This is a genomic window from Methylobacterium sp. GC_Met_3, from assembly GCF_026540775.1.
In the GTDB taxonomy this organism is placed as follows: domain Bacteria; phylum Pseudomonadota; class Alphaproteobacteria; order Rhizobiales; family Beijerinckiaceae; genus Methylobacterium.
On sequence record NZ_JALNUL010000019.1, the window covers coordinates 1 to 55,601 of the forward strand.

The following is a 55,601-nucleotide window of genomic DNA, read 5'->3' on the forward strand; positions in this document are numbered from 1 at the left end:
ACGCGGCAGGTCGGCGGCCGAGGCGGCGCCGGTCAGGAGAGCCGTGGCGGCGCTGGCGAGAAGAAACTTCTTGATCATCTGGTCCTCTGTCTCCCGTTGGACGGGATGTGTGCGGGGCGACAAGAACGTCAGGACGCGTTCGGGCGATAGTGCAGGGATGCAACAGCCCCGACGCAGGCCCGGAAACGCGCCGCCGAAAGGTGCGCTGGAGCACATCATGGCGTAGGCTGGATTGAACGAGGCGGAGATATTGAGGGATCTCTGTCGCCGTCGGGACGCTTTATACCCTGTTAGTATCTTGGATCGGTGGATCTTCTGCCCATACGGTTTCAATGTCCGGTCCCTAGGCCTGTGCGCCCATCGAATCCTATTAAAAGTTGTGCTTTGCGATGTTGATGACACGCCTTTCGCGAAAGTCCTGAGGTGTCGTCAGAGATCGAAGCCGGGCACCAACCCGGACCTGTCCGGCATCGCTGAGGCGCATTTCCGCCCGGAAACGGGACTGGCGTTGGCCATCGGCTCGCTGGAGATCGCTGCCTCGCTGGAGGAGGTCGTGTCCATTCTTCGGCGGACCGCGCGGGAGATCGTCGGCTCCGACGGGATCGCGGTGGTCCTGCGCCAGGCGACACCGTCTTCTATGTGGCGGAGGACGCGATCGAGCCGCTTTGGCGCGGGCGCCGGTTTCCGCTGACCCACTGCATCTCGGGCTGGTCCATCCTGAACGGTCAGACCGTGATCGTGCCGGACATCGAGTTCGATCCACGCGTTCCGGTGGCGGTCTATCGCACCACCTCGATGCGCAGCCTCGTCATCGTCCCGATCGGCGTTCCCGAGCCGGTGGCCGCGCTGGGTGCCTACTGGTGCGCGTCCGTCATCCCGGACTACGCGACCGTCTACCGGCTGGAGGCCCTGGCTCATCGGGCCGCGGCCGCCCTTGAGCGGGTACGGCTTCTGTCCGAGGCGATCGGGGCCTGGCCCTGGGCTAAACCCTCCGGTTCCTGACGACCAAGGCCGCCGCCAGGCGTGTCGACCGCCCCCGGCCGTATGGATCGTTCGGCCGTCCCGGTTGTTCCTCGCTTCCACGACCCCGTAGGAAGTTCCACGTCCTCCATGAAGCGCTTCGTCCTCGTCGGCACTTTCTCTGCTTTGCTGATCGCCATCGTCCTCATCGCGGCCACGTGGTCGAAGGTCACGCCCATCAACCCGGCCGTGGCGCCCGACACCTCATCCACGCCCAATCCGACCGGTCAGCGGAAATGAGGCTCGGCGTCGGCGGGCGTGAAGCCTGACCGGCGGCGTAATCCGGTCCGCGGCCGGACGCACTGTTGGCCTTCCGGGAACATGCGTTGCGCTGAGGCCTTGAACCGTCACCGGTTGCTCGGTGGGTCGTCAGGAGGGGCGCATGGGACAGGATGTCGACGCGGCACGCGAAGCCTTCGGGTCTGTGCCCCCGGCGCGGCCCGCGCGACCCGCGGGAGAGACCGATCCGACGGCGGGCGGCAGCGGACCCCACGCCCCGGGCGCCGCCGTTCCGGACGCCCAGGCGGTGCCCGAGACCGGCGGCTACGACACCCGGCCGCCCCTGCCCATGCCGGACAACCGCAAGGGCGGCCACGGCGCCGGCTGAGCCATCCCGGCGCGTCCGCCGCAACGATGTCCCGGAACAATCCGGCTGGAATGCAAGTAGAACATTTGTAGGAATCTGCAAGTTTCAGCCGATCTATCAAATAATCTCGCTAAATCATCCGATTTCGGAACGTCGTGCTCCACTGAAGGATTGATGGTTCCGAAACCACAACGGAGTCCATCATGCGTATCCCTCTCGCCCTTGTCCTCGCGACCGTGCTCGGATCGAGTGCCGTCGCTCAGACCACGGTCACGGGCACGCCGGCTGCCCCCGACGCCAAGACGAGCCAGCAATCCGGCGGTCAACAGGGCGTGACGCGGCCGAACACCGATAAGATGACCCCGAACGGCACCGGAACCGGTGCGGGCGGCAGCGTCCAGCTTGAGAAGGGCGCGAACAGCTTCACGGAGGGCGAGACCCGCGCACGGCTCGCGAAGGCCGGCTTCATGGATGCCCGGGATCTCAAGAAGGATTCGGACGGCATCTGGCGGGGCACCGCCACGCGTGGCGGTCAAACCGTTCAGGTCGGCCTCGATTTCAAGGGCAATGTGGCGGCGCAGTAATCCGTCCCCGACGCGCGTATTAGCCGGCGAGACAGTTGGCAGGAGAAAATTCATGGCCCAGCAGACCATCACGGCCCTTTACGACAGCTACGCGGATGCGCGTACCGCCGTTGGCGAGATCGAGGCCAGCGGGATCCCGCACGGTGATATCAGCATCGTCAGCAACAACGAGGGCGATCGGCACGCCGGTGTCGTCGGTGACGGAACCGGGGATGCCGCCGCCAAGGAGCGTGCCAAGGACGGCACGGGTGCCGGCGCGACCCTCGGCACGGTCGCGGGCGGCGCCGCGGGCCTTCTGGCAGGCCTCGGGCTGCTCGCGATCCCGGGGGTCGGGCCGGTGGTCGCCGCCGGCTGGCTCGTCGCCACGCTGACGGGGGCCGGCATCGGCGCAGCCGCCGGGGGATTCGCCGGCGCGCTGACGGGTGCCGGGGTGGGCGAGGCGGATGCCCACGCCTACGGCGAGGGCGTGCGGCGGGGCGGAACCCTCGTCACGGTCCGCCTCGACCCGGCGCGGGCCACGCTGGCCCCGACGGTGACAGCGATCCTGGAGCGGCACGGCGCGGTCGATCTCGATGAGAAGGCGAGTGCATGGCGTGCGGAGGGCTGGGCGGCCCCGCAGGTCACCTCCGGCGCCGGCCCTGCCGGGACGAACGGCGAGCGGGGTCGGGTCCGGTCCTATCCGGCCACCACCGACCTCTGACCCCTATCGGTGATTCGGAAGACCTTCAAAGGCAGACCGGGCGATCGTTTCGAAACGATCGCCCGGTCTGCCGCGGTTGGTGTGCGTTGCGGGAGAAATACCGCCTATTCGCCAAGTCATCGTGCTAAATTTACTTCGTTTAAACCTTTGCCGGCCCCAAACGATGAGGAGACACAGCGCTTTTCGAAGGACCTCACATGACCGACACACACGATGAGGCGACCGAGACCTTGGCGGTTGTGACCGCCGAACTCGTTGCCGCCTACGTGTCGAACAATCCCGTTCCGGCCGCGGAGCTGCCGGCGCTGATCGCCCGGGTCCATGGGGCCGTCGCGGGCCTCGTCTCGGGCACCCTGACGGCGGAGACCGGCACGGCGGCCCAGCCCGATATCGACCGGCCCAGCGCGGCCCAGATCCGCAAGTCGGTTCGTCCCGACGGGATCGTCAGCTTCATCGACGGCAAGACCTACAAGACGCTCAAGCGCCACCTGACCAGCCACGGGCTGGACCCGCGGGCCTACCGCGACCGCTACGGCCTGCCGGCCGATTACCCGATGGTCGCCCCGGCTTACGCCGAGCAACGCTCCGCCCTCGCCAAGGCGATCGGCCTCGGCCAGCCCGGCGCCATGGCTGAGCGCGAGCGCAAGAGTCGGGGCTAGGCCCTGGCGGGATGCTGCGCATCCCTCTGCACGGTGGGCTACGATTCTCAGAGATCGCAGTCCGGCGGCGACACGCGCCCACCCTTCCCCCCTTGGTGGGGGGGGGGTGATGCGCAGCCGCTCTCAACCCCATCCAGCACCGATCTATGAATCCGGCGGCCCGTGTGGGAGGTGCGGCCCATGCATCTCCCCGAACCGCGCGATGAGACGCGACAGAGATCACCTTGGCCTCCCTGGGACGAATCTCCACAGGCACCACCGCAGGATCTGCGTGCATCACGGCTCCGATCTGTTTAGAACATTTCGTGAACGGATTGCATCGGCCGAGGCGGTTCAACCATCGGTGGCTGACAGGCTCGGATGTCGGTGGATCGCCGGGGATGGATCAGGGAAACAGCAATGCCGACACGGCTCTACCGCTTCCACTGTACGGACGGCCACGAGCTGGTGACCGACCTCGACGGGAGCCCGCTGTCGAACGCGGCACAGATGCGGGTTCATGCCGAGCGCGTGGCCCTTGCCCTGATGGAACGGGTGGTCGAGCGGTTCGATTGGTCGCGCTGGCAGGTCGAAGTCTACGATGTGCGGGGGCGCCGGGTCTGGATCCGGGCCTTCCCCGACGTGAACGTCGATGCGCAGGCCGCGTGAATCACGCCGAGCGTGACAGAAACTTGGGACGAGGGAGAACCGGAATGGCCTTCAAGCCGAAATCCGCCGCGGAGACCAAGGCGCGGGATCTGGGTCTTGCCCTGGCCCGGATCGCCGAGGACGAAGGGCTGCCGGCAAACATCGGGGTGGACCGGTTGCGCCAGGCGAGCCCGCGGCTGACGCCGCTCGCGGTCGGCCAGATGGTCCGCAAGGAGCGGGAGACCGTCGCGGAGACGTTGGCCGCGCGGGGCCTCACGCTCGTCGACTATTCCGATCACGGACCGGGCCGCGGGATGGTGTTCACCATCGACGCGGCCGGATGAGTCTTTCGGTGACCAGCCCGCTCAGGCAGCGGCCGGGCGGCGACCGCGCAGCAGGCGGCCGACGCGGCGGAGCAGCAGGAGCGGCAGCTTGAGCAGCGCCCTGACCGCGAGGACCGCGGCGACCGTCAGGAGCGCTAGAATCGAGTTCAGCATTGGGTCGTTCTCCCGGGGCCGGGCTGCCCCGTGGGGCTGAGCACCCCAGGGGGCGCCTGGAACACGGCAAGACTATGAACGCGGACGGTCCATCGGGTCGCAGGCCGGCCGGGTCGATGCAGCGGAAACGGTGCCGGGCCCTTCAGGCTTCCGAGCGAGGAGCGACCCTGTCGGCGCTTGGCCGCGCCATGCCCGGGACATATCCATGTCGCGACCGAATCTGTCGGTCGGCCCAGCTCCGCCCGACCGGGAACGCGTCGAGCAACGGTTTGCATGCGTTGCTCCGAAATGAGGGCTCGTTGGTCAGGAAGCCCTTCGGAATCGGAGAGTGGGTTTGCCCCATGACCAAGCGATCGCCATGACCGTGCAGCATCATCCCCCCTTCGAGTGGGTGCAGTTTCCAGAAGAGCGAGCCCGGTTTTCAGGCAGCCTGCGCGGCGTCGACGAGATTCGCCACTAAACCTTTGCCGTCGAAGTCGGCGGGACCGAGTATTTCGGCGAGATCAAAAGATTTTTCTGGGCCAAAAAGAACGACTACGACATCGAAATTGTCTCTTTCGGCTACGCGACAGAGGAACTTATCGGGATGCCGGTGCTTCGAGCCTGTCGTGTTTTCTCGCATGCGGACATCATGACCGTTCAGGCCTTGATTATTCAACTCATAGAGGCTGGAACAAGGTTTACGGAAAGACCGTATCTGCTGACGGAATACACGAACGCCCATTTCATGGGCCAAGTCAGGTTCCGGGACGGCTGGGCTTTGGTGGCGCATGATGGGCCTGCCGCGTGAGCGACGTGTCGACACGTCGCGCAGGCTACTGAATGGCCTCGCTCCGCGCGCCAGGACGGCGCGGGTCTATCGGCAGCTTGCTGGAGCACTCTCCGATGGGGAAACCGGTTCGGCGCGCAGACGCCAGACATCACGGCGAGATGGACCAAACAAGCGTGCGACGCTCACGATCTACGATACGGGAGACGGCAATCCACCCCTCGTCCTGACGCAGGTACCTCAGGATGGCGGGGAAGGAGAATCTCCCGAATCCCCCGGCATGGCGCACCGTCGTGGATCGTGTTGCGACGCGACCGGGAGCGCGTGTGGAGCATCTGCCGGACGCGGAACCGTCACAATGCCGCAGTCCTTTGCGTGCACATCCCCTGTATCGGAAAACCGGTGGCCGCCGTTCGGGATGATGCGCGAGCAGGTCAGATCAGGAACATGCCGGTCGCAGGATCGCCGCCTCCATCCGTCCCGCCCCGCGCTCCCGTCGGGAGCCGCAGGGCCGGACGTCGGTCACGCGGCGCCTCGACGCTTCCGACTGGCTGCGGCGAACTCGGCGACTTGGTCCGGACCTACGACTGGGCGCGCACGCCGCTCGGCCCGATCGCCGACTGGCCGCAGAGCCTGATCTTCGCGGTCAGCACCCTGCTGCTCTCGCCGGTGCCGATCGTGCTCCTGTGGGGTCCGGACGGCATCATGATCTACAATGATGCCTATTCGGGCTTCGCGGGTGGGCGCCACCCGCAGCTCCTCGGCTCCAAGGTGCGCGAGGGGTGGCCGGAGGTCGCGGATTTCAACGACCATGTGATGCGCGTGGGGCTGGCCGGGGGGACGCTCTCCTACCGCGATCAGGAACTCACCCTGCGCCGCTACGGCCGGCCCGAGCCGGTCTGGATGAATCTCGACTACTCGCCGGTCTTCGATGAGGGCGGGAAGCCTGCGGGCGTCATCGCCATCGTGGTGGAGAGCACCGAGCGGGTGCTGGCCGAGCGGCGCCTGCGCGAGAGCGAGGCGCTGTTCCGCACCCTCGCCCAGGGCATCCCGCAGCTGATCTGGCGCGCCGGGATCGACGGCGCCTGCATCTGGGCGAGCCCGCAATGGATCGCCTACACGGGGCAGGACAACGACGGCAGCCTCGGATGGGGTTGGCTGGACTCCGTCCATCCCGGCGACGTCGCCATCGCCCGGACCGCCTGGCAGGAAGCCGCGGCCAGCGGCCGGCTCTCCTACGAGCACAGGCTCTGCAACGCCCCCGGGCAGCGCTACCGCTGGTTTCAGACCCGCGCGGCGGCGGTGCGCGACGGAGAGGGGCGGATCGTGGAGTGGCTCGGCACCTCCACCGACATCGACGACCTGCGCCAGCTTCAGGAGCGGCAACAGGTGATGGTCGCGGAGCTGCAGCACCGCACCCGAAACCTAATCGGGGTCGTGCGCGCCATCGCGAAGCAGACCATGGCGCTGACCGGGCCGGGCGAGCTGTTCAAGGAGCAGTTCAACGACCGCCTGTCGGCGCTCTCGCGGGTGCAGGGTCTCCTGTCCCGCTCGGACCAGGAGCCGATCACGCTGCGCACGCTGATCGAAACGGAACTCGCCGCCCTCAACGCTCCGGACGCGCAGACCCGCGTCCGGATCGGGGGACCGGTGGTGCGCCTGCGCAAGGCGACCGTGCAGACCTTCGCGCTGGCCCTGCACGAGCTCGCCACCAACGCGCTCAAATACGGTGCCTTCACCACGCCGCAGGGTTCCCTGAGCGTGACGTGGCGGATCTGCGAGTCCGAGGACGGTCGCCGGCTGCTGATGGACTGGATCGAGGAGGGGCTGGTCCGCCCCTCGGGGGCCCAGGACGCGTCCCTGCGGGGCGGGTACGGTCGCGAGCTCATCGAGCGGGCGCTGCCCTACGCGCTGAAGGCCAGGACACGCTATGCCTTAAGCGAGACGACGCTCCAGTGTACGATCAACCTCCCCCATCCCGAGGGCGACACCGCAGGGAGCCTGCCATGAGTTCGGACGCGGCGGCGCTGACCGGCAAACGGGTGCTGCTGGTCGAGGACGATTACTTCATCGCCATCGATCTCAAAGCGTGGTTCGAGGAAGGCGGCGCCGAGGTGCTCGGCCCGGTGCCCAGCGTGGAGGAGGCGCTGGCACTGATCGCCGGCACGGACGCGATCGACGCGGCCGTGCTCGACATCAACCTGCAGGACGAACTCGTCTATCCCGTCGCCGACGCGCTGCACGCCCGCGGCGTGCCGTTCCTGTTCGCCACGGGCTACGATCCGGCCGTCGTGCCGCCGCCCCACCGGGCCGTGGCCCTGTGCCAGAAGCCGATCGACCCGCAGGTCGTGGCCCGGACCCTGTTCGGCTGAGGCGCCGCACAGGGTCCGGGCCCTCAGGCGCCCGCCGCGCTCACCAGCGGGCCTGCAATCCGGCGGAGATCACCTGGGCGGTGGCGCCGGGACGCACGTCGCCGGTGTAGCTCAGCGACAGCATCACGCCCTCGGCCACCGGGCCGGTCAGGCTCACCCCCAGGACCGCCCCGTCCCGGCCGAGCCGGCTCGTGCGCGTCGCGAACGGCACCCCGAACTGGCTCGAGCGCATTGTGGCGACGGTGTCGCCCAGCTCGCGCGCCCAGTAGGCCCGGCCCTCCAGCCGCAGACCCACCATCGCCCCCGCAGGGCCGTCGACCGCCAAGCTCGCCAGACGCCCGCCCACGAGGCTGCGCGCCCCGTCGAGGCTGCCTGTCGCGAAGCTCTGGCTCGCCAGCCCGCCCCGCTCGGCCACCCGCGCCCGGGTCAGGCGGTCGACGCTGAAGCCCACCTCCGGCACGAGCCCCACCGGCAGGCCGGTCGCCAGCGCGGTGCCGGCAAAGCCCGACACCCCGGCGTCCCAGCCCGAGGCCAGGCCGCTCGCCCGCGAGACGCCCGCGCCCAAAGCCACAGTCCGATCGATCCGGCCGTCCGCGTAGGACAGCCCGGCCGTGCCGCGCAGGATCACCGAACCCAGACGGGTGCTGGCGTAGAGCGTGCCGCCGTAGCTGTCGGTCGCGCTCCGGCCCAGCCCGAAGCCCTGGCCCCGCGACGCTCCGGTCTCGCGCAGGTAGCTGAACGCCCCGCCCACCAGCGTGTCGGCCCCTTCTGCTGGAGCAGCAGAGCTGCCAGCCGGACGCCCTGCACGGCCGCCCCCTGGACCATGACGGCGACCCGTTCGGGCGCCTCGTTCACACCTTCGTGGCGAACGTCGCCGCCTGCGGCGACCTCTTCGATCGGCGCGAGGCCCAGTCGGCCTCGGCGGCGATCATCCAGCTCTGCGCGAGCTGGCTGCGGGGGCGGGGGGAGGGCCGCACGTCCCGGAACCCGGACGTCCGGATCCGGGTCCGCCGCCTCGTGGAGGCGGAACTCGGCAACCCGGAACTCACGCCGGCGCTGATCGCGACGCGGCTGGGCCTGTCGCGCTCGACGCTGTACCGGCTCTTCGCCCCGGACAGTGTCGTCGCGTATATCCGTGACCGGCGCCTGATGACCGCGATGCGGATGCTCGCGCGCGAGGACGGGTCGAGGCCCGTCCGGATCGGGCAGGTCGCCTACGCGGTCGGCTTCACCGACGAGCGGACGTTCCGGCGGGCGTTCAAGCGCCGGTTCGGCTTCGTGCCCAGCTCCGCACAGCGCCCCGCCGAGACCGGACCGCACGCGACCCCCGGGGCGGTGCTGCGCCACTGGATCGAGAGACTCTGAGACGCTCCGCGGGCGGCTGTTTATCCACCCGGAGAGCGACTTGGGGAAGCGTTCGCCCAATCGGCCGCAATCGTCACACAGCGTGCGCATGTGTCCATCAAGCAGACACAGACCGTCCGATTTCACGACACTTTCCCGGATCTGTTCGGCAACCCGCCGTCGATCACGAAAAGTTAGGTTCCACCCGCCCCGGCCGGCGGCTCGCTCACGGAACTTGACCGGCTCCGGGGCGTCGGGCCGTTCGCAACACTGACGGCCGTCTTGCAGGGCCTGTCCGGAGGGCACGATTGTGGGCGGGACAGGTAGAGCGATCGGGCGGGCGCCTCATGCGTGAGACGCACGACGTGTTCGCCTTCGCGCATATCGGCGACCTCCACCTGCAGGGCGGGGGCGACCGGAACGTCGACGACTTGCGGGCGATCCTCGCCGAGATTGACGGCGTCCACGGGTGCGGCCTCCTCGACTTCGCCTACCTGCCGGGCGACCTCGCCGAAGACGGGCTCGCGGCGCAGTACACGATCCTGATCAACGCCCTGGCGGCCCATCCGCGCCTGCCGGTCCGCCTGATCGCCGGGGATCACGACCGCCAGTACGGTACGATGACGGATTTCGACGCCCTGTTCGCGCAGGTGGCGGGCAGCGCGCGGGGCGGCGATCACCACGCGCAAGACCATCACTTGTCCAAGTTCGGACAGCCCGACCCCGTCAGGCAGTACTACTTCGCCGACACGATTGCCGGCGTGCGCTGCCTGTTCCTCGACATGATCAGCGCTGGCTATGGCCGGAAGGGGTTCGGGCTCGATTTCCGGCTCGGTCCCTACCAGCTCGCTTGGCTCCGGAACGAACTCGATTACGCCGACCGGAACGGCCTGCCCTGCGCGGTCTTCACCCACACCTATCCGGACGACCTCAACGGGCCGGGCGAGAAGGCTGCGCTGGCCGGCCTGATCCGCGGCCACAACGTCCGCCTCGTCGAGATGGGCCACACCCATTACAACGAACTCGCCCATGACGGGCGCACGCTCTACGCCTCGGCCCGCTCGGTCGGTCAGAACGAGGACGGCTCGGTGGGCTACGCGGTGGCGGCGATCGATGGCGCCGTGACGAGCTGGCGCTTCAAGCCCCTCGACCAAGCGCTCCCCGTCACGATGATCACGAGCCCCGCCGACCGGCGCCTCGCCACCGCGGCCCTCGGTCCCAGCGCCACGATCACGGTGCGTGCCCTCGTGCTGTCGAGCGCGCCGCAGGCGGCTTGGTGCTGCTGGGCGCGGGTCGATGACGGTCCGGCTTATCCGATGAGCCCGGCCAGCCCGCGTATCGTCGAGGCGCAGGTTCCGTGGCCGGTTGGGTCGCGCCGCCTGTCCGTCACGGTGACCGACGGGACTCTGAATCCATGCACCCTGGCGCCGAACACCGACACCGATTCGATCGAACCCGTCTCTTGTTGCTTCGTGCCGCCGCTGGCACCGGACCGACCCGGCAGCGACGCGTTCCGCACGCCGTTCTGGCCCGAGAAGGGCATCCGGGGCGACCAGCTCGGTCCCAACCGCAACGGCCGGGGCTGGTAGCCGGCCTCTACCGAAACGCTGCACACATCCCTTTCCCGCCTCACCCGATACAGGACTACCGGAACCGATGGGCGCGCTGACGCTGACCCCCAATCTTGCCACCTGGGCGATCGCGGCCCTCGCGACTCTCGGCGTCATCCTGCGGCCGTTCTCATGGCCGGAGGCGATCTGGGCCGTGCTCGGCGCAGGCGCCCTGGTCGCCCTGGGGCTGCTCGCCCCCGCCACCGCCTGGGAGGGTGTGCTCAAGGGGACGGACGTCTACCTGTTCCTCGTCGGCATGATGCTGATGTCGGAGGTCGCCCGGAAGGAGGGCCTGTTCGACTGGCTGGCCTCGATCGCGGTCCGCGCCGCCAAGGGCTCGGCCACCCGGCTGTTCACCCTGGTCTATCTCGTCGGCACGGTCGTCACGGTGTTCCTGTCGAACGACGCCTGCGCGGTGGTGCTGACACCCGCCGTCTACGCGGCCACCAAGGCCGCCAAGGTCGAGAACCCGCTCCCCTACCTGTTCGTCTGCGCCTTCATCGCCAACGCAGCGAGCTTCGTGCTGCCGATCTCGAACCCGGCCAACCTCGTGGTCTTCGCCGATCACATGCCGCCGCTCATGCGGTGGCTTGCCCTGTTCGCGCTGCCCTCCCTGCTTGCCATCGTGACGACCTACGCGGTTTTGCGCCTGACCCAGGCCAAGACCCTCCGCGACCAGAGCGTGGCGACCGACGTCGAAGCCCAGCCGCTCTCCCGCACCGGCCTCGTGGCCGGGCTCGGCATCGTGGCGACCGGCGGCGTGTTGATCGCGGCTTCCGCGCTCGGCCTCGATCTCGGCTTGCCGACCTTCGTGGCGGGCCTGGCCACCACCGTGGTCGTGCTGCTGCTCAAGCGCGGTGGCCTCGTGGAGGTCGCCAAGGACGTGTCGTGGAGCGTGCTGCCGCTGGTGGCCGGCCTGTTCGTGCTGGTGGAGGCCCTGGAGAAGACCGGCGTGCTGGCCATGCTGGCGGACCTGCTCAAGGGCTACGCCCACGCCGCCCCGGAGGCCACTGCCTGGGGGGCGGGCGGCCTGATCGCGGTGCTGTGCAATCTCGTCAACAACCTGCCGGCCGGCCTGATCGCGGGGGCCGCCGTCCATGCCGCCCAGGTGCCCGAAAAGGTCGCGGGCGCCATCCTGATCGGCGTCGATCTGGGCCCGAACCTCTCGGTGACGGGTTCTCTGGCGACGATCCTCTGGCTCACCGCCATCCGCCGCGAGGGCCAGGATGTCGGCGCCTGGACCTTCCTGAAGCTCGGCCTGCTGGTGATGCCCTCGGCCCTCGTGCTGGCGCTCGCCGGCCTGCTCCTCGTCTGAATTCCCGCCCCGAGAACCCCAAGGTCCGCGCGTGACGGCTGCCCTCCTCTATCCCTTCATCCTGGTGGCCGGCGCGCTGCAGGCGCTCGGCAACGCCATGAACGCGCAACTGCGGGGCAGGCTGGTCAATCCGTGGCTGGCCGCGACGGTGTCGTTCCTGCCGATCGTGTTCGTGTTCACGACCCTGTTCTTCACGATGCCGACGCCCCTGCCGAGCCTCGAGGGCTTGAGCCGGATGCCCTGGTACGCCCCGCTCGGCGGCGTGGCCGGCGCGGTGGCGGTGTTCGGCGGGCTCGCCTTCATCGACAAGGTCGGCGCCGGGCCGTTCAACGGCCTGACGCTCACCGCCAACATCCTCACCTCGCTCGCGATGGACGCGTTCGGGCTGTTCGGCCTGCAGGCCTCGGGCTTCAAACCGCTCCCCTGGCTCGGCGGCCTGCTGATGGCGGTGGGCGTCACCTTCATCGCGCGCTCGGGCGGCAAGAAGGACAGCGGTGAGAAGGGCCCCGGCGGCAAGCTGCTCTACCCGTTCATCATCGTGGCCGGCGCCCTCATGGCGATCGGCGTGGTCTGGAATGCGCAGCTCCGGGGCGCCCTGGAGAATCCCTGGCTCGCCGCAACGGTCTCGTTCATCCCGGTCGTGTTCGTGTTCGCGCTGGTCTTCCTGCTGCGTCCGTCGCCGCTGCCGACCCGGGACGACCTCGTGGGGGTCCGCTGGTGGATGCCGCTCGCCGGCATCACCGGAGCGGTGGCGGTGTTCGCCGGGCTGCTGTTCGTCGACAAGGTCGGGGCCGGTGCCTTCAACGGCCTCTTGATCACCGCCAACCTGCTCACCTCGGTGGCGCTCGACCATTTCGGCTGGTTCGGCATGAAGCAGGTCAAGGCCGGCATGCCGCGCCTTGTCGGCGCCGCCGTGATGGTCGCCGGCATCGTGCTGATCTCGCTGTTCTAAGCGACCGGGATGTGGGCCTTCCCCGCCTGGCTGCTGCGCCGCGAGGTCCTGATCCTGGCGGGGGCCGTCCTGCTCGGCGCGGGCGGGACGGCGGCGTGGTACCTGCTTCAGGCGACGGTGCTCACCATCGCGGTCGCCCCCCGGGACGGCACCGAGCCCGGCCTGATCAAGGCCTATGCCGACGCGCTCGACGCCGCGCACGAAAACGTCCGATTGAAGATCCTGTCCTTCGACGACGTGCGCGAGAGCGCCGCCGCCCTGCAGGATGGGCGCGCCGACCTTGCGGTGGTTCGCCCCGACGTGCTGCTGCCGACCAACGGCCTGACTCTGGCGATCCTGCGCGATCAGGCGATGATCATCGCCTCGCCGGAGCAGGCCGGGATCAAGAGTTTTCCGAAGCTCGCCGGCAAGCGACTCGGCATCGCGGCCCACCGGGACGCCGACCTCTGGCTCCTGCGGAACATCCTCGGGTATTACGGCCTCACCCTGGAGGAAGCGGCCGGTCCCGCGCGGGATTCCGCGGTGCTGCTGGTCCCGGTCGATCAGGAGGCGGTGGCGGGGGCCTTCCGCGAGAAGCGGATCGACGCCTTCGTCAGCATCATCGCGCCCTCGGCGCCCAAGGCGCTCGCACTCGTGGGGGCCGTGCAGGGGCTCGCCCGCGGCGGCAAGGTCGAGTTCGTCGCCGTGGAGGACGACGACGCCGTGATCCAGCGCTTCCCGCGGCTCCAGGCGGTGACCATTCCGGGGGGCCTGTTCGCCGGCCGCCCGAAGCTGCCGGCCGACGACGTGAAGACGGTCGGCGCCTCCTACCGGCTGATGGCCCGGGCTTCCTTAAGCCGCGTGGTGGTGGCCGACGTGACCCAGCAGCTCTTCGAGAAGCGCACCGCCGCCGCCCAGGTCACGGACGCCGCCGAGTACGTCCAGGCTCCGGCCTACGACACCACGGTGGCGGCGACCAGCGCCCGCATCCCGATCCATCCCGGCGCCATCGACTATTACGAGCGCGACCAGCACGGCTTCATCGAGCGCTACGGTGACACGCTCTACCTGCTCGGCGCGCTGGCGGGCGGCCTCGTCTCGATGCTGGCCTGGATTCGCCAGCGCCTCGCCAGCCTGCGCCGGGAGCGAATCGACGAGATCATCGACCGGCTCCTGGAGATCGCCGGGCAGGCCCGGGCCTTGCGCGATCCGGAGGCGATCGAGGCGCTGACCGTCGAGGTCGATGCGCTCGCCATGGATGTGGTCCGCTACACCCGGGAGCGGGAGCCCGACCCGCCGGTCCTGTCGGCGGCCTCGGTCGCCATCGACACGGCCCGGGCCACGATCGCGGATTGCCGGATCCGGGCCGACGAGGCCGGGGCCCGCATCGGTCGCTCCGTGCGGCTGCACGGTTCGGGCGGGACCTGAAGGCCGGGCGCGGCTATCGCCGGCAAGACGATTCGTGCGTTTCCGGGCGTCATGCCAGCGGATGAGAAGAAGGTGTTTGCGTTAGCTTCCGAGGAGAGAACAAGAGTCTCCCCAGGTGCGGAAATTCGAAAGACGCCTCCATTGCTGTCGGGTGGGTCCGAGGCAACATTCCCACCATGCGCACGCCGTCCGAAATCCAGCCGATAGCCTTCGATCCGTTCGGCGAACCCGTCGCGGACGGCGTCGCCCGCGCCTGCCCGGAGGTTTCCGGCGACCGGACCGCCCGGCGTGTCGGCGGTGCCGTGTTTTGGACGCTTGCCCTGGTGATCCTGGCCGGACGCATCTACGCCTACGACATGCCGGTGGTGCAGGATGTCGCCGCACACGCCGTCCAGATGCTGGCCCTGCGCTGAGGGTGTTGGCCAGATTTCAGGGTCGCTGTGCTGCGCTCTGTTGTGCCAAACAGGTGTCCACTCGACAAAGAGCACGTTAACCTGATTTCGTCTTGCCGAATCGCTTGAGCAGACGCTCGCGCTTCAGGCGGGACAAGCGGTCGATCCAGAAGACGCCGTCGAGCTGATCGATCTCGTGCTGGACGACCGCAGCCTCAAAACCCTCCGCGATCTGCTCATGCTTCGCCCCCTCAAGGTCGCGATAGCCGAACCGTATGTGGGCCGGCCGGGTGATCCGTTCCCGCACCCCCGGCATGCTGACGCTGCCCTCCTCATGGGTCGCCGTTTCCGGTGAGGCCCAGAGCACAACCGGGTTCATGTAGACGCGCCGCTCCGTCTCCGGCGACATCCGGATCACCACGACCCGGGCGGGCACGCCGATATGCGGGGCGGTGAGGCCGATGGCGCTGACCTCCAGAAGCGTGTCCCAGACATCGGCCACGAGCGCCGACAGGTCCGGCCCGAACGCCTCGACCGGGGCGGCCGGATGCGAAAGGCGCGGATCCGGGAACAGGACGAGGGGGCGGGCCGGCATGGGCGGTTCACCTGGGACGGTATGGCTGCGGCCTTCCTGCATCGCGGCAGGGCGATAGGGCAATCCGGAGCCCGTGCGACCGGTGCCGTTGGTGCGGAGGAACCGGGAGACCACGCACCGATCTCCTCCAGATTCGCCAAGCCGCCTCAAAAACGCACGGGCCTTGCATCATTCCTGTCGGCGCCACGGGAGTTCATCGCTTGGTCCGGACCGTCTGCCCGCACGATTGCCCCTCCGCCTGCAGCCTCGACGTGCAGGTGGACGACGGACGCGTCGTTTCGGTCCGCGGGGGCGACAATCCCTACACGGCCGGTGTGATCTGCGCGAAGGTCAGCCGCTACGGCGAGCGCGTCCACCATCCGGATCGGCTCCTCCATCCGCTGGAGCGCGTCGGCCCGAAAGGTGGCGGACAATGGCGGCGGATCTCCTGGGACGCGGCGCTCGACCGTCTGACCACGGCCCTCGCCGAGGCGGCGGAACGCTACGGCCCGGAAGCCGTCTGGCCGTACAATTCGGGCGGCACCATGGGCCTCGTCCAGCGGGACGGGATCCACCGCCTGACCCACGCGATGGGCTATTCGCGGCGCAAGCGCACCATCTGCACGGCGATCGCCATCGCGGGCTGGAGCGCCGGGACCGGGCGGATCGCCGGGCCGGATCCCCGCGAGATGGCGCAATCGGACCTGATCGTCGTCTGGGGCGGCAATCCGGTGAGCACCCAGGTCAACGCGATGACCCATATCAGCCGCGCCCGGAAGGTCCGGGGCGCCAAGCTGGTGGTGATCGATCCCTATCGCACCGGCACCGCGGCGGCGGCCGACCTCCACCTCGCCCCCCGGCCGGGCACCGACGGGGCTCTGGCCTGCGCGGTGCTCCACGTCCTGTTCCGCGACGGTTATGCGGACCGGGCCTACCTCGCCGCCCATGCCGAGGATACGGCGGCGCTCGAGGCCCATCTGGCCGCGCGCACGCCCGAATGGGCGGCGGCGATCACCGGCCTGGATCCCGCCGCCATCGAGGCCTTCGCGGCGCTCTACGGCCGGACGCCGCGCAGCTACATCCGCTGCGGCTTCGGCTTCACCCGCAGCCGCAACGGCGCCGTGAACCTCCACGCGGTGACCTGCCTGCCGACCGTCACCGGTGCGTGGCAGCATGAAGGTGGCGGCGCGCTCTGGCAGCAGGCGGCGATCTTCAACTGGGACAAGACCCTGACGGAGGGGCTCGACGTCAAGGCGCCGGGCGTGCGCGAGCTCGACATGAGCCGGCTCGGCGCCATCCTGGCCGACGATGCCGACGCCCTGCAGGGCGGGCCGCCGGTGCGCGCCATGCTGATCCAGTCGGCCAACCCCGCCGTCTCGGCCCCTGATAGCGCCCGGGTGCGCGCCGGGCTGGCGAGACCGGACGTGTTCGTGGCCGTGCACGAGCAGTTCATGACCGAGACCGCGGCGCTGGCCGACCTCGTCCTGCCGGCCACCACCTTCCTGGAGCACGACGACATCTACGGGGCCGGCGGCCACAGCCACATCCAGGCGGGGCCGGCGATCCTGACGCCGCCGGGGGAGTGCCGCTCGAACCACACGCTGCTGTCGGCGCTCGCCGCCCGGCTCGGGGCGGACCACGCGGGCTTCCAGCTGAGCGCCCGCGAACTCGCCGACGCCACGCTGGCCCGCTCGGGCTGGGGCGGCCTCGACCGGCTCGATGCGGCGGGCTGGATCGATGCGCAGCCGGATTTCGCCGAGAGCCACTTCCTCACCGGATTCGGCCATCCAGGCGGGCGCTTCCGCTTCGCCCCCGACTGGGCGGCGCTCGGCCCCCGCGCGGCCGGGATGCCGGTCCTGCCCGATCACTGGCCGGTGGCCGAGCCCGCCGATGCGGATCACCCGTTCCGGATGATCGCACCACCGGCCCGCCAGTTCCTCAACACGACCTTCACCAACGTGCCCGAGTCGCTCCGCCGGGAGGGGCGGCCGACCTGCCTGCTTCATCCGGAGGACGGGGCGCGGCTCGGGATCGCCACGGGCGACGCCATCGAGATCGGGAATGTCCGTGGCCGGGTGCGGCTGCATGCCCGCCTCGCCGAGGGGCAGCAGCCGGGCGTCGTGGTGGTCGAGAGCCTGTGGCCGAGCGCGTCGTTCGGCGGTGGCAGCGGGATCAACACGCTGGTCGGATCCGCCCCGGCGGCGCCCAACGACGGCGCCGCCTTCCACGACACCGCCGTCTGGGTCCGGGCTGCCTGAGCCCCAGTCCTCGTTTCGAAAGGTCGAGACCTTTCGTGGGTCCACGGCAGAGCCCTGCAAAGCATCTCAGGGCTCTGCCCTGAGAACCCGCCAAAGGGCTGAAGCCCTCTGGAAACCCGGTTCTCGAATGGGCGCTCAGCCTTTCTTCACGTTCCAGAACACCGGCACGCCGTCGAGCACCCCCGTCAGGGTCGGCTTGTACGAGGTCTGGTTGAAGTATTGGCCGAGCGGCAGGTAGGGCAGGTCGATGAAGGCCTGGCGCTGGAGATCAGCCGCGAGCGCCTTGCGGGCGGCGGTGTCGGGGGCGTCGAGCCATTGATCCCGCAGAGCCTCGATCCGCGCGCTGGTCGGCCAGCCGATCGGCGCGGTCTGGCCGGTCCCCCGCAGGAAGGCACTGACGGCCGGGTTGGCCTGATCGAGCCCCGCCCAGAAGGTGCAGAAGGCGCTCCAGCCGCCCTGGGCGACCGGGTCCTTCTTGGCCCGCCGCTGCACCACCGAGCCCCAGTCCATGATCTGGTAATCGACGTTGAAGCCCGCGCGGGTGAGCATGTCGGCGGCGACATCGGCCATCGCCTTCAGGCTCGGGAAGTCGGAGGCGCCCATCAGCACGACCTTCTCGCCCTTGTATCCGGCCGCCGCCAGCGCCTTCTTGGCGCCTTCGTAGTCGCGCTTGGCTGTCAGGACGTCGAGCCCGACATCGCTCGCCATCGGCAGGCCGGGGCAGAAGAAGCCGGTCGGCACGTGGGTCAGCTTGGGGTCGGTGCCGGTCACAGCCTGCATGACGTCGGTCTGATCGACCACCTTCAGCAGCACCTGCCGGATCGCCGGGTTGTCGAAGGGCGGCTGAAGCTGGTTCATCCGCAGGCAGCCGATCAGGCCGGTCGGGTCGGCGATCCGCGTCGTCAGCTTGGAGAGCGTCGGCACGAGGTCGGCCGGCGGCTGCTCCCACCAATCCATCTCTCCGGTCTGCATGGCCGAAGCGGCGGTGGCCTGATCGGGGATGACGTTCCACTCGACCCGGTCCACGAACACGCGCTTGGGACCGGAGGTCCATTGCGGTTCCCCACCCTCGCGGGGGACATAGCCAGCAAATCGCTCGTAGACGACGCGGGCGCCGACCACGCGCTCGTCGGCCTTGAAGCGGAACGGCCCGCTGCCGACCATCTCGGTCACCTGGGTGAACGGGTCGGTCTTGGCGAGCCGCTCCGGCATGATGGCGCAGATCGCTGAGGCGACCTTGCCGAGCGCGTCCGGCAGCAGCGGGAAGGGCTTTTTCAGGCGGAACTGAATCGTCTTGTCATCCGGCGCGGAGAGTTCGTCCGTATAGGCCATGAGCGTCTGGCCCATGGCGTCGCGCTTGCCCCAGCGGGCGATGCTCGCCACGCAATCCCGGGCGAGCACCGGGCTGCCGTCGTGGAACATCAGCCCGGGCCGGAGGGTGAGCCGCCAGAGCGTGCCGTCGTTCTCCACCGTATGCCCGGCCACCATCTGGGGCTGGGCGCTGTAGCTGGCATCGGTGCCGTAGAGCGTGTCGAACACCGCAAGCCCGTGGTTCCGGGTGACGTAGGCGGTCGTCCAGATCGGATCGAGTACCGTCAGGTCGGCCTGCGGGATGAACTTGAGGACCCGCGCGGCCGTGCCCTGCGCCAACGCCGGGGCGGCCAGCGCCGCGCCCGACAGGGCCATGAAGGATCGTCTGTTGAGCATGCCAGCCTGTCCACCCGGTGAGGTCCACGGCAGCGTAGCATGCCCCGGGCCAGGAGAGGCAGGAACGGCCCGCAGGCTGTAACAGGCCGCCCGTCCCGCTGCGCAAACGGCGCCTCGCGCGGCGGGACGGGCGTCAGAAGCACTTTATTCGACCCGATATGAGCGCATGTTTCCGACGGCCGGTGGCATGGACAAGGTTTTGTCAACAGAAAGACTTTATTGACTTCCACACGGCCGGGGTGGTCGCGCGCGGCCAATCAGGACGTCCCTCGGGCGTGGATCCGGTCGGCGAGACACAGCCGCCGTGCCGGTCCGATGACCGGACAGGCTTCTCCAGGATCACGTCACGCCATGAATTTCACGGTCTCCGCGCGTGTCTCCGCGCGCCGGTTCGCCTATCAGCACGCATCCGTCCTCAACGCCCTGGACCAGGGCATGAGCTTGATCGCCGCCGGCATGGCCGACGTGACGATCACCGACGGGAACGGCCGGACCCGGTCGCCGGCGGCCCTCTATCAATCCCTGTTCGGCGGCAGCCGCGCCGGTGCGCCGCAGGGCGCGGCGGCCGCCGGGGTGCTGCAGGCCGCCTGATCAGACCAAGGGTCGTGCCCGATCGGGTTTCAATCGCGCACGGCCCTAAACCCGCGTTTTGGCGCACCCCCTTGCGCCGAACCGGTGTTCACTTCGGCGACGGGCGCTCTCATCCCGGCGTTCCATCGGGGTCGTCACGACTGACCTTGTGAACAAAGAAATTCGGCGGATACGGAATCGTGTTTCTGGACATTCCGTGAGATCAGGCATAACCTAAGAGTGTTCGCGCCGCCGACGTTTCGGTTCGAATGCTTCCAAGGATCGCTGTACATGAAGCGCCGTAGCGCGCGGCCATTTATGGTCGAAGTCAAGAACGCCCGGACCCCCCGCACTGCTCTGAGAGATGTCGAGCCGCAGGCGCGACCCGACAAGGTTCTCTGGCCGGAGCTGGTCCAGGCGGCAGAGCCGAAGCCGAGGCCGGTGCTGCCGGCCCTCGATGCGGCGCCAGCCCCGGGGCTGAAGGAGCCGGATGCCCCGGCCCGTCGCGTCCTGCCGAGCCTCGTGCCCATGTTCCAGAACACGGACGAGCCGGAGCCGGAGCCCGCGATCGAGCCGCGGCGGACGCGGACCCGCCGCGAGAAGGCCCCCGCGGTCACGCCGGCGGTCCGGACGTCTACGCCGGTCGAGCCGCTGCCAGAGATCCGCGCCGCTGCGATCCAGCCCGAGGCTGGTCCGTCGAAGCCGCTCGCTGCGGATCCAGCCGGGCCCGAACGGGGCACGCCGCCGCGGCCCGCGGCCTGGCGTCGGACGAAGGAGCTCCGGCTCGGCGAACGCTGGAAGCGGCGGCTCCCGCCCTATCTCCGCTGAGACGAATGCGGGCCGTGCGACGGCCTTGGCCGTTCTTGCGGCGGCCGGCAGTCGACTCTCAGGATCGCATTACGCGCAACGGTGTTCGCCCTCGACAGGCGGCGAGTTCTCCCGGCGCCCGCGACCGATCACCCAAGTTCACGCCGCCGCCTGCAGGGGCATCGAACCGCCGGCCAAGCGCGAATTGCGGTATCGCGCATCATCCGTGACTTCGCACTCGACCCACGGCGGAAAGATCACCGGCTGATCCTCGCGCTCGAGTTCGATCTCCGCCAGGATCAGGCCCGCCAGCGCGCCGCCGAATACATCGACGTCCCAGACGGCTCCGGCATGCACGACCCGGAAGCGCGTCTTCTCCAGACGCCGGCTGGCCGGCACGCCCGCCAGCAGCGCCACGCCGTCCGCCCGGGGGATCGCGAACTCGACCTCTTCGCGGGATGTGCCGCGCCGCGGGCTTTTCCACGTCACCAGCATAAGCTGGCCCGCTTGGCGGATGCGGATCGTGTTGGCGGCATCGGTGTAGAGATAGCCCTGAATCAGCGGCGTCCCCGACCGGCAGTGCGTCAGCACAGCCGGGCTCGCGATGAATTTGCGCTCGATTTCGACAGCCATGCTGCGACTCTGGGTCGTTGAACCCTGGAACTTTCGCCGACAAATCATCGCGCCGCAAGCACGCTGTCCGATCCTGAGGATCGCGTGACAAGCACGGCTCTTTGCGCATTGGAACGTGATGCAAAACCGCATTTATCAACTATGTAAAGGCGGTGGGAGATCAAAGATTGCAGAATCGCTACCGGAAAACTCATTCCTCATACCCGCGAGATCATCGCTGAAAACGGAATCAAAAAGCCCGAGTCTGAAGAAACGACTCCGGAAGGCGCGGGCCAAGCCGCTTAAGCAGGTTGCGGCGCTGCCGTTCCGGGTCGGCCCGGACGGCCGGATCGAGGTGCTGCTGATCACCTCGCGGGATACCGGGCGCTGGATCATACCCAAGGGCTGGCCGATGATCGGCCGCAAGGCGCATCAGGCCGCCGCGCGTGAGGCGTTCGAGGAGGCCGGTCTGACCGGACAGATCGCAGCCGATCCGGTCGGCTGGTACCGCTACGAGAAGCGCCTTACCCAAGGGCGCGCGTTGCCCTGCAAGGTGCGCGTCTATCCGCTCCGGGTCGAGATCGAGCACCCACACTGGCCGGAGCAGGCGCAGCGGACACTCCGGTGGTTCGCGCCGGAGGATGCGGCACGCCTGGTCCACGAGGACGACCTTCGGCGTCTGCTCGCGGACTTCACCGCCGGACCTCGCCGCAGCCAAGTTTGAGGATCCGTGGCGCGAGTTGCATATTCCCGTAGCGGTGTGCAACTTCTGATTAGTATTCGATGCGTAACCTGCCGGACAATACCGCCGGTTGGATTGCCTCGATGTACCGTGCCTTCACCTGCTTGACCGAAGAGCACACCGCCTGGGTGGTGGTCCTTGCCGCCAGCGTGTGCTGGATCACCTGCTTGGTCGCGCTGAAGCTCGAACAGCGGGTCCGGACCCGCACCAACGGCTCCGACCTGATCTGGCTCCTGGCGGCCGGATTCTCGATCGGCTCCGGGATCTGGAGCACGCATTTCATCGGCATGCTGGGCTACGATCCCGGCGTGGTCCTGGGCTACGAGCCACGGACCACATTGCTCTCGCTCGTCGTCGCCATCGCGGCCGCCTCGGCGGCGTTCCTGTTCGCGCGATCGGGCTCGTCCGCGGAACCTTCGACGCGGCCGTCGGCCTGGGCAGGCGCGGGTGCGGGCCTCGTCCTCGGCCTCGGCATCGCCTGCATGCACTTCCTCGGCATCGCGGGAGTGCGGCTGCCCGGGCATTTCACCTGGGACGGCGCGCTCGCCGGCACCGCCATCGTGGCGGGCGTGCTCCTGGCGGCGGCCGGCATGGCGGTCCATGTCCGCGGCACCGACGGTCTCACCCGGGCGGCGGCGGCCACGATCCTGACGCTGGCGATCGCGCTGCTTCACTTCCTGGCCATGGCGGCGATCCAGGTGGTGCCGGATCCGGCCCTGGCTGTCCCGCAGCTCGGCCTCGACCGCCGCGTGCTGGCCGGGGTGATCGCCGCCGTGATGGCGGTGATCCTGGGCTTCGGCGCCCTGACGCTGATGCTGGACCGCCTGCACAGCATGAACGTCGCGCTGGCCCGCCAGGGCCGCATGCTTCAAGAGAAGACCCGGCTGCTGGACGAAGCCCTCGACAGCATGGACCAGGGGCTCATCAAGGTCGATGCGGGCGGCATCGTGCGCGTGTGCAACGAGCGGGCGCTGGCGCTGCTCGATCTGCCGCGGGCGATGATGCAGGCCCAGCCGAGCTACCGGGCGGTCCTGCGCTATCAGGCCGGCCAGCGGGAGCGGAACCGCACCGACCGGGCCTTCCGCGCCTGGGTGGCGCGCAGCGAAGCGGGGCAGGCTCATGTTCACGAGCGCGCGCGCCCGAACGGCCGCGTGCTCGAAGTCCGCACCGTGCCCCTGGCGGATGGCGGTTTCGTGCGGACCTTCACCGACATCACCAAGCGCAAGGCCGCCGAGGCCGAGGTGGCGCGCCTCGCCCGCCACGACGTGCTCACCGGTCTGCCGAACCGGGCCCCGTTCCACGAGACCGTGGAGCGGAGTCTGGCCGACATCGCCCAGCATGCGGGTGATTGCGCGGTCCTGTACCTCGATCTCGACGGGTTCAAGGGCGTGAACGACAGCCTCGGCCATCAGGCCGGGGACGCGCTTCTGCGGCACATCGCGGGCGCCCTCGTGAGCGTTGCCGGGGCCGGGGCTGTGGCCCGCTTGGGGGGCGACGAGTTCGCCGTGCTAACCCCCGGCGGGTTCGCGGAGGCTGGTGCCCTGGCCGAGCGCCTCATCGCGCTGTTCGACCATCCGCTCTGCGTGGGTGAGCACCGGATCGGCGTCGGCCTCAGTGTCGGCATCGCGCTCGCCCCCGAGCACGGCATGGCGGCGGAGTGCCTGTACCGGCGCGCCGACCTCGCCCTCTACCGGGCCAAGGCCGAGGGGCGCGGCACGTTCCGCGTCTTCACGCCCGCCATGGACGAGGAGGCGGAGGCGCGCCGGGTGCTGGAGCGCGACCTGCGCCAAGCCATGGATGAGGACGGGCTCAGCCTCCACTACCAGCCGCAGGTGGACGGCCGGACCGGCGCGCTGATCGGGTTCGAGGCGCTTCTGCGTTGGGTCCACCCGGTGCGCGGCAACATCGCGCCGGACGTCTTCGTGCCGCTGGCCGAGGAGACCGGGCTGATCGTCGCGCTGGGCGAGTGGGTGCTGCGCGCGGCCTGCCGCGAGGCCGCGGGGTGGGCGCAGCCCCTGAAGGTCGCCGTCAACCTCTCGCCGCGGCAGTTCCAGAGACCCGAACTGCCCGAGCGGGTCCTGGCCATCCTGGCGCAGACCGGTCTGGCGCCCGGCCGCCTGGAACTTGAGGTCACGGAAAGCATCATCATCAACGACATGGACCGGGCCGTGGGCATCCTCCGGCGCCTGAGGAACTACGGCATCCGGATCAGCATGGATGATTTCGGGACCGGCTACGCGTCGCTGGCCACCCTCCAGGCCTTCCCGTTCGACAAGCTCAAGATCGATCGCTCCTTCGTGGCCCAGATCGGCTCGGAGCCGCAGGCGGCCGTGATCGTGCGGGCCGTGCTCGGCCTCGGCCGCAGCCTGGGCATGGGAGTGGTGGCCGAGGGCGTCGAGACCGAGGCGCAGCGGGCGTTCCTCGCCGAGGAAGCCTGCGGCGAGATGCAGGGCTACCTGTTCGGCAAGCCGCGCCCGATCGCCGACTACGCCACAGAGCTCGAACCCACCGCCGACATGGTTGCCCGGGCCGCCCCCCGCCTCACGCGGGTTGGCTGACGCCGTCGCAGCGGGAACCGAGGCGGCATCCCGCCGTTGGTTCAGCAGATTGGATCGTTTCTAAGTTTTGAACGGTCTGCTGAAACGACGCCCGGACGACCCTGCGGTCGCCGGTCCCACGGGAGCCTGATCATGAACGCCAAGTGCGAGACCTGCCGGTTCTTCGACGAGCACAAGGGCAACGGCGCCATCGCGCAGAACGATGCCGGCCTGTGCCGCTTCAACCCGCCCGTCAGCCAGCCTGCGCCCGAAGCGAAGGGGCTCTGGCCCGTGGTCGCCTCCGCGGATTGGTGCGGCCACTACACCCCCGAGATGACCGCGGCCGAGTAAGCGCTGCGCACGGATGGCGGATGGGGCCGGCCTTCGGGTCGGCCCTTTCCTTTGGCCACACGCCTTCGATGGCCGCGACGGATGGGCCCAGCTTTGTCCGAACCCCTGATCGTCGCGCGTCCGCCGCCTACCTTGGAGCCGATCCAGGGTGTTAACGTTGCCCTCAGGCACTCCGTTTCGCGACCGGCCGAGTCGGCCGGAGCCCAGCGATGCACCGCCTGCACAGTTCGATCTGAACCGGAGAGATTTTGATGGTGGGAGCCACCGCCACGGCGGCCGCGACACGAACCGACGAGCCAGTCCTCGCCACAGTCACCTTCACGGTGAACGGGCAGCGCCGCGAACTCGAACTCGACACCCGCACCAGCCTGCTCGATGCCGCCCGCGAGCACCTGCACCTGACGGGCTCCAAGAAGGGCTGTGACCACGGCCAGTGCGGCGCCTGCACGATGATCGTCGATGGCCGGCGCATCAACGCCTGCCTGACGCTGGCAATCATGCATCAGGGCGCCGAGATCACCACGATCGAGGGCCTCGGCCAGCCGGACCACCTGCATCCGATGCAGGCCGCGTTCGTGAAGCATGACGGCTACCAGTGCGGCTACTGCACGCCGGGCCAGATCTGCTCGGGCGTCGCCGTCCTCGAAGAGATCAAGGCCGGCATCCCGAGCCATGTCACCGCCGACCTCGAGGCCACGCCCCAGGTCACCGAAGCCGAGATCCGCGAGCGCATGAGCGGCAACATCTGCCGCTGCGGCGCCTATTCCAACATCGTCGAGGCGATGACCGAGGTCGCGGGAGCGCGGGCATGAAGTCCTTCACGTACGAGCGTCCCAGCTCCCCCGCCGAGGCCGCCGCCGCGGTCGCCCGCACGCCGGAGGCGAAGTTCATCGCCGGCGGCACCAACCTCCTCGACCTGATGAAGCTGCAGATCGAGACCCCGCGCCACCTCGTGGACGTGAACGGGCTCGGCCTCGACACGGTGGAGCCGACAGACGAGGGCGGTCTGCACATCGGCGCCCTGGTGCGCAACACAGATCTCGCCGCCCATCCGCGGGTGCGCACGGATTACGGCGTCCTCGCCCGCGCGCTTCTCGCCGGCGCCTCCGGCCAGTTGCGCAACAAAGCGACCACCGCCGGCAACCTGCTCCAGCGGACCCGCTGCCCGTACTTTTACGACACCGCGCAGGCCTGCAACAAACGCCAGCCCGGCTCCGGCTGCTCGGCGCTGGACGGCGTGAGCCGCCAGCTCGCGGTGATCGGCGGCAGCGAGGCCTGCATCGCCACACATCCCGGCGACATGGCGGTGGCCATGCGGGTGCTCGACGCCACCGTCGAGACGATCGACGCCGCTGGCGCCGCGCGAAAAATCCCGATCGCCGAGTTCCACCGCCTGCCCGGCGACGAGCCGTCCCGCGACACGAACCTCGCGCCCGGGGAACTGATCACCGCGGTGACGCTGCCGAAGCCGGTTGTTGGGACGCACATCTACCGCAAGGTCCGCGACCGGGCGTCCTACGCCTACGCGCTGGTCTCGGTGGCGGCGATCCTGGGCAAGGACGGCAGCGGCCACGTCGCCTTCGGCGGCGTCGCCCACAAGCCCTGGCGGGTCGAGGCGGCCGAGGCCGACCTGCCGAAGGGCGCCAAGGCAGTGACAAGCCGGGTTTTCGCCGACGCCAAGCCGACCCACGAGAACGCCTACAAGCTGACGCTCGCCGAGCGGACACTCAGCGCGGCGCTCAACCAAGCGAGGGCCTGAACCATGAAGTTCGATACCCAAGCCGGCCCGAACCCGATCGACCGCCTCAAGGTCGTGGGCCACGCCACCGACCGGATCGATGGCAAGTACAAGACCACCGGTACCGCGCCCTACGCCTACGAGCGCCACGACGTGGCGCCGGACGCCGCCTATGGCTACGTGCTGGGCTCGTCCATCGCCAAGGGCCGGGTGCGAAGCATCGACACCGCGTCGGCCCGGCAGGCCCCCGGCGTGATCGCGATCGTCACCACCCTCAACACCCCCCGGGTCGAGCGCGGCGTGATGAACGTCGCCTACCTGTTCGGCGGCGACGTGATCCAGCACTACCATCAGGCCGTCGCGGTCGTGGTGGCCGAGACCTTCGAGCAGGCCCGGGCGGCGTCGTTCCTCGTGACGGTCGATTACGCCCCGGAAGCCGGCGTGTTCGATCTCGCGGCTGCCGCCAAGGATGCCGAGCCGGTCCCGGCCGACAGCGGCGAGGGCAGCGGTGGCAACGGCGAGGAGCGCGTCGGCGATTTCGAGGCGGCGTTCGCGCAGGCGCCGGTCACGCTCGACGCGTCCTACAAGACCGCCGACGAGAGCCACGCCATGATGGAGCCGCACGCCACGGTGGCGGCCTGGGACGGCGAGAAGGTCACGCTCTGGACGTCCAACCAGATGATCGGCTGGGGCCACGGCAGCCTCGCCAAGATGCTGAACCTGCCCAAGGACAAGGTCCGGCTCGACGCCCCCTATGTCGGCGGCGGCTTCGGCGGCAAGCTGTTCGTACGCGCCGACGCGGTGCTGGCGGCTTTGGCCGCGAAGGCCGCCGGGCGCCCTGTGAAGGTCGCGCTGACGCGCCCGCTGATCGCCAACAACACCACCCACCGGCCGGCCACGATCCAGCGGGTGCGGATCGGCGCCACGCAGGACGGCACCATCACGGCGATCGCGCACGAGAGCACGTCCGGCAACCTGCCGGATGGCGATCCCGAGACGGCGGTGAACCAGACCAAGTTCCTCTACGCGGGCAAGAACCGCCTGACCGCCATGAAGCTCGCCCGGCTCGACCTGCCGGAGGGCAACGCCATGCGGGCGCCCGGCGAGGCCCCGGGACTGGCGGTGCTCGAAGTCGCCATGGACGAGATGGCGGAGAAGCTCGGCCTCGACCCCGTGGAGTTCCGCATCCGCAACGACACACAGGTCGTCCCGACCAAGCCGGATCTGCGCTTCTCGCAGCGCGACCTCGTGGGCTGCCTCAAGCTCGGCGTGGAGCGGTTCGGCTGGGCCAAGCGCAACCCGAAGCCCGGCCAGGTGCGAGACGGGCAGTGGCTCGTCGGTCTCGGCATGGCGGCGGCGTTCCGCGACAACATGGTGATGAAGTCGGGCGCCCGGGTGCGGCTCGATGCCGGCGGCACGGTCACGGTCGAGACCGACATGACCGATATCGGCACCGGCAGCTACACGATCATCGCGCAGACGGCCGCCGAGATGATGGGCGTGCCCCTCAATCGTGTGGTGGTCCGCCTCGGCGATTCCGATTTCCCGGTCTCGTCGGGCTCGGGCGGCCAGTTCGGTGCCAATTCCTCGACCGCGGGCGTCTACGCGGCCTGCGTGAAGCTGCGGGAGTCGATCGCCCAAAAACTCGGGTTCAACGCCACCGACGCGGTGTTCGAGGACGGCGAGGTCCGCGCCGGCAACCGCGCCATCCCGCTGGCCCAGGCCGCGGCCGAGGGCGAGCTGGTCGCCGAGGATACGATCGAGTTCGGCGATTTCTCGAAGACGCAGCAGGTCTCGACCTTCGGCGCCCACTTCGTCGAGGTCGCGGTGGACGTCTACACCGCCGAGGTCCGGGTCCGGCGGATGCTGGCGGTCTGCGCAGCCGGGCGGATCCTCAACCCGAAATCGGCCCGCAGCCAGGTGATCGGCGGCATGGTCATGGGCACCGGCGCGGCTCTGATGGAGGAACTGGCGGTCGATACCAAGCGCGGCTTCTTCGCCAACCACGATCTGGCTGGTTACGAGGTGCCGGTCCACGCCGACATCCCGCACCAGGAGGTGATCTTCCTCGACGAGACCGATCCGATGTCCTCGCCCATGAAGGCGAAGGGCGTGGGCGAACTCGGCATCTCGGGGATCGCCGCCGCGGTGGCCAACGCGATCTACAACGCCACCGGCATCCGCGTGCGGGATTATCCGATCACCCTCGACAAGCTGATCGACCGGATGCCGGACGCGGCCTGAACGGCCCGGGAGGGATGCCCCTCCCGGGCCGCCACGACAAAGTGACCGGGCCGGATCGAGCCCGGCCGCGTTGATGCGGCATCTGTCGCTTGGAGATCCTTATGGCGGACGCGTATGCGCCGCGGCCCGCGGTGCTGCTGGTCGAGGATGATCCCGTGCAGCTCATGGAGGCGGCCGCGGCTCTGCGGGAGGCCGGCTACGCGGTGGCCGAGGCATCCACCGTCGAGGCCGCGCAAGCGCATCTGGCAGCCCGGCCGGACCTCGTCGCCATGGTGGCGGATGTCGATCTCGCGGGCGCGCCTCTCACCGGCTTCACCCTCGCCAAGGCGGTGGCGGCGCGCTGGCCCGAACGCGCGATCCTGATCGTATCGGGGTTCGCCTGGCCGGCCGAGGGTGAGGTGCCGATGGGGGCGGGCTACCTGCGCAAGCCATTCACCGCGGATGGGCTCGCGACCGCCCTGCGGGCCGTGCTCACCGCACGCGGCCTGGACATTTCCGACACCGCGCCCGACCTCGGCACCATGGGAAGCGGGCAGGAGGCCCGCTGACGCCGGCCCCCTGATCGCGCCGGCCAACCGTGGCGGGCACCGGTCAGTCGGCGCGCTCGCTCGCCTTCGCAGCGCCGTCATCGGACAGGAGCCAGTCGGGCAGGACCGGGATGACTGCTCCGGCGATCGCGCCGGCGCTTTCCAGGGCCCGTCCCGCCTTCGCCTCGGGGCTCTCCGCCCGGACCTCCGCGAACAACTTGCGGGCCAAGCGATCGAGTTCCTCGTCCGAAAGCTGCTGCCCGTTCGGATCCGCCATCGGAGACCTCCTCGACTCATTCGCTTGTCCCGCGTCGCGGGCCACGTCTAAATAACCCGTCTGCGTCCGGGGTCGGAGTGGTTCAGGTCGCGGAATCACGCGTCGTGGTTAGCCGGCTGTAAGCGGGTTCGCGCGGACGCGGTCTCAGAGCGGAAGCGCCCGGACCCGGCGGGATACGCCGGCGATGATGGTCAACGTCGCGGGTCAGCTCCACGGGCATCGGTCACTGAGGACCGCCCGACGGATGCCCCCATCTCAGCCGGTGCGGCGGCCGCAGCGGATATAGGCGGACGTGCCCCAGGCGCTCGTCCAGGTCAGGCGGTCGCCCTCGACGACGAGGCGGACCTGGGAGGACCAGCGGCGGTCCCGGTCCCCGCATTCGGCCGCCATGGTCCAGGCATTGCCGGAACGGTGTGGGTCGCGGAACGTACAGAGGGTGTCGCCGGCCCTGGCGCGCTCGGGCGTGATCGTGGCCGGCAGGTAACCGTGCCGGCGCGACGGGGCGGCGCAGGCCTCCGCCGTCGGGCCCCAGGTCCCGACATAATCGGCGGCCGGACGAGGCGTCGCGGCTGGAACGGCCGGCTGGGCAGGCGTCATGGGGGCGTGTGCGGAGGCCGCCTCGACCACGGGAGCCGTCGCCGCAGGGACGGCGACGCTCGCCAAGGTGGTCGTCGGATCCTCCGGCCGGACCATTGCCAGCGCCCGGCGCGGCAGATCCTCCGGCGGGTCGAACAGCGGCTCCCCGACCGCCAGGGGCGCCGACATCCGGAACGGCATGTCCTCGGTCAAGTAGGCGGTGCAGTAGGCGAACAGGCCGACCCAGCCGACGGCGAGGAGAATCTGGGGTGTGTAGGAGCGCCGGCCCTCACGCAGAGGTTCGACAGGCGCCACCGCCAGAACGATCGCCGTCACCGAAAATCCTCCGCGCGCCGTCATCGCCGGGTCAGGGCCCGAAACACAGTTTTCGTCACCCATAAGCGACACCGGGCGCCCGCGATCGAGGATTTCTCAGTATCGGGCCAGGGACAGGTTTATTAACGTCCGGTAAATCGTTAACGATGCGTTAACGGTTGATCCAGGGCCGGCTCCGATGCGCGCGGCATGTCCGACGCCCCGTCGGCGCTGACCCGCTGGGCGTGGTGGAACGATCTTGCCCAGCCCCGGCCGGCGGCACTGGACGATGCGGCCCCTGCCTGCCGCCGGAAGTCCTCCGGACGTCAGAAAGCCGTGTCGCGCGTCGCTTCTAGTTTGATCCTGTGAACTGCCAAGTAGAGGGCAAAATATCGCTCGACAGTCTTATTGGATTAAGATTTAGTTAATTCGCCCGGATTGTGGGCGCGATCGAGCTCGTTTCATGGCGTGGACGTCGTTTCGTAACATGCTCTCCTCGTCCGAGGGGGGATCCGAGCCTCAGGGGTCGGCTCATGGATCGGCCCAGTCGGCTTCCCGGCCGGCAACCGAGCCCACGATGCCGCAGGCCCGGACGCGCCTGAACGCCGAGGCGCCGGCTCAGCGGGCTGCCCTGCCGGATCGGGCCCATTCCTCCCTCGACGCCATCGGCAAGCGCGACGAGATGCTGCGGCAGCGCATCGACGCCATGGTCGACCGATTGGAGGACATCCGCTCGCTGCAGGACGATTTCGTGTCGATCCTGGAGCCGATCGTCAGCATCAGCGACGAGCTTCCGCGGGCGAGCATGCGCATCGCCGAGCTGGAGACCTCGCTGGCCCAGGAGTTCCAGACCGGCAAGGCGGTCCGTCTGGAGGCCGCTGAACTCTCGGCCCGCATCTCGATCCTGACCAACGAGTATTCCGAGGCCTCTGCGCGGGTGGCCCGGGCCGAGGAGCAGCTCCACGCCCGCGACGCCGTCCTGGCCGCGCAGGCGATCGAGCTCCGGGACCGGGTGCTGGCCTTCGAGAATCTGGAGCGGCGCCTCGCCGCCGAGATCGAGCAGGGCAAGGCGCTGGTCGCCGAGGGCAAGGCGCTGCGGACGGAGGCCCAGGCCGCCGACAGCGCGCTGACGCGGACGGAGCACGATCTGCAGGCGGCGCGGGAGACCCTGGCGGCCCTTGAACAGGACAACCGGCGGCTGCGAAGCCAGAACGAGGATCAGATCCTGCGCCTCGACGAGCTCGAGTCCCGGTTCCGGACCGTCGAGGGCGCGGTCGAGTCCGAGCGGCAGAAGGCGCGGACGGCCGAGGGCCAGCTCGCGACCGAGGTCGCGAATCGCGCCCGCCTCGAAGCCCAGTTCGAGACCGACACGGCCGCCCTGCGCACCGAGCGCTCGGCGCTCGCCATGAAGCTGGAGGCCGCCGCCAACCGGGCGGACACGAACGAGCAGCTCCTGGGCCAAGCCCGGGCGCAGCTGCGCGAGCGCGACGAGGCCCACCGGCTCGCAGAGCGCAACTTCAAGGAGACCAACATCGCCCGCGTCACCGCGGAGCGGCGTCTGGATACCGTCCAGGAGGATCTCGCCCGGCAGACGGAGCGCTTCGTCGAGATGCAGCGCGCCCGCGGCGACCTCGATGCGCGCTGCGACATGCTGGCCAAGGCGCTCGCCGCCAAGGACGCCGCCCTGGAGCAGGCGGGGACCCGCAACGCCGCCCTGACCGAGCGGATCGAGCAGCTGACCCACCGCCAGGAGGCCGCCCGGATCGAGTTCGAGGCCACCAACCGGCGCCTTGCCGAGGATCTTCAGAACGAGCGCTCGGAGCGGGCCCTGGTGCAGGGCGCCCTCGACATCGCCCGCGAGACCCGGGCGACGCTCCAGAAGCAGTACGAGGCGCTCAAGCGCTCCGGCCGCGGCTGGCGCAAGCCGGACGGGATGGGCGAGGGCCTGCTGCACGAGCCGGCCCTGCCCGCCGAGCGCGGCGAGCCGAGCAACGTGCACCCGTTCGCATCTCCCGGCACGGCCGGTTGATCCGATGCTGACCTGTGAGGGGTTTTCCAACGATGAGCGATAGGGCTTCGATCGACACCGCCTACAACGGCAGCCCGAACGTGATGATGCGCGCGTGGCAGGCGAAGGCGGACGCGTCCCCCGAGAAGGTGGTCAGTTTCATGGGTCTCGAGAGCCGGAACGGGACCTTTGCCACGGCCGATAGCCCGAACGAGGGCGGCCCTACCGTCACCCGCGAATGGGCCTCGGCCGTCGACCTGATCCGCGAGGCCAGCGAGGCCATCCGGGTTGGCGAAGAGCGGGCGGCCGAGCTGGAGGCGCAGCTGGCCCAGGTCGTCGCCCAGGCCGATCTCGAGATCCGGCGCCTGGAGCAGGAGGTCGCCACGGGGGTGCAGAACCTGGCGCGGTCGGAGGAGCGGGTCCGGCTGGCCGAGGTGCGGGCCGCGGAGGCCGAGGAATGGCTCGTGCGTCTCCACGATGCGGCGATCGAGGCCTTCGGCAACCGTACCAGGCCCGCTCCCGTAACCAGCGTGCCCAACGAGACCGAGTAGCCTCGGTCCTCGTGCGACGATGGCGCAATCGACGACGATAGAGGCCACCGTGATCGCCGAGGCGATACCGCGGGCGCAGGATTCGCACGCGGCTTTCCGGGTCATCGATCCGCGCCTGACCCTCGCGCTGATCCGGCAGGCCGCGGATGAGATCCGCGGCTTCCAGGGGTGGCGCGCCGTCATTCAGCAGCGGGCGAGCGGGCTGTTCCAGCGGCTCTACGAGGAACGCACCGTCAAGGACGCGACGATCCAGGCGCTCGAAGCCGAGCTGTCGCAGATCAACCGGCGGAACGCCGACCTGGAGCGCGCCCTCGCGGAGATCTCCTCCGACTACGAGCGCGTCGTCGTGCGCTGCATGGAGGCCGAGTTCCGCATCATGCAGGCCGAGCACAGGGCCTTCGTGGCCGAGCGGTCGGTGTTCCGGCTTGAGGATCTGCTCGACCGGGTCGGGGACCGCGCCGGGGTCATGGACGGGGACTGATCCCGGCCGCGCCAGCGCGCGCGAACCTTTGACCTGGGTTAGGACTTATCGGGGGATGAGCGGATCAGCCCAGCCCCCGGCGCCCTATGCCCTCGTCGTCGACGACGACGGTTTCATCCGCATGGACGCGATGGACATCCTGTCGGAGGCCGGGTTCCGCACGTTCGAGGCCAGCGACGGCGATAAGGCGATAACGCTGCTCGGCCGGGAGCACGCCCAGATCGTGTTGCTGTTCACCGACGTGCAGATGCCGGGCTCGCGGGACGGTTTTGCGGTCGCGCGCGAGACCTCTGAGCGCTGGCCGCACATCGCCATCGTGGTGGCGTCCGGGCAACTGCAGCCGGGGCCGGGCGACATGCCGGAGGGGGCTCGCTTCATCGGCAAGCCGTTCACCGCCGACATGGTCCACGACCACCTGCGGGAAATGCTCCCCGACGGGCAGAAGCCGGAGCCGCTGCGCCAGTAGGGCAGGGGCCGGGCTGGGACTCTTTCCTCTCCCATTCGGGGAGGAGTTTGGGGATCGCAGATCCCGCGTGGGGCTGGTGCAGAAGGCACCGTCACACGTGATCCTGCACCACCCCCGGCCCCTCCCCACAAGGGGGAGGGAAAAGCGGCCCGTTCGCCGACCCTCAATTCGCCCGGGCGACCTCGACGAGATTGTCCGAGAAGGATGGGGCGTGGCCCATGTCGGTGAAGGCGCCGGACGAGATGCTGTTGACCGTCCCCTCGTTGAGCTGGCGCCAGTAGCCGAGCGTCGCCACCACGATGCCGGCCTTCACGTCGTCGGTGATCCGCGCGACGCCCTTGAAGGCGCCGCGGTCGTTGCCGACCTTGACCCGGTCGCCGTCCCGGATGCCGCGCGCGTCGGCATCGTGCTGGCTGATCATCACGAACTGCTCGCCCTGGCCCTTCTGCTTGTCCTCCATGTTGGCGTAGCAGGAGTTCAGGAAGTAGTGGCTCTTGGGCGAGACGATGTTGAGCGGGAAGCGCTTGGCCAGCTCCGGGTCGTTCGTGTGGGACTCGCGCGGGCCGAGGTAATCGGGCAGCGGATCGAGCGCCTCGCCGGGCTGGAAGCCCTCGTACATCTGCCGGAACGGCGGCGCGACGAAATTCGTGGCACCCTCGACCATGAACATGCACTTGCCGGTCGGCGTCGGGAAGTTGCCGTCCTTGTGCGGCGCGCGGTCGTCGGGCGTACCGACCTTCAGGCGGGCGAAGCCGTGCGCGCGCATATAGGCGAGGTCGATGCCCTCGCAGGCCGGGGCGGACCAATCGACGTAGTGCTCCAAGCACTCGCCATCGGTCCACGTGAAGTTCTCTTCTTCGAAGCCGAGCCGGGCGGCGAGCTGGCGGAAGATCTCGTTGTTGGGGATCGCCTCGCCCGGCGCCTCGGCGCACTTGGTGTTGTACGTCAGGTAGAGGTGACCCCAGGACAGGATCATGTCCTCCATCTCGGCGCCCATCGTGGCCGGCAGCAGGATGTCGGCGTAGGAGGCCGTGTCCGAGATGAAGTGCTCGGCCGAGACCATGAACAGGTCCTCGCGCATCAGCCCTTCGACGATCTTGTCGGTCTCGGGCGCCTGCGTGACCGGGTTCGAGTTCCAGCACATCATCGACATGATCGGCGGGTCGAGCTGCATCTCGCCGGTCAGCGCGCGACCGATCTGCAGGTTCGAGACGACGCGGGTGCCCTCCGGGATCAGGTCGGGCCGGCACATCACGTCGAACTTGTAGGGATGCTCCCAGACCCCGAACTGCGTGACGCCGCCGCCGACATGACGCCACGCGCCGGTGAGCGCCGGGATGCAGGTCACCGCCCGGATGGTCTGGCCGCCGCCGTAGTGCCGCTCCAGCGCCACGCCCATGCGGATCGCGGCGGGCTGGGCCGTGGCGAGTTCGCGGGCCAGCGTGCGGATGTCCTCGGCGGGGACCCCGGTGATCTCCGAGGCCCATTCGGGCGTGCGGGTGCTCGCCCGCTCCTTCAGCTCCGCGAAGCCGACCGTGTGGTTGTCGACGTAGTCCTGATCGACGAGGCCCTGTTCGATGATCGAATTGATCAGCGCCATGGCGAGCGCGCCGTCGGTGCCGGGCTTCGGCGCGATGTGCCAGTCGGCCGCCTTGGCGGTGCGGGACGCGTAGGCGTCGATCACCACGACCTTGGCGCCCTTCTTCTGCGCGTCCTTCACGATCGCCCAGTGGTGCAGGTTCGTGCTGACCGAGTTGCAGGCCCAGATCACGATGTACTTGGAGTGGATGTAGCTGTCCGGGTCGAGGCCCGCGGTCGGGCCGACCGTGAGCAGCCACGCGGTGCATGAGCCCTCGCCGCAGAACGTCCGCTCGGTCACCGTGGCGCCCATCCGGTTGAAGAAGGCGTCGCCGCCGTTCAGCCCGTGCACCAGCCCCTGGTTGCCGAGATAGCTGTAGGGCGCGATGGCCTCAGGCCCGTACTGGTCGATGATCGCCTTCCAGCGCGTGACGATGGTGTCCAGCGCCTCGTCCCAGGTGATCCGCTCGAACTGCTTCGACCCCTTCGGCCCGACCCGCTTCATCGGGTAGAGGAGCCGGTCCGGGTGATAGTGGCGCTTCTCGTAGTCCTTCAGCTTCACGCAGAGACCGCCGCGGGTCATCGGGTGATCCGGGTTGCCGCGCACCCCCTGGAGCTGGCCGTCCTTGACGTCGAACAGCATCGAGCACGTGTCCGGACAGTCGTGCGGGCAGCCCCCGAAGAAGGTCTCGGTCAGGCTCTCGGCCTCGGCCACGATCAGGGAGTCCGGCTTGACGATCTCGTTCATGATTCCTCCGCGCACGAGCGTCCAGCCTTCTTGTCGTGCGGGGGCGGCTCAATGCGGATTTATGATGCATTGAATTTCGAACAATTCCAAATCACGTCTCGTTAAAGCTCCTGAGTAGCGCTATCGTGCTGCATAGCCGGCGCTATTCATGCTCGGTGATCGCCCGCCCGGCCATGGGCGAAGGCCGGGTGACGGGATCGATCGTCACCGCGCGTGCGTCTCCCGCCGCGGCCCCGTGGCGTCGCGAACCGCCGCCTGGGGCCCCATCTGGAGAAGACGCTTCTCAATCGCGGGCCCGGATCCGGGCGGCGGTTGCATCCCGCCCACCGGCCTGATTCACATCGGCGGACTCACGTTCCGCCCGCACCGCCACGAGTCCATCGGTCATGCGACACGACACGCTGCGCCTCGGCGCCTTCTTCTACGCCACCGGGCATCATATCGCCGGCTGGCGCCATCCCTCCAGCGAGGCGGATGGCGGCCTCGTCCTCGAGCGCTATGTCGGCTGGGCGCAGAAGGCCGAGGCCGCGAAGTTCGACCTCGTGTTCCTTGAAGACGGGACCGGCATCCGCGACGGCAACCTGCGCTCCAGCGAGCGGACGGCGCGCTCGACCCATTTCGAGCCGGTGACGCTGCTCTCCGCGCTGGCGGCGGTGACGAGCCGGATCGGGCTGGTGGCGACCACCTCGACGAGCTTCAACGAGCCCTACAACGTCGCCCGCCGGTTCGCCTCTCTGGACCATCTCAGCGGCGGCCGCGCCGGCTGGAACCTCGTGACCTCGACCACGGACGCGGAGGCCGCCAATTTCGGCGCCGACCGGATCGCGCGGCACGGCGACCGCTACGAGCGCGCGGAGGAGTTCGTCGACGTCGTCCTCGGCCTGTGGAACACCTGGGACGACGAGGCCGTGGTCATCGACAAGGCATCCGGCCAGTTCTCGAAGCCGGACGGTTTTCGCCCCCTCAACCATCACGGCACGCATTTCGAGGTGCGGGGCCCGCTCAACATCTCGCGCACGCCCCAAGGCCAGCCGGTGCTGGTGCAGGCCGGCGCGTCGGGCCCCGGCAAGGATCTCGCGGCGCGCACCGCCGAGATCGTGTTCACCGCCAACCAGACGCTGGACGAGGCGACAGAATTCTATGGCGACCTGAAGGACCGGATGGGCCGCTTCGGACGTGAGCGCGACGATCTGAAGGTCATGCCGGGCCTGTTCCCCGTCGTGGGACGCAGCGAGGCGGAGGCACGGGCGAAGTTCGAGGCGCTCCAGGACCTGATCGACCCCGTGGTCGGTCTTGCGCTCTTGGAGCGGATGATCGGCGGCTTCGACCTCTCCGGCTACGATCCGGACGGGCCGGTGCCGGAACTGCCTGAGGCCAACGGCGCCAAGTCGCGCCAGCAACTGATGTTCGACCTCGCCCGCCGGGAGGGGCTGACCCTACGCCAGCTCTATCTGCGGATCGCGGGCGCGCGCGGCCACTCGCAGATCGTCGGGACGCCCGCCCAGATCGTGGACGAGATGGAGGAGCGCTTCCAAAAGCAGGGCGCGGACGGCTTCAACATCATGCCGGCGACCCTGCCCGGGGGGCTCGACGACTTCATCGAACTGGTGCTTCCGGAACTCCGCCGCCGCGGCCTGGTCCGCACGGAGTACGAGGGCCGGACCCTGCGCGGCCATCTCGGCACGCGGCCGCCGGCCGGTCAGCCGCTGCGTCAGGGGTGATCGAGCCTGCGGTTCTCGGCGGGAACGCGCGCCGGCCCGGCTTCTCTCCCTCCGCCGCGGATCCCCGGCGTGCGGGGCGCCGGCGACAGGTATATCGAGCCGAACTTGCCGGCCCCGATCAAGCCCACCCGAACGGGCCGCTCTCTCCGGCGCGCTCCGCTGCAGCTTGGCGGATAGGGACATGGCGGACCCTCGCCGGCCTTTCTGCGGTCGATCGGGATCGGGGTCCCGTGCCCGTCGCGTTTGGCCTCGGTTGCTGGCCGGGATTACCAGTTGCGGCCGTCCCCGCCTACGCGACGGCGTGTGCCGCGCTCAATCCGCCCCCGCCGTCATCGTCATCAGCCTTGACCGGTGGACGACCGTGCCCTCGTCCTGCTGGCGGACGGGCCAGGGGAGGTCGAGGGGCGGCCGAGTCGGCTTCAGGGGTTTGGCGCCGGGGATGTCGGCGTTGGCTGCGGCGATCATCGTCGCAAGGGCATCGGGACCTTCGAGCCATGCGGACGGCGCTAGGGCCTGAGGAGCCTGATCGAAGTGCGTCGCGAACGCGATGTCGCCGCCCGGCCGCGTGACGCGGCTGGCCTCGGCGACGAGGCGCGCGGGGTCCGGTACGCAGTCGAGCCCGTTCAGCGCGACGACGAGGCGGAACGTGTTCGCGGCGAACGGGAGGGCCTGGGCATCGGCGATCCAGAAATCCACCCGTTCGGCCTCGGGCGGGAAGTGGTAGGTTTCCCGACGCTCATAGGCGTCGCCGCCGTGCCGGAGCGGGTAGCGCAGCAGGCCCCGATCGAGGATGCCCCGGCCAATCCGCAGCAGGGGCCAGTTCAGGTCCACGCCGAGCACCGGCACGTCGTAGGCGGCCGCCAGATCGAAGCTGGTTCGGCCGGCGGTGCAGCCGATATCGAGCCTCGGGCCGCGCCCAACGCCAAGGTGCCGCAGGGCTTCCGCCAGGCAATGCCGGGCGCGGCCGGGCGGCGGCTCCGCACCGTCCGGCTCGCTTGCGAACAGGTCGCCGTAATGATCGTGGGCGTATCGCGATTGCTGCGCGCGGCTGATGTTGTGGGCCGCGTCCGGCCCGAGCGCCGCACTGATCACCGCCTCGACCGCCGCATCCTCGACATCGCTCGCCAGGACGAGTGGAAGATTCACCGCGAGCCAGCCGCGGACGTCCGGGACCAGGATCGGAACGCCCGCAATGATCGGGAAGCGCTCACCGCACTCCGGATCGAGGCAGCGCAGGACCCCGGACACGACCGCGTTGCTCGTCGCCTGCGCGCCCGGCTCCAGAACCAGCGCGGTGCGGCGGCAGGTCGGGCAGATCGGCTTCAGGGCGTCGAAGTGCAGGCGGCGCATCGGGTCAACCGCCGATCATCGCGGCGGCGCGCTGCCGAGGCGGGGGTACCAAGGCGGGTGCGCTCAGGTTGCGCCAGCGCACGCCACCGGCTCTCCGCAGCACATCAATCGCCATCATTCAGTCGGATCCTGCAATCATTTTAGACCTTCATAAGCCATATCCCACTTTATGGCCAGCTTTAATGGTTTATGTGGGCCGGTTTCGAGAATGGATTGAAAGATATTTTCGCAAAATAAGGATCTTGAAAGCTTCTTTATCTTCCAAAAAAATCGCTCATCGAATATGAGCCAGCGCATAAAATACTTTATTTTTGAACGACAAGCTGTTCCTGCAGAAATTTTCCTGGCGCGCGGTTTGACAGCGGTTGGTTGTTTCGCGAACGCTCAGGTTTCTTCACTGATGCAGTGTCGCGGTTGGCTCCCCCGCAGGCCACGGCTCGTAGGGGGCCCCGCCGTCGGTTGAGCGGCCCTGCAAAGCTGCTGCAGCGCTCGCTGGTCGGCGTTCGGCCGTTTCGCGTGGACGGCGCGTGCGACGCGATCCGCAGAAGTGCAGACTTCGGCGCAGCCAACGGGGTCGGGTGCGGAGCCCGCGCCGTGCCGTCAGGTTATCGCTGCCCTCAGGCGGCTGCCGCCCCTGGCTTGGCGTCGGCCTCCGCGGGGCCCCAATCGGCATCCCAATCCTGCACGCTGTGGCCGGGTGAGACCTCCCGATACAGCCGCTCCGGCGGCTCGTAGTCCGGGGCGCGGATCGGGCTGCGGATCTCGTCGTCCGGCAGGGCGTGCCGCGCCCGGCGCCGGGCCGGATCGGGGACCGGGACGGCCGCCAGCAGCTTCTTGGTGTAGGGGTGCTGCGGGTTCCCGAACACGGCGTCCCGCGGGCCGATCTCGACGATCTCGCCGAGATACATCACCGCTACCCGGTGGCTCACCCGTTCCACCACCGCCATGTCGTGCGAGATGAACAGGTAGGCGAGGCCGAACTCGGCCTGCAGGTCGAGCATCAGATTCACGACCTGCGCCTTGACCGAGACGTCGAGGGCCGAGACCGCCTCGTCGGCGACGATCAGCCGGGGGTTCAGCGCCAGCGCCCGGGCGATGGCGATGCGCTGGCGCTGGCCGCCGGAGAACTCGTGCGGGAAGCGCCGCGCCATGTCGGGGGCGAGCCCGACCCGGGCGAGCAGATCCTCGGCGCGGCGCAGGGCGTCCGTGCGGGAGGCGAGGCGGTTGATCAGCAGCGGCTCGGCCACCGCGGCGCCGACGCTCATGCGCGGGTCGAGGCTGGCGAACGGATCCTGGAAGATCATCTGCATCCGGCGACGGCGGGTGCGCAGGGCGCCGGCGTCGAGGCCCGTGATGTCCTCGCCGTCGAGCACGACCGAGCCCGACAGGGGCTCGACGAGCCGCAGGATCGAGCGGCCGGTGGTGGACTTGCCGCAGCCGGATTCGCCGACCAGCGCCAGGGTCTCGCCCGCCGCGAGACTGAACGAGACCCGCTCCACCGCATGGACGCGGCCGGTCACGCGGCCGAACAGGCCGGAGCGGATCTCGAACCGGGTGGTCAGGTCGCGCACCTCCAGAAGCGGGCGCTCGGCGGTGTCGGGCGAGGAGTCCGGATCGTCGGCAGGCGCCGCGGCGAGGCCGGTGGCGCGGTCGATGATGGGGAAGCGCATGGGCCGGGAGCGGCCCGCCATGGCGCCGAGCCGCGGGACGGCGGCGAGCAGCGCCCGCGTATAGGGCTCGGCGGGCTCGGAAAAGATCCGCGCGGTTGGGCCGTCCTCGACGGCTTGGCCTTTGTACATCACCACCGTCCGGTCAGCGATCTCGGCCACGACGCCCATGTCGTGGGTGATGAACAGGACCGACATCCCCTCCTGATCCTGGAGACTCTTGATGAGGTCGAGGATCTGAGCCTGGATGGTCACGTCGAGGGCGGTGGTCGGCTCGTCGGCGATCAGGAGCTTGGGCCGGCAGGCCAGCGCCATGGCGATCATCACCCGCTGGCGCATGCCGCCGGAGAAGCGGTGCGGGTATTCGTGCAGCCGCGCGCGGGCCGCCGGGATCCGCACCGTGTCGAGGAGCCGGAGGGCCTCCGCCTCGGCGGCGGCGCGTGACAGGCCCCGGTGCCGGATCAGCGCCTCGGCGATCTGGAAGCCGATGGTCAGCACCGGATTCAGGGAGGTCATCGGCTCTTGGAAGATCATGGCGATGGAATCGCCGCGCACCCGCCGCATCTCGGACTCGGGGGCGGCCAGGAGGTCCCGGCCTTCGAAGCGCACGCTGCCGCCGATGCGGCTCGCGTCCTGGGGCAGGAGCCGTAGGACCGACAGGGCGCTGACGCTCTTGCCCGAACCGGATTCGCCGACGAGCGCCACGGTCTCGCGGGGGCCGACATCGAAGGAGACGCCGTGCACCACCTCCCGCCAGCGCCCGTCCGAGCGGAAGGAGACCGTGAGGTCGCGGACGGAGAGGATCGGATCCGTCATGGCCTGTCTCCCGGGGATTTCATGAAAGCGTAGGGCGTCGCGCCCCGTAGGCGAGGGGAGGGGGCGCTGCCCGCGTGTCGTAAGCACAAGACGGTCCACCTACGGTTGTCCGTCCCCAGCTTGCGGGAGAAGCGGCTTCGACTCCCGTCTCAGGTCGCGCGCCCGCATCGTCGCGCCGTCCAGAGGCCACATCGCGGAGGGGCGATCAATCCGCCTTCCTGAATACAAAACGCAAAATCGGATCGCTGGCGCAGGGTTTGCGAGACACCGCCCGTGACCGCGATGACCGTACTGCCCGTCCACCTGTGGAGCCTGCCTGCCGCCAAGCTGGCAGTCGCGTTGGTGCGCGTCCCGTCCCCGTTGTCACACCGGGCCATTGCGCCCCTGCCTAAGAATTGTTCAAACTCGCCCACAAGGCGTGGGCCGGCGACGCGTGCCTGAGATCCGCACCGCCAGGGAGATCACGATGGACCGCAGGACCTTCCTCAAGGGTTCGGCCGCGCTCGGGCTGGCCGCGCCGCAGGTCGCGATGCCGGCGCTCGCCCAGGGCGCCAAGGTGCTGCGCTTCGTACCGCAGGCGAACCTCGCGAATTTCGATCCGATCTGGGGCACCCAGTACGTGGTGCGCAACGCCGGCACCCTCGTGTGGGACATGCTCTACGGCGTCGACGACCAGCTGAAGCCGCAGCGCCAGATGGTCGAGTCCGAGGAGGTCTCGGGCGATCACCTGACCTGGACGTTCCGGCTGCGCCCCGGCCTGATGTGGCACGACGGCGAACCCGTCCTGTCCAAGGACGTGGTGGCGAGCCTCACCCGCTGGATGGCCCGCGACCCGATCGGCCTGATGATCCGCGGCGTCCAGGACGAGCTGGCGGCCACCGACGACCGAACCTTCCGCTGGCGCCTCAAGAAGCCGTTTCCGAAACTCCTTTACGCGCTCGGCAAGACCAACGCCCCGATGGCGCTGATCATGCCGGAGCGGATCGCCAAGACCGACCCGTTCACGCAGATCACCGAGTATGTCGGCTCGGGCCCGATGAAGTTCGTGCGCAACGAGTGGGTTCCGGGCGCCCGGGCGGTGTTCGAGAAATACGCCGGCTACAAGCCCCGCGAGGAGCCGAATTCCTGGCTGGCCGGCGGCAAGCGCATTCTCGTCGACCGGGTCGAGTGGGTGATCATGCCGGACGCCGCCACCGCCTCGGCGGCCCTGCAGAACGGCGAGGTCGATTGGTGGGAGAACCCGATCTCCGACCTCGTGCCGCTGCTGCGCAAGAACGCCAACCTCGCCGTCGATATCGCCGACCCGCTGGGCAATGTCGGGTCGTTCCGGATGAACCACCTGTATCCGCCCTTCGACAATCCGAAGATCCGGCAGGCGGTCCTGACCGCCATGAACCAGGAGGATTACATGCGGGCGATCGTCGGCGACGACGACAGCCTGTGGAAGAAACTCCCCGGCTTCTTCACCCCGGGCACAGCGCTCTACAGCGAGGCGGGCGGGGAGAATGTCGGCAAGGGCGACATCGCGCTGGGCCGCAAGATGCTCAAGGAGGCCGGCTACAAGGGCGAGCCCGTCACCTGCGTGGTGGCGCAGGACCAGCCGATCACCAAGGCGCAGGGCGACATCACCGCCGACCTGTTGAAGCAGATGGGCTTCAACGTCGATTTCGTCGCCACCGACTGGGGCACCACCGGCACCCGGCGCGCCTCCAAGGCGCCGCCGTCGCAGGGTGGCTGGAACATGTTCCACACCTGGCATGCGGGCGCCGACACCATCAACCCGGCGGGCTACCCGGCAGTGCGCGCCAACGGCGACAAGGCGTGGTTCGGCTGGCCGAACGTCCCGCCCGTGGAGGCGGGGATCACCGAGTGGTTCGACGCCGCCGATCCCGCCTCCGAGAAGGCCGCGATCGACAAGGTCAACGCCGCCGCCTGCGAGGGCGTGGTCTACGTCCCGACCGGGTTCTTCCTTGGCTACCAGGCATGGCGGAAGAGCGTCTCGGGCATCGTGAAGGGGCCGATCCCGTTCACCTGGGGGGTGTCGAAGGCGTGATGGTGCAGGACCTCGCCAAATCGGGTTGCCCGATCCGTCCGGTTTCTCGTGTGGGCTACCAGCTTCGGACATTGCGCCCGGCAACGCGGCTGCAGGATGAGGCGCGTGTCCCCTCTCCCGAGCGGGAGAGGGGCAGGGTGAGGGATGAGAACTCTCAGGAAGAGGCGCGACCGATACACGCCGCAAGGCTGTGCTCGATCCTGAGACTTCTCGTCCCTCACCCCAACCCTCTCCCGCACGGGAGAGGGGGCCTGTCGCGATCGGCCGCTAGCGTCGGCACCCGACTCAGACATGTGAACGCCATCACCCGCAGAGGGGAGACGGGGATGCGTCCAGCCCTTCAGTCCCTCCGGCCAGCACGATAGCGAGGACCCATGCTCGGCTATATCGGCAGGCGCATCCTGGCCACCATCCCGGTCATGGCGGTGGTCGGGCTGTTCGTGTTCAGCCTCCTCTACTTCGCCGATGGCGATCCGGCCGCGATCATCGCGGGCGATCAGGCGAGCCCCGAGGATGTCGCCCGCATCCGCGCCTCGCTCGGCCTCGACCGGCCCTTCCTGGTGCGGTTCGGGGAATGGTCCTGGCAGATCCTGCACGGGGATCTCGGCACCTCGATCTTCACCAACCTGCCGGTCACCACGATGATCGGCCAGCGGGTACAGCCCACCGTCTCGCTGATGCTGGTCACCCTGGTCTTCGCCATCGCGGTGGCGGTGCCGCTCGGCGTCGTCGCCGCCTGGAAGGCCGGCAGCCTGATCGACCGCCTCGTCATGGGGCTCGCCGTGATGGGCTTCTCGGTGCCGGTCTTCGTGGTCGGCTACATCCTGGCCTACGTCTTCGCCCTCGAACTCGGCTGGCTGCCCGTGCAGGGCTACACGCCGATCGAGCAGGGGCTCTGGCCGTGGCTGTCGAACCTGATCCTGCCCGCGGTGACGCTCGGCCTCGTCTACATCGCGCTGATCGCCCGGGTGACCCGGGCCACCATGCTCGACGTGCTGAGCCAGGATTACGTGCGCACCGCCCGGGCCAAGGGTCTGTCGCAGGGCCCGGTCCTGTTCATCCACGCCCTCAAGAACGCCGCGGTGCCGATCGTTACCGTCATCGGCATCGGCATCGCCCTGCTGATCGGCGGCGCGGTGGTGACCGAGACGGTGTTCGCGATCCCCGGCCTCGGGCGGCTCACGGTCGATGCGATCCTGCGACGCGACTACCCGGTCATCCAGGGCGTCGTGCTGCTGTTCAGCTTCGTCTACGTGCTGGTGAACCTCGCCATCGACCTCTTCTACACCGTGCTCGACCCGAGGATCCGCTATTGACCGCGACCGTCGCGCCCTTCCCCGATCGCGCCCCGCAGGCGGGTGCTCCGCCCGGCGGCACGCTCTCAAAGGCCTCGCCGCCGCCGGGCCTCGCTATCGCGGCGCCGCTGCCGGACGTGATCCCGGTGCGCAAGCGCCGGGGCCCGGTCTGGACCTATGTCCGCCGCAACCCGACCATCGTGGCCGGCGGCCTGCTGTTGCTGATCGTGTTCCTGATGGCGGCGCTGGCACCGTGGCTCGGCACCGTCGATCCGACCGCCCTGGCGCCGGCCAAGCGGACCCGGATGCCCTCCGCGCAGTACTGGTTCGGCACCGACATGCTCGGCCGCGACGTCTACTCGCGGGTGGTCTACGGGGCTCGGGTCTCGCTGCTGGTCGGCTTCTCGGTGGCGTTCCTCGCCTCGATCGCGGGGCTCGCGGTCGGGCTCGTCTCCGGCATGGTGCGCTGGCTCGACGGGATCGTCATGCGGGTCGTCGACGGCATGATGTCGATTCCGCCGATCCTGCTCGCCATCGCGCTGATGGCGCTGACCCGCGGCTCGGTCCAGAACGTCATTGTGGCGATCACCATCGCGGAGATCCCGCGCGTCGCCCGCCTCGTGCGCGGCGTGGTGCTGTCCCTGCGCGAGCAGCCCTATGTCGAGGCGGCGGTGACCACGGGCACGCGGATGCCGGCGATCATCTGGCGCCATATCCTGCCCAACACGCTCGCGCCCATGACCGTGCAGGCGACCTACATCTGCGCCTCCGCGATGATCACCGAGGCGATCCTGTCGTTCATCGGCGCGGGCGTACCGCCCTCGACGCCCTCCTGGGGCAACATCATGGCCGAGGGCCGGGCGCTCTGGCAGGTGAAGTTCTACATCATCCTGTTCCCGGCGATCTTCCTGTCCACCACCGTTCTGGCGGTGAACCTCGTCGGCGACGGCCTGCGCGACGCCCTTGATCCCCGCATGGCGAAAGACGTCTGATGAGCGGCGCACCCCTCCTGTCGATCGAGAACCTGCAGGTTCATTTCCGCACCCCCGACGGGGTCAACCGGGCGGTGGACGGGGTCTCGTTCGCGATCGGGTCTGGCGAGACCCTGGCGATCGTGGGCGAATCCGGCTGCGGCAAGTCGGTGACCTCCATGTCGATCTTGCGGCTCCTGCCCGAGCCCCCGGCCCGCATCGCCGGTGCCATCAAGTTCGAAGGACAGAACCTCCTCGATCTGCCGGACCGCGCCATGCGCAAGATCCGCGGCAACGACATCAGCGTGATCTTCCAGGAGCCGATGACCTCGTTGAACCCGGTCCTGACGGTCGGCCGCCAGATCGGCGAGACCCTGCGCCTGCACCAGGGCTTGAGCCGGCGCGAGGCCGAGGAGCGGGCCGTGGAGATGCTGACGCTGGTCGGCATCCCCGAGCCGCGGCGCCGGGTACGGGAATATCCGCACCAGCTCTCCGGCGGCATGCGCCAGCGGGTGATGATCGCCATCGCGCTCGCCTGCTCGCCGAAACTCCTGATCGCCGACGAGCCGACCACGGCGCTGGACGTGACCATCCAGGCCCAGATCCTCGACCTGATGCGCGACCTGAAGGCCCGGGTCGGCGCCGCCATCATGCTGATCACCCACGATCTCGGCGTGGTAGCCGAAGTCGCCGACCGGGTGGTGGTGATGTATGCCGGCCGCAAGGTCGAGGAGGCGCCGGTCCGCGAGCTGTTCCGGGCGCCGCGCCATCCCTACACCCGCGGCCTGATGGGGGCGGTGCCGAAGCTCGGCGCGGTCGAGCACGGGGCCGACGCACGGCTCGACGAGATCCCCGGCATGGTGCCGAGCCTCAAGGGGCGGATCGAGGGCTGCGTCTTCGCCGGCCGCTGCCCGGACGTGACCGACCTGTGCCGCACCTATGCCCCCGCCCTGGAGCCGAAGGCCCCAGGCCATCTCGCCGCCTGCCACTACGCGCCGAAGGACGCCCTCGCGGCATGAGCGCCACGCACGCACCCGTCGGTCGCACCCTGCTGGAGGTCAACGACCTCAAGAAGCACTTCGCCCTCGGCGGCGGCCTGTTCGGCCAGTCCAAGCGCGTGCTGAAGGCGGTGGACGGCCTGTCCTTCACGGTCGCCCGCGGCGAGACCCTCTCGCTCGTCGGCGAATCCGGCTGCGGCAAGTCCACCGTCGCCAAGGCGCTGATGCGCCTCTACGCCCCCACCGCCGGCCAGGTGGTGCTGGACGGGCGGCGCATCGACGACCTCTCGCCCGGGACGTTGCGGCCCCTGCGGCGGCACATCCAGATGGTGTTCCAGGATCCGTTCTCGTCGCTGAACCCGCGGATGCGGGTGCGGGCGATCCTGGCCGAGCCGATCCACAATTTCGGCCTCGCCCGGAACAAGGCCGACTTGGAGAGCCGGCTGGCCAGCCTGATGGAGCGGGTCGGCCTGCCGCGGGAGGCGCTGGGGCGCTTTCCCCACGAGTTCTCGGGCGGCCAGCGCCAGCGCATCGGCATCGCCCGGGCGCTCGCCGCCGAGCCAGACCTGATCATCTGCGACGAGGCGGTCTCGGCGCTCGACGTTTCCGTGAAGGCGCAGATCGTCAACCTGCTGCGCGACCTGCAGCGCGAACTCGACCTCGCGATGCTGTTCATCTCGCATGACCTCGCGATCGTCGAGCACATGACCCACCGGGTGGCGGTGATGTATCTCGGCCGGATCGTCGAGATCGGCCCGCGCCGCGACATCTTCCTGGCCCCGAAGCACCCCTACACCCAGGCCCTGCTCTCGGCGGTGCCGATCCCGGAGCCCGGGGCCGGGCGCACCCGGATCGTACTCAAGGGCGACGTGCCGAGCCCGATCGACCCGCCGTCGGGCTGCCGCTTCCACACCCGCTGCCCGCACGCCTTCGACCGCTGCCGGACCGAGGTGCCCGGGCTCGATGCCGTGGGCGCCGGCCATTTCGCCGCCTGCCACCTCAACGACAAGGCCGTGCCTGCCCAGGCAGCCTGACCCGGAGCCAGACGTGCAGCACGACCTTATCCTGAAGGGCGCACGGGTCATCGACCCGTCGCAGAACCATGACGGCCTCTGCGATGTCGCCTTCGCGGGTGGCCGGGTCTCGGGCTTCGGCCGCGACCTCCCGGCCGGTCCGGGCACGCAGGTGCGCGACATGGCCGGTGCGATCGTGACGCCCGGCCTGATCGACCTCCACACCCATGTCTACTGGGGCGGTACCTCGATCGGCATCGACGCCGACGAATTCTGCCGGACCTCCGGGGTCACCACGTCGGTCGATACCGGCAGCGCCGGGCCCGGCAACTTCGCCGGCTTCCGCAAGCACGTCATCGACCGCTCGGAGGCGCGGATCCTCGCCTACCTGCACGTCTCCTTCGCGGGCATCTACGCGTTCTCGAAGACCATCATGGTCGGTGAGAGCCAGGATCCGCGCCTCATGGCGCCCCGCGAGGCCGTCGAGGTCGCCGAGGCCAACCAGGACGTGATCATCGGCATCAAGGTCCGGGTCGGGCGCAATTCCTCGGGCGACCAGGGCACCGCGCCGCTCGGCATCGCGCTTCAGGTGGCGGAGGAAACCGGGCTGCCGCTGATGGCCCATATCGACGAGCCGCCGCCGAGCTACGAGGAGGTGCTGGCCATGCTCCGCCCCGGAGACGTGCTGACCCACGCCTTCCGGCCGTTCCCCAATTCCCCGGTGACCGCCCAAGGCGCCGTGAAGCCCGCCTTGCGCGAGGCCCGCGCCCGGGGCGTGCTGTTCGACATCGGCCACGGCAAGGGCTCGTTCGCGTTCAAGACGGCGCGGGCCATGATGGCGGGCGGCTTCCTGCCCGATACAATCTCGTCGGACGTGCACCAGCTCTGCATCGACGGGCCGGCCTTCGATCAGGTCACCACCATGTCCAAGATGCTCTGCCTCGGCATGAGCCTCACCGACGTGATCGCCGCCTCCACGGTGAACGCCGCCGTGGCGGTGAAGCGGATGGAGTACGGCACCCTGAAGGTCGGCGCGCTCGGCGATGCCACCGTGCTGGCAGTCCGGGACGGTGCATTCGACTACGTCGACACACGCGGCGAGCACATGACCGGCGCGCAGCGGATCACCGCCGAGGGCGTCGTGCTCAAGGGCCGGTGGTGGCATCCGGCGTAACTAGGATATCGGTCCTGTTACATACAAAATAACGGCCTTTACAGCCTCTTCGGCGCACCGATACACTTTCCCGTGAGGGCCAGGCCATCGTGGAGCCCTCAGCGAAACGCGCACCAAGCCGCGGCGCCCGGGAGGATGGATGGATACGGATCGACCTCTTCTGGAGGTGGACGGGGTCACGCTTCGGTACAAGACGCGGGACCATCTGGTAACGGCGACCTACCGGGTGAGCTTCCGGGTGTTTCCCGGGGACCGGTTCGTGCTGCTGGGCCCTTCGGGTTGCGGGAAGTCGACGCTGCTGAAGGCCGTGGGCGGCTACATGGCCCCCACCGAGGGCGAGATCCGCCTCAAGGGCCGGCCGGTCACCCAGCCCGGGCCCGACCGGATGATGGTGTTCCAGGAATTCGACCAGCTCCTACCCTGGAAGACGGTGCGCCAGAACGTCGTGTTCGCACTCGAAGCCTCCGGCCGGCTGACCGGCAAGGCCGCGCGTGAGCGGGCGGACCTGTACATCGACAAGGTCAACCTGACCCGCTTCGCCGACAGCTACCCGCACACGCTGTCGGGCGGCATGAAGCAGCGCGTGGCCATCGCCCGCGGCATGGCGATGGAGCCCGACATCCTGCTCATGGACGAGCCGTTCGCGGCGCTCGACGCGCTCACGCGCCGGCGCATGCAGGACGAGCTTCTGGCCCTGTGGGAGGGCACGCGCTTCACCGTGCTGTTCGTGACCCACTCGATCCCGGAAGCGATCAAGATCGGCGCGCGCATCCTGCTGCTGTCGCCCCACCCGGGCGAGGTCAAGGCCGAGCTCAACAGCGCGGTCACGCCCGAAGCCGCGCTGGCCCTTGAGAGCCGCATCCAGCAGATGCTGTTTGCCGAGGCGATTCCGGAGGCCGAGAATGTCTAGCGCCCTCGCCGACCCGCCGGCTGCTGCCCCGCCGCCCGTCCACCGGGCGCCCTCGGCACGGCCCGAGATCGTCCACACGCTCGGGCCGGCCCGGGACGGGACGGCTGCGCCGGTGGTGGAGAAGCCGCTGTCGATCCTCGAGCAGCTCTACAACCAGGGCTGGCTGCGCAAGCTGATGATCCTGGCCGTGCTGGCGGGAATCTGGGAGGTCTATGGCCGCTACCTCGACAACGACCTGCTGTTCCCGACCTTCTCGGCCACCGTCGAAGCCTTCTTCCGAGGCATCATGGATGGCACGTTGCCGGCCCGCGCCTGGTCGTCGCTGCAGGTGCTGCTGATGGGCTACGCCGCCGGGGTCGCGCTGGCGAGCGTGCTGACGGGGCTCGCCATCGCCACGCGGGTGGGCACGGATGTGCTCGAGACGCTGACCGCCATGTTCAACCCGCTGCCGGCGATCGCGCTGCTGCCGCTGGCGTTGATCTGGTTCGGCCTCGGCAATGGCAGCCTGATCTTCGTGCTGGTGCATTCGGTGACCTGGGCGATCGCGCTCAACACCCATTCGGGCTTCCTGTCGGTAAGCCGGACGCTGACGATGGTGGGGCGCAATTACGGGCTCTCGGGCCCGCGGCTGATCGGCAAGATCCTGATCCCGGCGGCGTTCCCGGCCATCCTGACGGGCCTGAAGGTGGGCTGGGCCTTCGCGTGGCGCACGCTGATCGCGGCCGAGCTGGTCTTCGGCGTGTCCTCGGGCTCGGGAGGGCTGGGGTGGTTCATCTTCGAGAACAAGAACATGCTCGACATCCCCAACGTGTTCGCCGGGCTGCTGACCGTGATCCTGATCGGCTTGGTGGTCGAGAACCTGATCTTCCAGACCATCGAAGCCCGCACCATCCGGCGCTGGGGCATGCAGGCCTGAGCATGCACGCCTGAGATAAACCGGTCCCGGCAGAAGGCGTCCCGCCGGAGCGGCTTCCGCACTGCGACGCAGGCCCGGCGTGTCGCACCGGGTCTCGGCCTGCGCGTGCGACTGTGCGGGCCGCAGCGGCGATGCTGCCGCGCCCGAGCTTTCCCAGGAGCAGATCCGCGCGTCATCGCGCGGTGCGATCCCCGGCCGATCCCACCACCGCGCGAAGTCCGATCGACTGCGCCGCTCGAACGACCGTGATTCGCTATCCACACTTCAGCCATCCGTCGCGGTCCGAAACGGTCTCATCCCGTAAAAAATGATCCGCGCACAGGCCGAGACGATATTGGGTGTCGGTGACGAACGATGATGCTATAAGTAGCCTCGATTTGTGGTTGAACCGGTTGAGGATAACTTTATTCGGGTCTGGATCTCTGCCGGTATGAATTAAAATTCTTTCTCATCGGCAAGATCTTGGTCAAGACCGTCTTGACACAAGCATGGGTTTTGCTTTTGGAACCTAGGACGCCACCCTTGAAAGCTTTGATCGGACCCGCGCTGTGCCCGAAAGAAATCCAGAGTCCGCCCTCGAGCGCGTCAAGCTCGCTGCCGAAATCGTTGCGGCTTATGTCTCGAACAATCCCGTCCCGCCGACCGCACTGCCCGAGCTGATGGCGGGCGTGCATGCGGCGCTGAACAATCTCGGCGGCCCGCGCACCGTTGAGGCCGCGCAGCCGGTCGAGCAGCCGACGCCTGCGCAGATCCGCAAGTCGGTCCAGCAGGACGGTATCACCAGCTTCATTGACGGGCGGTCCTACAAGACCCTGAAGCGCCATCTCACCGCCCACGGCTTGACGCCCGAGCAGTACCGGGAGCGCTACGGCCTGCCGGAGGATTACCCGATGACGGCTCCTGGCTATGCCGCTCAGCGCTCAGCGCTCGCGAAGGCGATCGGCCTCGGTGTCCCCGGCGGCCGGGTCGATCAGCGCCGGACGGGTACGAACGGCTGATCGGTGTCCCGCCGCGCTACGGTCTGTCGATCCGCTCTGCTCCGGAACGGCAGCACCTGCGCGGTCATCGGATCGGACCGGAACCACCGACCGAGATCGGGGCGTGCGGGCCGACCGAAGGTATCGGCCCAACTCAGCTTGATGACTTCACCCGGCGTCACCGGGTCCGCGGGCTCCGCATCGGACTGTGCCACCTTGCGTTGACCCGCGCCGATCCAGCGCGTGACCCGTTTGTCGGCCCCGCGGCGCAACGCGGGCGGCACTTCCGGCAGGGCGCGCTTGGCGGATCGCCGGATATCGTCGGGCTGGTCTGAAATGGACACGCTGAAAGAATCCCGGCCGCATTCGAAGTGCGAGCGTGGACGGATAGCGGGTTCGGCCGAGGATCCGCCGGGGGCGCTCGACCCTCGACACGACGCCATCCTACCGAAAGGCCTGATTCCCGACAGGGCAACGCTGTCCAAAAAACTTGTCTCAGCGTCCCAGATGGGCCCGATTTTGGCCTGAGAGGCGCTCAGGACACGTGTGTGCCCGGGACAGCCGCCAGCAGGCTGCGCGTATAAGCGTGCTCCGGCGCCGCGAACAGCTCGGCGGTGCCGCGCATCTCCACGATGGCGCCCCGATGCATCACGGCGATCCGGTCGCAGATCGTGGCCGCCACCCGCAGGTCGTGGGTGATGAACAGCATCGCAAGCGACAGGCGCTGCTTCAGGTCCTCCAGCAGGTCCAGCACCTGCCGCTGGACCGAGACGTCGAGCGCCGAGACCGCCTCGTCGGCCACCAGCACGTCCGGCTCCATGGCGAGCGCCCGGGCGATGCCGATGCGCTGGCGCTGCCCGCCCGAGAAGGCGTTCGGGTAGCGGGCGGCGGCCTTGGGATCGAGGCCGACGAGGTCGAGGAGGCTGCGCGCCCGCTCCCGCGCCTCCGCGGCCGGGACCCCGTGGGCGATCGGGCCCGCCGTGATGATCTGTTCCACGGTGCGGCGCGGGTTCAGGGACGCGAACGGATCCTGAAAGATCATCTGGATGCGAGTGCGCTTGTCGCGCAATTCGGCCTTCCCGAGGGCTGTGTAGTCGAGGTCGCCGAGCCGGACTGTGCCGCCGTCGGGCTCGATCAGCCGGATGGCGAGTCGCGCCGTGGTCGACTTGCCGGAGCCGGACTCGCCGACGATGCCGAGAGTCTCACTGCGGCGGACATCGAAGGAGACCTCTTTGACCGCCGCCACGATTCGCGGCTTGCCGAACAGGCCGGAGCGTCCCGCATAGGTCTTGGACAGGCCGCTCACCGTAAGGGCGACCGGGGCCGCCGCCAGGGGTGGGCGCGCCGGCGGCGTGAGGCTGGGGACTGCGGCGAGCAGCGCCTTGGTGTAGGGCGCCTGCGGATTGCGCAGCACGGCCTCGGCGGTGCCGGATTCCACCAGCCGCCCGCGCTGGAGCACCGCCACGTGGTCGGCGATCTCCGCCACCACGCCGAAATCGTGGGTGATGAACAGGACGCTCATCCCACGCTTCTGCTGCAGGTCGCGGATCAGCCGGAGGATCTGGGCCTGGGTGGTGACGTCCAGCGCCGTGGTCGGCTCGTCGGCGACCAGCACAGACGGCTCCAGCGCCAGAGCCATGGCGATCATCGCCCGCTGCCGCTGGCCGCCGGAGAGCTGGTGCGGGTAGGCCCGCACCGCCTCCTGGGGGTTCGGCAGCCCGACCTCGGTGGCGAGCGCCTCCACCCGGGCCCAGCGCTCGCTGCGGGTGAGCAGGTTGTGGGCTTCGAACATCTCGGCGATCTGGTCGCCGATCCGCATCACCGGGTTCAGCGCCGTCATCGGCTCCTGGAACACCATGGCGATGCGTCGGCCCCGCAGGGCGCGCCACGCGGGCTCGTCGAGGGTCAGGAGATCCCGGCCCTCGAACAGGATCGACCCGGCCGTCGGTTTCAGCGCCCGCGGCAGGAGGCCGGTCAGCGCGTAGGCGCTCATCGACTTGCCGGAGCCCGATTCCCCGACCACGCACAGGATCTTCCCGGCTTCCAGATCGAGGTTCAGGCCCTCGACCGCGTGCGGGCGGTCGGCGCCCTTGGGGAGCGCGATCGTCAGATCGCGGATGCGGACGACCGGCTCGCTCATGGTTCAGGCCCTCGCGGTGCGGCGGCGGAGGATGTCGGGTCCGGCCTCGGCCAGATCCCAGAACAGACCGGCCATGATCGCCAGGCCCTCCCGGGTGCCGGAGGCGAGCATGTGCTCGTCCGGACCGTGCTGGCGGCAGGCCGGGTAGGAATGCGGCACCCACAGGGTCGGCAGCCCCAGAATCTCCGAGAAGGCGTCGTTCGGCAGTGAGCCGCCGAGGTTCGGCAGCAGCGCCGGTTTTTTGCCGGAACTGGCCTCGATCGACCCCAGGGCCCACTCGACCCAGGGGTCTTCCACGGGCAACCGCGTCGCCTGAAACACCTCTGCGGCGCGGGCCGGCCTGACCTCGATCATCGGGAAGCCGTGCGCGTCGAGATGGGCGCGCACGTTCTGGATGAGGTTCTGCCAGTCGGTGCCCACCACGAAGCGCAGCTGCAGGGTCGCCTTGGCGTGGGGCGGCACGGCGTTGAGCGGCCCGTCCGGATCGCCGGTCTTGAAGGCCAGCACCTCCAGCGTGTTCCAGGCGAAGACCCGCTCGGCCGGCGTCAGGCCCGGCTCGCCCCAGTCGGTGTCGATCGTCGGCGCGGTCGGGTCCTCGCCGACGCGGATGTCGGCGAGCGCCGCGCGCACGCCCTCGGGGATCGGCGGCGGCCGCAGGGCGTCCACCAGGATGCTGCCGCGGGCATCGACCATCGAGGCGATTGCCGAGGCCAGCACGGTGCCGGGGTTGCGCAGCAGCCCGCCCCAATTGCCGGAATGGTGCGGGCCTTCCCGCAGATCGAGGTTCAGCTCGAAATTGTAGGCGCCGCGGGAGCCCAGGAAGAGGGTCGGGCGCTCGCCGTTGAGGCGGGGGCCGTCCGAGGCGATCAACACGTCGGAACGCAGCGCCTCGGCCTGCGCGCGGCAGAACGGCCGCAGACCCGGGGAGCCGGATTCCTCGCCCATCTCGATCAGCAGCTTCACGTTGAAGCCCAGATGCCCTTCGCGGGCCGCGATCACCTGCTCCAGCGCCGCGAGGTTGATGACGTGCTGGCCCTTGTTGTCGGCGGTGCCGCGGCCGTACCAGCGGTCGCCCTCGACCACGATCTCCCAGGGGCCG

Annotated in this window: 53 protein-coding genes and 1 pseudogene (1 of these 54 running past the window's edge); 40 read left to right on the forward strand and 14 right to left on the reverse strand. The window is 69.2% G+C overall.

The features are described 5' to 3' along the window. Positions 1–502 precede the first annotated feature (502 nt). The 8 genes and pseudogenes from OXS27_RS19985 to OXS27_RS20020 all read left to right on the forward strand — a co-directional run bounded on the left by OXS27_RS19985 (position 503) and on the right by OXS27_RS20020 (position 4,520). Positions 503–1,002: pseudogene (locus tag OXS27_RS19985) on the forward strand (GAF domain-containing protein). Between the two features lie 108 nt (positions 1,003–1,110). Next, entirely contained in the window at positions 1,111–1,260 is a 150-nt protein-coding gene (locus tag OXS27_RS19990; RefSeq protein WP_243925108.1) for a hypothetical protein, read from the forward strand. A 142-nt stretch (positions 1,261–1,402) separates the two neighbouring features. Beyond that, the gene (locus OXS27_RS19995) at positions 1,403–1,627 is read left to right on the forward strand and encodes a hypothetical protein (RefSeq protein ID WP_243925110.1); all 225 of its coding nucleotides are present in this window, start codon (positions 1,403–1,405) and stop codon (positions 1,625–1,627) included. Between the two features lie 182 nt (positions 1,628–1,809). Next, entirely contained in the window at positions 1,810–2,190 is a 381-nt protein-coding gene (locus tag OXS27_RS20000) for a hypothetical protein (RefSeq protein WP_267358364.1), read from the forward strand. A gap of 52 nt (positions 2,191–2,242) precedes the next feature. Next, positions 2,243–2,890 (forward strand): hypothetical protein, encoded by a 648-nt coding sequence (locus OXS27_RS20005; RefSeq protein ID WP_267358365.1) that lies wholly within the window; start codon positions 2,243–2,245, stop codon positions 2,888–2,890. 197 nt (positions 2,891–3,087) lie between these two features. Beyond that, on the forward strand, positions 3,088–3,549 hold the full coding sequence (locus OXS27_RS20010; RefSeq protein ID WP_267358366.1) for a MucR family transcriptional regulator: 462 nt from the start codon (positions 3,088–3,090) through the stop codon (positions 3,547–3,549). A 399-nt stretch (positions 3,550–3,948) separates the two neighbouring features. Then, positions 3,949–4,197 carry a hypothetical protein gene (locus tag OXS27_RS20015; protein ID WP_243916626.1) on the forward strand — a complete coding sequence of 83 codons (249 nt, stop codon included), beginning with the start codon at positions 3,949–3,951 and terminating at the stop codon, positions 4,195–4,197. A gap of 44 nt (positions 4,198–4,241) precedes the next feature. Next, a complete protein-coding gene (locus OXS27_RS20020; RefSeq protein WP_267358367.1) occupies positions 4,242–4,520 on the forward strand; it encodes an adenylosuccinate synthase in 279 nt (92 codons plus the stop codon). A gap of 21 nt (positions 4,521–4,541) precedes the next feature. Here the strand turns inward: OXS27_RS20020 and OXS27_RS20025 are convergent, their stop codons facing one another. Beyond that, positions 4,542–4,673: a hypothetical protein gene (locus OXS27_RS20025; protein ID WP_267358368.1), complete on the reverse strand. Its 132-nt coding sequence runs from the start codon at positions 4,671–4,673 to the stop codon at positions 4,542–4,544. A 421-nt stretch (positions 4,674–5,094) separates the two neighbouring features. Continuing rightward, positions 5,095–5,409 carry a hypothetical protein gene (locus OXS27_RS20030; RefSeq protein WP_267358369.1) on the reverse strand — a complete coding sequence of 105 codons (315 nt, stop codon included), beginning with the start codon at positions 5,407–5,409 and terminating at the stop codon, positions 5,095–5,097. A gap of 603 nt (positions 5,410–6,012) precedes the next feature. On the opposite strand from OXS27_RS20030, the gene OXS27_RS20035 reads away from it, so the two are divergent. After that, positions 6,013–7,452 (forward strand): PAS domain-containing protein, encoded by a 1,440-nt coding sequence (locus OXS27_RS20035; protein WP_267358370.1) that lies wholly within the window; start codon positions 6,013–6,015, stop codon positions 7,450–7,452. After that, positions 7,449–7,814, forward strand: a complete 366-nt coding sequence (locus tag OXS27_RS20040; RefSeq protein WP_243916630.1) for a response regulator — start codon at positions 7,449–7,451, stop codon at positions 7,812–7,814. The genes OXS27_RS20035 and OXS27_RS20040 overlap by 4 nt, the downstream gene beginning before the upstream one ends. 40 nt (positions 7,815–7,854) lie before the next feature. Here the strand turns inward: OXS27_RS20040 and OXS27_RS20045 are convergent, their stop codons facing one another. After that, the gene (locus OXS27_RS20045; RefSeq protein ID WP_267358412.1) at positions 7,855–8,568 is read right to left on the reverse strand and encodes an autotransporter outer membrane beta-barrel domain-containing protein; all 714 of its coding nucleotides are present in this window, start codon (positions 8,566–8,568) and stop codon (positions 7,855–7,857) included. Between the two features lie 107 nt (positions 8,569–8,675). On the opposite strand from OXS27_RS20045, the gene OXS27_RS32680 reads away from it, so the two are divergent. From OXS27_RS32680 to OXS27_RS20075, 6 genes are all read left to right on the forward strand, one after another. Beyond that, a complete protein-coding gene (locus OXS27_RS32680; RefSeq protein WP_267358371.1) occupies positions 8,676–9,179 on the forward strand; it encodes a helix-turn-helix domain-containing protein in 504 nt (167 codons plus the stop codon). Between the two features lie 326 nt (positions 9,180–9,505). Beyond that, a complete protein-coding gene (locus OXS27_RS20055; protein WP_267358372.1) occupies positions 9,506–10,747 on the forward strand; it encodes a metallophosphoesterase in 1,242 nt (413 codons plus the stop codon). 67 nt (positions 10,748–10,814) lie between these two features. Then, on the forward strand, positions 10,815–12,083 hold the full coding sequence (locus OXS27_RS20060; RefSeq protein ID WP_267358373.1) for an arsenic transporter: 1,269 nt from the start codon (positions 10,815–10,817) through the stop codon (positions 12,081–12,083). A 31-nt stretch (positions 12,084–12,114) separates the two neighbouring features. Continuing rightward, on the forward strand, positions 12,115–13,035 hold the full coding sequence (locus tag OXS27_RS20065) for a DMT family transporter (protein ID WP_267358374.1): 921 nt from the start codon (positions 12,115–12,117) through the stop codon (positions 13,033–13,035). Between the two features lie 9 nt (positions 13,036–13,044). After that, positions 13,045–14,442, forward strand: a complete 1,398-nt coding sequence (locus OXS27_RS20070) for a TAXI family TRAP transporter solute-binding subunit (RefSeq protein ID WP_243921449.1) — start codon at positions 13,045–13,047, stop codon at positions 14,440–14,442. 176 nt (positions 14,443–14,618) lie between these two features. After that, complete coding sequence (locus OXS27_RS20075; RefSeq protein ID WP_267358375.1) at positions 14,619–14,855, forward strand: hypothetical protein; 237 nt, start codon at positions 14,619–14,621, stop codon at positions 14,853–14,855. 76 nt (positions 14,856–14,931) lie between these two features. On the opposite strand, the gene OXS27_RS20080 is transcribed toward OXS27_RS20075, so the two are convergent. Next, a complete protein-coding gene (locus tag OXS27_RS20080) occupies positions 14,932–15,429 on the reverse strand; it encodes a peptide deformylase (RefSeq protein ID WP_267358413.1) in 498 nt (165 codons plus the stop codon). Positions 15,430–15,629: 200 nt separating this feature from the next. On the opposite strand from OXS27_RS20080, the gene OXS27_RS20085 reads away from it, so the two are divergent. Beyond that, positions 15,630–17,666 (forward strand): molybdopterin oxidoreductase family protein, encoded by a 2,037-nt coding sequence (locus OXS27_RS20085; protein ID WP_243921455.1) that lies wholly within the window; start codon positions 15,630–15,632, stop codon positions 17,664–17,666. 135 nt (positions 17,667–17,801) lie between these two features. Here OXS27_RS20085 and OXS27_RS20090 read toward each other — a convergent pair whose 3' ends face one another. Next, the gene (locus tag OXS27_RS20090) at positions 17,802–19,373 is read right to left on the reverse strand and encodes an ABC transporter substrate-binding protein (protein WP_243921457.1); all 1,572 of its coding nucleotides are present in this window, start codon (positions 19,371–19,373) and stop codon (positions 17,802–17,804) included. 351 nt (positions 19,374–19,724) lie between these two features. Between OXS27_RS20090 and OXS27_RS20095 the strand changes: the two genes are divergently transcribed. Both OXS27_RS20095 and OXS27_RS20100 read left to right on the forward strand, forming a co-directional pair. Further along, positions 19,725–19,964, forward strand: coding sequence for a hypothetical protein (locus tag OXS27_RS20095; RefSeq protein WP_243921459.1), 240 nt, complete (start codon positions 19,725–19,727; stop codon positions 19,962–19,964). A gap of 270 nt (positions 19,965–20,234) precedes the next feature. Then, a complete protein-coding gene (locus tag OXS27_RS20100; RefSeq protein ID WP_267358376.1) occupies positions 20,235–20,771 on the forward strand; it encodes a hypothetical protein in 537 nt (178 codons plus the stop codon). 138 nt (positions 20,772–20,909) lie between these two features. Here the strand turns inward: OXS27_RS20100 and OXS27_RS20105 are convergent, their stop codons facing one another. Next, entirely contained in the window at positions 20,910–21,515 is a 606-nt protein-coding gene (locus tag OXS27_RS20105; RefSeq protein WP_267358377.1) for a CYTH domain-containing protein, read from the reverse strand. Positions 21,516–21,681: 166 nt separating this feature from the next. Here OXS27_RS20105 and OXS27_RS20110 point away from each other — a divergent pair, with 166 nt between their 5' ends. From OXS27_RS20110 to OXS27_RS20140, 7 genes are all read left to right on the forward strand, one after another. Beyond that, the gene (locus OXS27_RS20110) at positions 21,682–22,086 is read left to right on the forward strand and encodes an NUDIX hydrolase (RefSeq protein ID WP_346733084.1); all 405 of its coding nucleotides are present in this window, start codon (positions 21,682–21,684) and stop codon (positions 22,084–22,086) included. A gap of 101 nt (positions 22,087–22,187) precedes the next feature. Beyond that, a complete protein-coding gene (locus OXS27_RS20115; protein WP_267358378.1) occupies positions 22,188–24,662 on the forward strand; it encodes an EAL domain-containing protein in 2,475 nt (824 codons plus the stop codon). A gap of 132 nt (positions 24,663–24,794) precedes the next feature. Further along, a complete protein-coding gene (locus OXS27_RS20120) occupies positions 24,795–24,992 on the forward strand; it encodes a hypothetical protein (RefSeq protein WP_243921467.1) in 198 nt (65 codons plus the stop codon). A 251-nt stretch (positions 24,993–25,243) separates the two neighbouring features. Continuing rightward, positions 25,244–25,804, forward strand: coding sequence for an aldehyde dehydrogenase iron-sulfur subunit PaoA (paoA, locus tag OXS27_RS20125; protein ID WP_243921469.1), 561 nt, complete (start codon positions 25,244–25,246; stop codon positions 25,802–25,804). Continuing rightward, positions 25,801–26,751 carry a xanthine dehydrogenase family protein subunit M gene (locus OXS27_RS20130; RefSeq protein ID WP_267358379.1) on the forward strand — a complete coding sequence of 317 codons (951 nt, stop codon included), beginning with the start codon at positions 25,801–25,803 and terminating at the stop codon, positions 26,749–26,751. The genes paoA and OXS27_RS20130 overlap by 4 nt, the downstream gene beginning before the upstream one ends. Positions 26,752–26,754: 3 nt before the next feature. Next, positions 26,755–28,974: an aldehyde oxidoreductase molybdenum-binding subunit PaoC gene (paoC, locus tag OXS27_RS20135; RefSeq protein ID WP_267358380.1), complete on the forward strand. Its 2,220-nt coding sequence runs from the start codon at positions 26,755–26,757 to the stop codon at positions 28,972–28,974. A gap of 101 nt (positions 28,975–29,075) precedes the next feature. Beyond that, positions 29,076–29,522: a response regulator gene (locus OXS27_RS20140; RefSeq protein WP_243921475.1), complete on the forward strand. Its 447-nt coding sequence runs from the start codon at positions 29,076–29,078 to the stop codon at positions 29,520–29,522. 43 nt (positions 29,523–29,565) lie between these two features. On the opposite strand, the gene OXS27_RS20145 is transcribed toward OXS27_RS20140, so the two are convergent. Both OXS27_RS20145 and OXS27_RS20150 read right to left on the reverse strand, forming a co-directional pair. Further along, on the reverse strand, positions 29,566–29,778 hold the full coding sequence (locus OXS27_RS20145; RefSeq protein ID WP_243921477.1) for a hypothetical protein: 213 nt from the start codon (positions 29,776–29,778) through the stop codon (positions 29,566–29,568). 255 nt (positions 29,779–30,033) lie between these two features. Next, positions 30,034–30,690, reverse strand: coding sequence for a peptidase inhibitor family I36 protein (locus OXS27_RS20150; RefSeq protein ID WP_243921478.1), 657 nt, complete (start codon positions 30,688–30,690; stop codon positions 30,034–30,036). 556 nt (positions 30,691–31,246) lie between these two features. Here OXS27_RS20150 and OXS27_RS20155 point away from each other — a divergent pair. Genes OXS27_RS20155 through OXS27_RS20170 form a run of 4 tightly spaced genes read left to right on the forward strand, consistent with a single transcriptional unit; the run spans position 31,247 to position 34,175 of the window. Continuing rightward, on the forward strand, positions 31,247–32,698 hold the full coding sequence (locus tag OXS27_RS20155; protein WP_267358381.1) for a chromosome partitioning protein ParA: 1,452 nt from the start codon (positions 31,247–31,249) through the stop codon (positions 32,696–32,698). A 32-nt stretch (positions 32,699–32,730) separates the two neighbouring features. Continuing rightward, positions 32,731–33,228: a hypothetical protein gene (locus OXS27_RS20160; protein ID WP_243921484.1), complete on the forward strand. Its 498-nt coding sequence runs from the start codon at positions 32,731–32,733 to the stop codon at positions 33,226–33,228. 19 nt (positions 33,229–33,247) lie between these two features. Beyond that, on the forward strand, positions 33,248–33,709 hold the full coding sequence (locus OXS27_RS20165; RefSeq protein ID WP_267358382.1) for a hypothetical protein: 462 nt from the start codon (positions 33,248–33,250) through the stop codon (positions 33,707–33,709). A 55-nt stretch (positions 33,710–33,764) separates the two neighbouring features. Continuing rightward, the gene (locus tag OXS27_RS20170) at positions 33,765–34,175 is read left to right on the forward strand and encodes a response regulator (RefSeq protein ID WP_267358383.1); all 411 of its coding nucleotides are present in this window, start codon (positions 33,765–33,767) and stop codon (positions 34,173–34,175) included. A 163-nt stretch (positions 34,176–34,338) separates the two neighbouring features. On the opposite strand, the gene OXS27_RS20175 is transcribed toward OXS27_RS20170, so the two are convergent. Further along, positions 34,339–36,501, reverse strand: coding sequence for a molybdopterin oxidoreductase family protein (locus OXS27_RS20175; RefSeq protein ID WP_267358384.1), 2,163 nt, complete (start codon positions 36,499–36,501; stop codon positions 34,339–34,341). 386 nt (positions 36,502–36,887) lie between these two features. On the opposite strand from OXS27_RS20175, the gene OXS27_RS20180 reads away from it, so the two are divergent. Then, positions 36,888–38,222 carry an LLM class flavin-dependent oxidoreductase gene (locus OXS27_RS20180; protein ID WP_243921491.1) on the forward strand — a complete coding sequence of 445 codons (1,335 nt, stop codon included), beginning with the start codon at positions 36,888–36,890 and terminating at the stop codon, positions 38,220–38,222. Between the two features lie 312 nt (positions 38,223–38,534). Here the strand turns inward: OXS27_RS20180 and OXS27_RS20185 are convergent, their stop codons facing one another. Continuing rightward, positions 38,535–39,572, reverse strand: a complete 1,038-nt coding sequence (locus OXS27_RS20185) for a class I SAM-dependent methyltransferase (protein ID WP_267358385.1) — start codon at positions 39,570–39,572, stop codon at positions 38,535–38,537. A 617-nt stretch (positions 39,573–40,189) separates the two neighbouring features. Beyond that, positions 40,190–42,055, reverse strand: coding sequence for an ABC transporter ATP-binding protein (locus OXS27_RS20190; protein WP_267358386.1), 1,866 nt, complete (start codon positions 42,053–42,055; stop codon positions 40,190–40,192). 466 nt (positions 42,056–42,521) lie between these two features. Here OXS27_RS20190 and OXS27_RS20195 point away from each other — a divergent pair, with 466 nt between their 5' ends. From OXS27_RS20195 to OXS27_RS20235, 9 genes are all read left to right on the forward strand, one after another. Next, the gene (locus tag OXS27_RS20195; RefSeq protein ID WP_243921498.1) at positions 42,522–44,108 is read left to right on the forward strand and encodes an ABC transporter substrate-binding protein; all 1,587 of its coding nucleotides are present in this window, start codon (positions 42,522–42,524) and stop codon (positions 44,106–44,108) included. Positions 44,109–44,482: 374 nt separating this feature from the next. Then, positions 44,483–45,424 carry an ABC transporter permease gene (locus OXS27_RS20200; protein ID WP_243921500.1) on the forward strand — a complete coding sequence of 314 codons (942 nt, stop codon included), beginning with the start codon at positions 44,483–44,485 and terminating at the stop codon, positions 45,422–45,424. Positions 45,425–45,519: 95 nt separating this feature from the next. Continuing rightward, positions 45,520–46,395, forward strand: coding sequence for an ABC transporter permease (locus tag OXS27_RS20205; RefSeq protein WP_267358416.1), 876 nt, complete (start codon positions 45,520–45,522; stop codon positions 46,393–46,395). Then, positions 46,395–47,393: an ABC transporter ATP-binding protein gene (locus OXS27_RS20210; RefSeq protein WP_267358387.1), complete on the forward strand. Its 999-nt coding sequence runs from the start codon at positions 46,395–46,397 to the stop codon at positions 47,391–47,393. Before OXS27_RS20205 ends, OXS27_RS20210 begins: the two co-directional genes overlap by 1 nt. Then, positions 47,390–48,406: an oligopeptide/dipeptide ABC transporter ATP-binding protein gene (locus tag OXS27_RS20215; protein WP_243921504.1), complete on the forward strand. Its 1,017-nt coding sequence runs from the start codon at positions 47,390–47,392 to the stop codon at positions 48,404–48,406. The genes OXS27_RS20210 and OXS27_RS20215 overlap by 4 nt, the downstream gene beginning before the upstream one ends. Before the next feature lie 13 nt (positions 48,407–48,419). Next, positions 48,420–49,559, forward strand: a complete 1,140-nt coding sequence (locus OXS27_RS20220) for an amidohydrolase/deacetylase family metallohydrolase (RefSeq protein ID WP_267358388.1) — start codon at positions 48,420–48,422, stop codon at positions 49,557–49,559. Positions 49,560–49,698: 139 nt separating this feature from the next. Further along, positions 49,699–50,469, forward strand: a complete 771-nt coding sequence (locus OXS27_RS20225; RefSeq protein WP_267358389.1) for an ABC transporter ATP-binding protein — start codon at positions 49,699–49,701, stop codon at positions 50,467–50,469. Beyond that, positions 50,462–51,385 (forward strand): ABC transporter permease, encoded by a 924-nt coding sequence (locus tag OXS27_RS20230; RefSeq protein ID WP_267358390.1) that lies wholly within the window; start codon positions 50,462–50,464, stop codon positions 51,383–51,385. The genes OXS27_RS20225 and OXS27_RS20230 overlap by 8 nt, the downstream gene beginning before the upstream one ends. 548 nt (positions 51,386–51,933) lie before the next feature. Beyond that, a complete protein-coding gene (locus tag OXS27_RS20235) occupies positions 51,934–52,383 on the forward strand; it encodes a MucR family transcriptional regulator (RefSeq protein ID WP_243921529.1) in 450 nt (149 codons plus the stop codon). Here the strand turns inward: OXS27_RS20235 and OXS27_RS20240 are convergent. The 3 genes from OXS27_RS20240 to OXS27_RS20250 all read right to left on the reverse strand — a co-directional run. After that, entirely contained in the window at positions 52,356–52,706 is a 351-nt protein-coding gene (locus tag OXS27_RS20240) for a hypothetical protein (RefSeq protein WP_243921512.1), read from the reverse strand. The two genes, OXS27_RS20235 and OXS27_RS20240, sit on opposite strands and share 28 nt — an antisense overlap. A gap of 191 nt (positions 52,707–52,897) precedes the next feature. Next, the gene (locus tag OXS27_RS20245; protein ID WP_267358391.1) at positions 52,898–54,502 is read right to left on the reverse strand and encodes an ABC transporter ATP-binding protein; all 1,605 of its coding nucleotides are present in this window, start codon (positions 54,500–54,502) and stop codon (positions 52,898–52,900) included. Between the two features lie 3 nt (positions 54,503–54,505). Beyond that, positions 54,506–55,601: the 3' portion of a M20 family metallopeptidase gene (locus OXS27_RS20250; RefSeq protein ID WP_267358392.1), read on the reverse strand. 326 nt of this gene lie beyond the right edge of the window; the window shows 1,096 of its 1,422 coding nt (coding positions 327–1,422); its start codon lies beyond the right edge, outside the window — the gene reads right to left on this strand; the stop codon is at positions 54,506–54,508.

What these genes read in the sequence shown, in the direction of transcription:
- OXS27_RS19990 (WP_243925108.1), top strand. Translation starts at nt 1,111, where the DNA reads ATGAAGCGCTTCGTCCTCGTCGGCACTTTCTCTGCTTTGCTGATCGCC.
- OXS27_RS19995 (WP_243925110.1), top strand. Translation starts at nt 1,403, where the DNA reads ATGGGACAGGATGTCGACGCGGCACGCGAAGCCTTCGGGTCTGTGCCC.
- OXS27_RS20000 (WP_267358364.1), top strand. Translation starts at nt 1,810, where the DNA reads ATGCGTATCCCTCTCGCCCTTGTCCTCGCGACCGTGCTCGGATCGAGT.
- OXS27_RS20005 (WP_267358365.1), top strand. Translation starts at nt 2,243, where the DNA reads ATGGCCCAGCAGACCATCACGGCCCTTTACGACAGCTACGCGGATGCG.
- OXS27_RS20010 (WP_267358366.1), top strand. Translation starts at nt 3,088, where the DNA reads ATGACCGACACACACGATGAGGCGACCGAGACCTTGGCGGTTGTGACC.
- OXS27_RS20015 (WP_243916626.1), top strand. Translation starts at nt 3,949, where the DNA reads ATGCCGACACGGCTCTACCGCTTCCACTGTACGGACGGCCACGAGCTG.
- OXS27_RS20020 (WP_267358367.1), top strand. Translation starts at nt 4,242, where the DNA reads ATGGCCTTCAAGCCGAAATCCGCCGCGGAGACCAAGGCGCGGGATCTG.
- OXS27_RS20025 (WP_267358368.1), bottom strand. Translation starts at nt 4,673, where the DNA reads ATGCTGAACTCGATTCTAGCGCTCCTGACGGTCGCCGCGGTCCTCGCG.
- OXS27_RS20040 (WP_243916630.1), top strand. Translation starts at nt 7,449, where the DNA reads ATGAGTTCGGACGCGGCGGCGCTGACCGGCAAACGGGTGCTGCTGGTC.
- OXS27_RS20055 (WP_267358372.1), top strand. Translation starts at nt 9,506, where the DNA reads ATGCGTGAGACGCACGACGTGTTCGCCTTCGCGCATATCGGCGACCTC.
- OXS27_RS20060 (WP_267358373.1), top strand. Translation starts at nt 10,815, where the DNA reads ATGGGCGCGCTGACGCTGACCCCCAATCTTGCCACCTGGGCGATCGCG.
- OXS27_RS20070 (WP_243921449.1), top strand. Translation starts at nt 13,045, where the DNA reads ATGTGGGCCTTCCCCGCCTGGCTGCTGCGCCGCGAGGTCCTGATCCTG.
- OXS27_RS20075 (WP_267358375.1), top strand. Translation starts at nt 14,619, where the DNA reads ATGCGCACGCCGTCCGAAATCCAGCCGATAGCCTTCGATCCGTTCGGC.
- OXS27_RS20080 (WP_267358413.1), bottom strand. Translation starts at nt 15,429, where the DNA reads ATGCCGGCCCGCCCCCTCGTCCTGTTCCCGGATCCGCGCCTTTCGCAT.
- OXS27_RS20090 (WP_243921457.1), bottom strand. Translation starts at nt 19,373, where the DNA reads ATGCTCAACAGACGATCCTTCATGGCCCTGTCGGGCGCGGCGCTGGCC.
- OXS27_RS20095 (WP_243921459.1), top strand. Translation starts at nt 19,725, where the DNA reads ATGAATTTCACGGTCTCCGCGCGTGTCTCCGCGCGCCGGTTCGCCTAT.
- OXS27_RS20100 (WP_267358376.1), top strand. Translation starts at nt 20,235, where the DNA reads ATGAAGCGCCGTAGCGCGCGGCCATTTATGGTCGAAGTCAAGAACGCC.
- OXS27_RS20105 (WP_267358377.1), bottom strand. Translation starts at nt 21,515, where the DNA reads ATGCGGTTTTGCATCACGTTCCAATGCGCAAAGAGCCGTGCTTGTCAC.
- OXS27_RS20115 (WP_267358378.1), top strand. Translation starts at nt 22,188, where the DNA reads ATGTACCGTGCCTTCACCTGCTTGACCGAAGAGCACACCGCCTGGGTG.
- OXS27_RS20120 (WP_243921467.1), top strand. Translation starts at nt 24,795, where the DNA reads ATGAACGCCAAGTGCGAGACCTGCCGGTTCTTCGACGAGCACAAGGGC.
- paoA (WP_243921469.1), top strand. Translation starts at nt 25,244, where the DNA reads ATGGTGGGAGCCACCGCCACGGCGGCCGCGACACGAACCGACGAGCCA.
- OXS27_RS20130 (WP_267358379.1), top strand. Translation starts at nt 25,801, where the DNA reads ATGAAGTCCTTCACGTACGAGCGTCCCAGCTCCCCCGCCGAGGCCGCC.
- paoC (WP_267358380.1), top strand. Translation starts at nt 26,755, where the DNA reads ATGAAGTTCGATACCCAAGCCGGCCCGAACCCGATCGACCGCCTCAAG.
- OXS27_RS20140 (WP_243921475.1), top strand. Translation starts at nt 29,076, where the DNA reads ATGGCGGACGCGTATGCGCCGCGGCCCGCGGTGCTGCTGGTCGAGGAT.
- OXS27_RS20145 (WP_243921477.1), bottom strand. Translation starts at nt 29,778, where the DNA reads ATGGCGGATCCGAACGGGCAGCAGCTTTCGGACGAGGAACTCGATCGC.
- OXS27_RS20155 (WP_267358381.1), top strand. Translation starts at nt 31,247, where the DNA reads ATGCCGCAGGCCCGGACGCGCCTGAACGCCGAGGCGCCGGCTCAGCGG.
- OXS27_RS20160 (WP_243921484.1), top strand. Translation starts at nt 32,731, where the DNA reads ATGAGCGATAGGGCTTCGATCGACACCGCCTACAACGGCAGCCCGAAC.
- OXS27_RS20165 (WP_267358382.1), top strand. Translation starts at nt 33,248, where the DNA reads ATGGCGCAATCGACGACGATAGAGGCCACCGTGATCGCCGAGGCGATA.
- OXS27_RS20170 (WP_267358383.1), top strand. Translation starts at nt 33,765, where the DNA reads ATGAGCGGATCAGCCCAGCCCCCGGCGCCCTATGCCCTCGTCGTCGAC.
- OXS27_RS20175 (WP_267358384.1), bottom strand. Translation starts at nt 36,501, where the DNA reads ATGAACGAGATCGTCAAGCCGGACTCCCTGATCGTGGCCGAGGCCGAG.
- OXS27_RS20180 (WP_243921491.1), top strand. Translation starts at nt 36,888, where the DNA reads ATGCGACACGACACGCTGCGCCTCGGCGCCTTCTTCTACGCCACCGGG.
- OXS27_RS20185 (WP_267358385.1), bottom strand. Translation starts at nt 39,572, where the DNA reads ATGCGCCGCCTGCACTTCGACGCCCTGAAGCCGATCTGCCCGACCTGC.
- OXS27_RS20190 (WP_267358386.1), bottom strand. Translation starts at nt 42,055, where the DNA reads ATGACGGATCCGATCCTCTCCGTCCGCGACCTCACGGTCTCCTTCCGC.
- OXS27_RS20195 (WP_243921498.1), top strand. Translation starts at nt 42,522, where the DNA reads ATGGACCGCAGGACCTTCCTCAAGGGTTCGGCCGCGCTCGGGCTGGCC.
- OXS27_RS20200 (WP_243921500.1), top strand. Translation starts at nt 44,483, where the DNA reads ATGCTCGGCTATATCGGCAGGCGCATCCTGGCCACCATCCCGGTCATG.
- OXS27_RS20210 (WP_267358387.1), top strand. Translation starts at nt 46,395, where the DNA reads ATGAGCGGCGCACCCCTCCTGTCGATCGAGAACCTGCAGGTTCATTTC.
- OXS27_RS20215 (WP_243921504.1), top strand. Translation starts at nt 47,390, where the DNA reads ATGAGCGCCACGCACGCACCCGTCGGTCGCACCCTGCTGGAGGTCAAC.
- OXS27_RS20225 (WP_267358389.1), top strand. Translation starts at nt 49,699, where the DNA reads ATGGATACGGATCGACCTCTTCTGGAGGTGGACGGGGTCACGCTTCGG.
- OXS27_RS20230 (WP_267358390.1), top strand. Translation starts at nt 50,462, where the DNA reads ATGTCTAGCGCCCTCGCCGACCCGCCGGCTGCTGCCCCGCCGCCCGTC.
- OXS27_RS20245 (WP_267358391.1), bottom strand. Translation starts at nt 54,502, where the DNA reads ATGAGCGAGCCGGTCGTCCGCATCCGCGATCTGACGATCGCGCTCCCC.